The 57,671-nt window shown below is 45.5% G+C and carries 46 protein-coding genes and 1 tRNA gene (1 of these 47 running past the window's edge); 32 read left to right on the top strand and 15 right to left on the bottom strand.

Annotated features, from left to right (window positions below):
- Positions 1-215, bottom strand: the 5' portion of a protein-coding gene (gene rseP / locus QUA44_RS09100; protein ID WP_333251128.1) for an RIP metalloprotease RseP. Its footprint begins 880 nt before the window's first position; 215 of the gene's 1,095 nt are visible here — the first part of the coding sequence; its start codon is at positions 213-215; its stop codon lies off the left edge, out of view.
- Positions 216-454: 239 nt separating this feature from the next.
- Between rseP and QUA44_RS09095 the strand changes: the two genes are divergently transcribed.
- The 6 genes from QUA44_RS09095 (at position 455) to QUA44_RS09070 (ending at position 7,465) form a co-directional block, all read left to right on the top strand.
- The gene (locus QUA44_RS09095) at positions 455-1,132 is read left to right on the top strand and encodes an ATP-dependent Zn protease (protein WP_333251132.1); all 678 of its coding nucleotides are present in this window, start codon (positions 455-457) and stop codon (positions 1,130-1,132) included.
- 118 nt (positions 1,133-1,250) lie between these two features.
- Entirely contained in the window at positions 1,251-1,805 is a 555-nt protein-coding gene (locus tag QUA44_RS09090) for a hypothetical protein (RefSeq protein ID WP_333251135.1), read from the top strand.
- A gap of 59 nt (positions 1,806-1,864) precedes the next feature.
- Complete coding sequence (locus QUA44_RS09085; protein ID WP_333251137.1) at positions 1,865-2,062, top strand: Uma2 family endonuclease; 198 nt, start codon at positions 1,865-1,867, stop codon at positions 2,060-2,062.
- Positions 2,059-2,424: a Uma2 family endonuclease gene (locus QUA44_RS09080; RefSeq protein WP_333309644.1), complete on the top strand. Its 366-nt coding sequence runs from the start codon at positions 2,059-2,061 to the stop codon at positions 2,422-2,424. The genes QUA44_RS09085 and QUA44_RS09080 overlap by 4 nt, the downstream gene beginning before the upstream one ends.
- Before the next feature lie 212 nt (positions 2,425-2,636).
- Positions 2,637-4,067, top strand: a complete 1,431-nt coding sequence (locus QUA44_RS09075) for an MFS transporter (RefSeq protein ID WP_333251141.1) — start codon at positions 2,637-2,639, stop codon at positions 4,065-4,067.
- A gap of 1,040 nt (positions 4,068-5,107) precedes the next feature.
- A complete protein-coding gene (locus QUA44_RS09070; RefSeq protein WP_333251147.1) occupies positions 5,108-7,465 on the top strand; it encodes a polysaccharide biosynthesis tyrosine autokinase in 2,358 nt (785 codons plus the stop codon).
- Between the two features lie 216 nt (positions 7,466-7,681).
- Here QUA44_RS09070 and QUA44_RS09065 read toward each other — a convergent pair whose 3' ends face one another.
- Positions 7,682-10,141 (bottom strand): CBS domain-containing protein, encoded by a 2,460-nt coding sequence (locus tag QUA44_RS09065; RefSeq protein WP_333251149.1) that lies wholly within the window; start codon positions 10,139-10,141, stop codon positions 7,682-7,684.
- A gap of 269 nt (positions 10,142-10,410) precedes the next feature.
- On the opposite strand from QUA44_RS09065, the gene QUA44_RS09060 reads away from it, so the two are divergent.
- The 13 genes from QUA44_RS09060 (at position 10,411) to QUA44_RS09000 (ending at position 22,412) form a co-directional block, all read left to right on the top strand.
- Positions 10,411-11,085: a HEAT repeat domain-containing protein gene (locus tag QUA44_RS09060; RefSeq protein ID WP_333223789.1), complete on the top strand. Its 675-nt coding sequence runs from the start codon at positions 10,411-10,413 to the stop codon at positions 11,083-11,085.
- Positions 11,086-11,262: 177 nt separating this feature from the next.
- Positions 11,263-11,517: a hypothetical protein gene (locus QUA44_RS09055; RefSeq protein WP_333251151.1), complete on the top strand. Its 255-nt coding sequence runs from the start codon at positions 11,263-11,265 to the stop codon at positions 11,515-11,517.
- Positions 11,518-11,754: 237 nt separating this feature from the next.
- Entirely contained in the window at positions 11,755-12,870 is a 1,116-nt protein-coding gene (locus QUA44_RS09050; protein WP_333251152.1) for an inorganic phosphate transporter, read from the top strand.
- Positions 12,871-13,009: 139 nt separating this feature from the next.
- Positions 13,010-13,351, top strand: a complete 342-nt coding sequence (locus QUA44_RS09045; RefSeq protein ID WP_333251154.1) for a metalloregulator ArsR/SmtB family transcription factor — start codon at positions 13,010-13,012, stop codon at positions 13,349-13,351.
- Positions 13,352-13,455: 104 nt separating this feature from the next.
- Entirely contained in the window at positions 13,456-14,160 is a 705-nt protein-coding gene (locus tag QUA44_RS09040) for an MIP/aquaporin family protein (RefSeq protein ID WP_333251157.1), read from the top strand.
- 7 nt (positions 14,161-14,167) lie between these two features.
- A complete protein-coding gene (gene arsH, locus QUA44_RS09035; protein WP_333251160.1) occupies positions 14,168-14,824 on the top strand; it encodes an arsenical resistance protein ArsH in 657 nt (218 codons plus the stop codon).
- A gap of 29 nt (positions 14,825-14,853) precedes the next feature.
- Positions 14,854-15,249, top strand: coding sequence for an arsenate reductase, glutathione/glutaredoxin type (arsC, locus tag QUA44_RS09030; RefSeq protein ID WP_333251163.1), 396 nt, complete (start codon positions 14,854-14,856; stop codon positions 15,247-15,249).
- Between the two features lie 298 nt (positions 15,250-15,547).
- Entirely contained in the window at positions 15,548-16,534 is a 987-nt protein-coding gene (arsS, locus tag QUA44_RS09025; RefSeq protein ID WP_333251165.1) for an arsenosugar biosynthesis radical SAM (seleno)protein ArsS, read from the top strand.
- A gap of 98 nt (positions 16,535-16,632) precedes the next feature.
- Positions 16,633-17,358, top strand: coding sequence for a TVP38/TMEM64 family protein (locus tag QUA44_RS09020; RefSeq protein WP_333251168.1), 726 nt, complete (start codon positions 16,633-16,635; stop codon positions 17,356-17,358).
- Between the two features lie 295 nt (positions 17,359-17,653).
- Positions 17,654-20,212: an ATP-binding protein gene (locus QUA44_RS09015; protein ID WP_333251171.1), complete on the top strand. Its 2,559-nt coding sequence runs from the start codon at positions 17,654-17,656 to the stop codon at positions 20,210-20,212.
- A 248-nt stretch (positions 20,213-20,460) separates the two neighbouring features.
- Positions 20,461-21,360: a methyltransferase domain-containing protein gene (locus tag QUA44_RS09010; protein WP_333251173.1), complete on the top strand. Its 900-nt coding sequence runs from the start codon at positions 20,461-20,463 to the stop codon at positions 21,358-21,360.
- 130 nt (positions 21,361-21,490) lie between these two features.
- Entirely contained in the window at positions 21,491-22,219 is a 729-nt protein-coding gene (locus QUA44_RS09005; RefSeq protein ID WP_333251176.1) for an HAD family phosphatase, read from the top strand.
- Between the two features lie 120 nt (positions 22,220-22,339).
- Positions 22,340-22,412, top strand: a tRNA-Ala gene (locus tag QUA44_RS09000).
- Between the two features lie 68 nt (positions 22,413-22,480).
- Here the strand turns inward: QUA44_RS09000 and QUA44_RS08995 are convergent.
- The 3 genes from QUA44_RS08995 to QUA44_RS08985 form a co-directional block, all read right to left on the bottom strand.
- On the bottom strand, positions 22,481-24,388 hold the full coding sequence (locus QUA44_RS08995) for an ATP-binding protein (protein WP_333251178.1): 1,908 nt from the start codon (positions 24,386-24,388) through the stop codon (positions 22,481-22,483).
- A gap of 147 nt (positions 24,389-24,535) precedes the next feature.
- Complete coding sequence (locus QUA44_RS08990) at positions 24,536-25,426, bottom strand: phosphate/phosphite/phosphonate ABC transporter substrate-binding protein (protein ID WP_333251181.1); 891 nt, start codon at positions 25,424-25,426, stop codon at positions 24,536-24,538.
- A gap of 237 nt (positions 25,427-25,663) precedes the next feature.
- Positions 25,664-25,828, bottom strand: a complete 165-nt coding sequence (locus QUA44_RS08985) for a hypothetical protein (protein ID WP_333251182.1) — start codon at positions 25,826-25,828, stop codon at positions 25,664-25,666.
- Positions 25,829-26,325: 497 nt separating this feature from the next.
- Here QUA44_RS08985 and urtA point away from each other — a divergent pair, with 497 nt between their 5' ends.
- The 6 genes from urtA (at position 26,326) to urtE (ending at position 32,933) form a co-directional block, all read left to right on the top strand.
- Entirely contained in the window at positions 26,326-27,645 is a 1,320-nt protein-coding gene (urtA, locus tag QUA44_RS08980) for an urea ABC transporter substrate-binding protein (protein WP_333251183.1), read from the top strand.
- 150 nt (positions 27,646-27,795) lie between these two features.
- The gene (locus QUA44_RS08975; protein ID WP_333251185.1) at positions 27,796-28,950 is read left to right on the top strand and encodes an ABC transporter permease subunit; all 1,155 of its coding nucleotides are present in this window, start codon (positions 27,796-27,798) and stop codon (positions 28,948-28,950) included.
- A gap of 27 nt (positions 28,951-28,977) precedes the next feature.
- Positions 28,978-30,120, top strand: a complete 1,143-nt coding sequence (gene urtC, locus QUA44_RS08970; protein WP_333251188.1) for an urea ABC transporter permease subunit UrtC — start codon at positions 28,978-28,980, stop codon at positions 30,118-30,120.
- 311 nt (positions 30,121-30,431) lie between these two features.
- On the top strand, positions 30,432-31,154 hold the full coding sequence (locus QUA44_RS08965) for a TIGR00266 family protein (protein ID WP_333251190.1): 723 nt from the start codon (positions 30,432-30,434) through the stop codon (positions 31,152-31,154).
- A 135-nt stretch (positions 31,155-31,289) separates the two neighbouring features.
- Positions 31,290-32,036, top strand: a complete 747-nt coding sequence (gene urtD, locus QUA44_RS08960) for an urea ABC transporter ATP-binding protein UrtD (RefSeq protein ID WP_333251193.1) — start codon at positions 31,290-31,292, stop codon at positions 32,034-32,036.
- A 198-nt stretch (positions 32,037-32,234) separates the two neighbouring features.
- Positions 32,235-32,933 carry an urea ABC transporter ATP-binding subunit UrtE gene (gene urtE, locus QUA44_RS08955; protein ID WP_333251196.1) on the top strand — a complete coding sequence of 233 codons (699 nt, stop codon included), beginning with the start codon at positions 32,235-32,237 and terminating at the stop codon, positions 32,931-32,933.
- 93 nt (positions 32,934-33,026) lie between these two features.
- Here the strand turns inward: urtE and QUA44_RS08950 are convergent, their stop codons facing one another.
- The 8 genes from QUA44_RS08950 to QUA44_RS08915 form a co-directional block, all read right to left on the bottom strand.
- Positions 33,027-33,374 (bottom strand): type II toxin-antitoxin system mRNA interferase toxin, RelE/StbE family, encoded by a 348-nt coding sequence (locus QUA44_RS08950; protein ID WP_333048285.1) that lies wholly within the window; start codon positions 33,372-33,374, stop codon positions 33,027-33,029.
- Position 33,375: 1 nt separating this feature from the next.
- Positions 33,376-33,630, bottom strand: coding sequence for a hypothetical protein (locus QUA44_RS08945; protein WP_333251199.1), 255 nt, complete (start codon positions 33,628-33,630; stop codon positions 33,376-33,378).
- Between the two features lie 16 nt (positions 33,631-33,646).
- Positions 33,647-34,387, bottom strand: a complete 741-nt coding sequence (locus tag QUA44_RS08940) for a pentapeptide repeat-containing protein (protein ID WP_333251201.1) — start codon at positions 34,385-34,387, stop codon at positions 33,647-33,649.
- A gap of 66 nt (positions 34,388-34,453) precedes the next feature.
- Positions 34,454-34,873: a chemotaxis protein CheW gene (locus QUA44_RS08935; protein WP_333309642.1), complete on the bottom strand. Its 420-nt coding sequence runs from the start codon at positions 34,871-34,873 to the stop codon at positions 34,454-34,456.
- 265 nt (positions 34,874-35,138) lie between these two features.
- Positions 35,139-37,961, bottom strand: a complete 2,823-nt coding sequence (locus QUA44_RS08930; RefSeq protein ID WP_333251206.1) for a hybrid sensor histidine kinase/response regulator — start codon at positions 37,959-37,961, stop codon at positions 35,139-35,141.
- Positions 37,962-38,267: 306 nt separating this feature from the next.
- On the bottom strand, positions 38,268-44,057 hold the full coding sequence (locus QUA44_RS08925) for a PAS domain S-box protein (protein WP_333251208.1): 5,790 nt from the start codon (positions 44,055-44,057) through the stop codon (positions 38,268-38,270).
- A 144-nt stretch (positions 44,058-44,201) separates the two neighbouring features.
- A complete protein-coding gene (locus QUA44_RS08920) occupies positions 44,202-44,705 on the bottom strand; it encodes a chemotaxis protein CheW (protein ID WP_333251210.1) in 504 nt (167 codons plus the stop codon).
- 256 nt (positions 44,706-44,961) lie between these two features.
- A complete protein-coding gene (locus tag QUA44_RS08915) occupies positions 44,962-45,327 on the bottom strand; it encodes a response regulator (RefSeq protein ID WP_333251212.1) in 366 nt (121 codons plus the stop codon).
- A 1,012-nt stretch (positions 45,328-46,339) separates the two neighbouring features.
- On the opposite strand from QUA44_RS08915, the gene QUA44_RS08910 reads away from it, so the two are divergent.
- Positions 46,340-47,074 carry a phosphoadenylyl-sulfate reductase gene (locus QUA44_RS08910; RefSeq protein ID WP_333251216.1) on the top strand — a complete coding sequence of 245 codons (735 nt, stop codon included), beginning with the start codon at positions 46,340-46,342 and terminating at the stop codon, positions 47,072-47,074.
- Between the two features lie 293 nt (positions 47,075-47,367).
- Positions 47,368-48,345: a class II fructose-bisphosphate aldolase gene (locus QUA44_RS08905; protein WP_333251219.1), complete on the top strand. Its 978-nt coding sequence runs from the start codon at positions 47,368-47,370 to the stop codon at positions 48,343-48,345.
- Positions 48,346-48,399: 54 nt separating this feature from the next.
- On the opposite strand, the gene QUA44_RS08900 is transcribed toward QUA44_RS08905, so the two are convergent.
- Positions 48,400-49,260 carry a Uma2 family endonuclease gene (locus tag QUA44_RS08900; RefSeq protein ID WP_333251221.1) on the bottom strand — a complete coding sequence of 287 codons (861 nt, stop codon included), beginning with the start codon at positions 49,258-49,260 and terminating at the stop codon, positions 48,400-48,402.
- 162 nt (positions 49,261-49,422) lie between these two features.
- On the opposite strand from QUA44_RS08900, the gene QUA44_RS08895 reads away from it, so the two are divergent.
- Positions 49,423-51,633 (top strand): Tex family protein, encoded by a 2,211-nt coding sequence (locus tag QUA44_RS08895; RefSeq protein WP_333251225.1) that lies wholly within the window; start codon positions 49,423-49,425, stop codon positions 51,631-51,633.
- Between the two features lie 306 nt (positions 51,634-51,939).
- Here the strand turns inward: QUA44_RS08895 and QUA44_RS08890 are convergent, their stop codons facing one another.
- A complete protein-coding gene (locus tag QUA44_RS08890; RefSeq protein ID WP_333251228.1) occupies positions 51,940-53,019 on the bottom strand; it encodes a PIN/TRAM domain-containing protein in 1,080 nt (359 codons plus the stop codon).
- Between the two features lie 396 nt (positions 53,020-53,415).
- Here QUA44_RS08890 and hemW point away from each other — a divergent pair, with 396 nt between their 5' ends.
- The 4 genes from hemW (at position 53,416) to QUA44_RS08870 (ending at position 57,435) form a co-directional block, all read left to right on the top strand.
- A complete protein-coding gene (gene hemW / locus QUA44_RS08885; RefSeq protein WP_333251230.1) occupies positions 53,416-54,759 on the top strand; it encodes a radical SAM family heme chaperone HemW in 1,344 nt (447 codons plus the stop codon).
- A gap of 226 nt (positions 54,760-54,985) precedes the next feature.
- Entirely contained in the window at positions 54,986-55,246 is a 261-nt protein-coding gene (locus QUA44_RS08880) for a hypothetical protein (RefSeq protein WP_333251232.1), read from the top strand.
- A gap of 114 nt (positions 55,247-55,360) precedes the next feature.
- Positions 55,361-55,633 carry a DUF1830 domain-containing protein gene (locus QUA44_RS08875; protein ID WP_333251235.1) on the top strand — a complete coding sequence of 91 codons (273 nt, stop codon included), beginning with the start codon at positions 55,361-55,363 and terminating at the stop codon, positions 55,631-55,633.
- Positions 55,634-55,869: 236 nt separating this feature from the next.
- On the top strand, positions 55,870-57,435 hold the full coding sequence (locus QUA44_RS08870) for an FAD-dependent oxidoreductase (protein ID WP_333251238.1): 1,566 nt from the start codon (positions 55,870-55,872) through the stop codon (positions 57,433-57,435).
- Positions 57,436-57,671: the final 236 nt, after the last annotated feature.

The following is a 57,671-nucleotide window of genomic DNA, read 5'->3' as shown; positions in this document are numbered from 1 at the left end:
TCTGGATCGTCGTCCGGGAAACCCACGAAACCTCCCAGGGGAAAGGCGCGGAGGGCGTATTCAGTTTCCGGGCCTTGGTACTTCCAGAGGATGGGCCCGAAACCGATGGAGAAACGGTTGACGTGGATGTGTTGAAGTCTCGCCGCCAAGAAGTGGCCGAGTTCGTGAACGACAATCAAGATACCTAAAACTGCGATCGCTGCCAAAACTGACATGAAGGATTCCACTAACACTTTTACTGGACTTTGATTTATTTTAATGTCTTTTTAATATCGGTGGCTTCGGAGCGGCAATTTTCAGTCAAACTGGAAGATGGTGTTTTTGTCGGAAGTCCGGGCGCTGCGATCGACCCGACGCTGCCAAACCGATCGCGCGATCGTACCTGAGTTTACCTCTAAAACCCATTCCCATTACCAATTCCCTATTACAAATTCCCGATTACCAATTCCCAATTATGAAAGACACTTCTTTGAATATTATCGCTATTTCTATCTTTGCCATCACCGTTTCAATATTGTTGGGGCCCCTATTCAACTTGCCAGAAGCCGTACCTGCGATCGCCACTTTTTGCCTGTTGGGGTTAGCCACCCTTGACAGTTTCCAGTGGCAAGGTCAAGGCGGTACTATTTTATTAGATTGGCTGGGAGGAACTTCCAAACAAAAGCGCGATCGTATCCTTCACCACGAAGCCGGACACTTCCTAGTTGCCCACCTATTGGGAATTCCCGTAACCAGCTACGCCCTCAACGCTTGGGAAGCATTTAAACAAGGTCAAACAGCCCAAGGCGGCGTCCGATTTGAAGACGAACAATTAGCATCTCAACTCCAAAGCGGCACACTTTCCGCCCAACTTTTAGACCAATACTGCACCGTGTGGATGGCCGGAATAGTCGCCGAAAAATTTGTTTACGGCAGTGCAGAAGGAGGAGCAGAAGACCGCACCAAAATTAGCGCAATTTTAACACAACTGCGCCGTCCCTGTTCCGAGATTCAACTCAAACAAAACTGGGGTTTGCTGCGAGCAAAAAACCTGATCGAAAGCCACAAATCAGCTTACGAAGCCCTAGTAGCAGCAATGGAAAAAAGAGCAACAGTTGCCGAATGCTGCGACATAATCCAGCAGAATTTATAGGATAAAAAAGATTACGCACTCTTGCCTTATAAACCAGGTTTCTCTGTAGATTTCTCCATCCAACCAAAAAAATGCGTAGAAACCGAGTTTAAGAGCGTATTATAGGGATTAAAAATTCATGTCAGAACCAAAAAATTTCCCAACAACACTGCAAACAGCGAACCCCAATACAGAAAAATTGTTGTGGCTGTTCGGTTTCCGGATCGACCCCGGCACCGAAATACCAAATCTATATACTCTAATTGTCTATGGAGAACAAGAGCCGCCCTTAGTAGCCGGCGGTCAACTTGTATTTTTTACCCGTCCAGAACTAGCGATTAACGCTCTCCAATTGTGCAATATCGATGTCAGCGAACTGGGAAACCCACCCACACAAATAGACGCTATTTGCGACATTGCAGAAACGCTGTACTTGCTCGATGCCGAAGATTTTGACGAGTCAGCTACTATCCTCAATTGTTTGAACGCGCTTTTCGATTTAGTGAAAGCTACTTTAATACCGATGCCAACGGAATACAAGCGCATACTTTATGATTTTGCAGACCATTTGAATATTGAGGAAGAGTTTGCAAGTTTTTTATACACAGAAGATATTCAGCGATCGGAAATTGTCAATGCCATTTTGTGGTGTGTGGGAGCAATTACAACAAAATCTAGATTGTTGACCGAGTAATTTAAGAAAAACTAGAATGTGAATCGATAATAGATAATATCGCCAAAGGAAATTGTGCCATGACTGTAACAGATTTACGCTTGTGGACTGTAGACGAATACCGCCGCCTGACCGAAACTGGCATTCTCAATCCCGATGAACGAGTCGAATTAATTGACGGGCAAATTATTTCAATGAGTGCAAAAAATCCTCCCCACGCAGCAACTAACCTCTGTGCAGCCTACTATCTCAGAAGTCTGCTGGCAGGACTTGCTTGAATTCGCATTCAATACCCGATCGCTCTTTCGTTATAATTCAGAACCAGAACCGGATATTGCTGAGCGTGCAAATCGACCCTCGGCTTTACCAAGATTTTCATCCCGCGCCCGACAATATTTTGTTATTAGTAGAAATAGCTGACACGACCTTAGAAACAGACCGCAAGCGGAAAGCATCGGCTTATGCTAAAGCGGGAATTACTGATTATTGGATACTTGATGTTAACACGCGGCAAGTTTATGTTTTTCGCGAACCGGGCGAGGCAAACTACCGATCAGAAACAGTATTTAATGAAGATATTTTTTTGTCAATGCTGGCATTTCCAGAAATAGAAGTTCAGATTTCGCAACTGTTTCCTTAAGTAGGGGCAGGTTTTACCAAAAATAATTGCCTAAAACCAATAATCTCGTAAACCTGCCCCCACCAACCTATAAATTACCAATTATCAATTACCAATTATCAATTCTTCAGAATAATCCCGATCGCTACAAAAAATTGCGTATTCGGGTCTAGCGCGAGTTATACTCCTACTACAAAGCCCCCACCTGCAAAATAACCCCGAAATCAAAGTTTATGAGCAACACTTCCGGGCCTCAACCAGCCGCCAACAACCCCGCAACACAAAAACTTAGCCTCTCGACAAAATTAGCTTACGGTGCCGGCGACCTCGGCCCGGCAATTACCGCTAATGTTTTGGCATTTTACCTCCTAGTTTTCTTTACCAATGTCGCTGGTTTACCTGCCGGCTTAGCCAGCAATATTTTGGTAGTTGGCAAGGTTTGGGATGCCATAAATGACCCGATTGTGGGGGTATTGAGCGATCGCACTTCTCACCCTTGGGGCCGCCGATATCCTTGGATAATATATGGTGGCATTCCCTTCGGCATATTCTTCTTATTGCAGTGGATTGTACCTAGCACGAATCACACAGTGTTATTTTGGTACTATGTTGCGATCAGCATTTTGTTCAACACCGCCTACACGGCTGTCAATCTTCCCTACACTGCCCTGACTCCAGAACTTACTCAAGACTACAACGAACGCACTAGCCTTAATAGTTTTCGGTTTGCTTTCTCCATTGGCGGCAGCATCTTTTCATTAATCTTAGCCCTAATTATCTTTCGTGTATTTGAAAATGACCCCAATCAACAATATTTAGTATTAGGTGCAATCTGTGCAGTTATCTCTGTCTTGCCTTTGTACTGGTGCGTTTTGGGAACTCGCAAGCACGTCGCAGCCCAACTATTAGAAAACGGCGAACTAGATAATTCTACATCCTTGCCACTAAAAGAACAGTTGCAGATTGCATTTAGCAATCGCCCTTTTTTGTACGTCATTGGAATTTATCTTTTTTCTTGGCTGGGAGTGCAGTTGACGGCTACTATTATTCCCTACTTTGTTGTTAACTGGATGCAACAGCCCCAGTACGTTTTTAGCTTGGTGGCGATCGCAGTTCAAGGCACTGCATTAATCATGCTATTTGTTTGGAGTAAACTCAGCGAGAGATACGGCAAAAAAGCCGTATATTTTATGGGCATGAGTTTGTGGATTATTGCCCAAGCTGGACTGTTTTTCCTCCAACCAGGACAAGTATTGCAGATGTACTTATTAGCAGTCATGGCAGGTGTCGGAGTTTCCACTGCTTATCTAATACCTTGGTCGATGATACCGGATGTGATCGAACTAGACGAACTGCAAACAGGAGAAAGACGCGAAGGCGTTTTCTATTCGTTTATGGTACTGCTGCAAAAAATCGGATTGGCAGGGGGTTTGTGGTTGGTAGGTCAAGCATTAGAAAGAGCTGGATTTCTATCTACAGTTCCGGGCCAGCCGGCACCCGTACAGCCAGATTCTGCACTGTTTGCGATTAGAGTTGCGATCGGGCCACTGCCCACAATTGCTTTAATTGCTGGCATGATTCTTACATATTTTTATCCTATAACCCGCGAAGTTCATGCAGAAATATTGTTGAAACTTCGAGAAAGAAAAGCACAAAATCAGTAATCGCTAATAAGGAGTAGTTGGTAATTAGTAAAATCAAAAACTAACAACTACCGATAGCTAATCAGAGCGTGATCAATAGCAATCCTCCCATCCTGTGCAAACTCTTTTTTTTCTTTGACCATGTGTCATCTTCTTATTGCATCGGTTAATTCAAAAAAAAGCCCGTTGCGCGTTTCCCGAAAGGATTGCTATAACTTGCTCGGAGGGCGAATCAAAGCGATAGTTTTAGTAATAGCCCCGGAACGCAGAAACCTAGTTTTTTACGAAAAAGCATAAATCGCCCAGCGCCATCCGCCCCGGTAGAAAAACCCACAAGGCTTGAGTTGTTCGAGATGTCGATCGAGCCTGAAAACACAAATTATTAAATTTTATGTCTTTCGCGCACTATAGAGATGAGTTAGTGATATAATCGCAGCTGTCAATTAAGTATATAAACTTAATCAGTCATCCAGCTCCTCAAAAAGCTTATAATTAAAAGAAGAAACAGATTTTTCTAGGAAATTGATTCGATTAGTTGCCGTTCCCAAAAATCTGCTGAATGTGGCTAATTATATCTACATGGGAAATGCAAAACTTTTTAGCCGGTCAGTTAGCGCGTAAGTTAACAAGTGCTTCTGCCGTGGACTGCGAACCGAAAAATGGTATAGAGGACAAACCAATACCAGCGCAAGCGGCGGCTGAGGTGTTACGGTCAATTGTAAAAGTTTGGTAAAGTTATTGAACCCCCTGTCGCGAAGCTGAGCGACACCTGAAAAAGTTTGCTTCGTCGCCCGGAAACCCTAAATACAAGCACAACGCAGCAGAGCCAAATGCAGCCTGATATAACTCTCCAGCAGTTGTAAAAGAACTTTTGCCGCCGGCATAGCATAGGGATTTAGTTATTTTTGTATACTATGTGAAAGTAGTGAGAACTATTAGAAGGAAGTGGGCTCGACCAACCAATAATTTCGTGTGATATCCTTAAGCCAATGCTCAAAGTATCAACCCGAAGGCTTGCAGAAGAAAGCTGATTTTACCCACAAAATATCCAAGAGGTCAACATGGAAAGAGAACAGGACGCTCATATCGTACCCATTAGCAACCAGAGCCGACAGGTGCAGCAATTTTCCGTTGACGAGGGAGAAGAGTTAAGCGCGCAGCCTCAGAAAGGATTGAATCTAAAGCCGTTGTTGAGGACTTTTCAGCGACAAGCCCTCATCATTATTGGGATTATAGGTATAGTAGGTGGTGGAGTTGCTTATCAGATCAAGGGAGGCCAGAAAACATATCAAGGCGATTTTCGGATGCTAGTGGAACCAGTGACAACGGAGGCAAGAATTGCTGACCCCGCTGCCCTAGCCAATCGCGGCGAGGGGGGAGGAGTACCTAGTAGAGATTTTTTTAGTTTGGACTACGCAACTCAACTTCAAATTCTCCAGAGTCCTCAGATGCTGTCGGCTATTGTTAAACAAGTCCAAAAACGATATCCAACAGTTACCGAGAAAATTCTTCAAAAAGAATTAGTGGTTATGCGACTGGGAGAAGATGAGAGGACGCTGACTAAAATTTTGGAAGTTCGCTTCATGGGGAATGATCCTAAATTAGTTGAGTTCGTTTTACAAGAAACTAAAAAGAAATATTTAAAGTACAGTCTTGATGAACGCAAGACTAGGATTGGTGAAGGTGTTAAATTTATTGAAGACCAGCTTCCGGGACTCAACAAGCGCGTAAATGACCTGAAGTCGGAGTTACAGGTGATACAGCAGCAGCAACAGATTACCGATCCTCAAGAACAAGGCGCGCAATTGATCGCGCAAGTTCGCACCGTAGAAACTTTAGAGTTAGAAACTCAAAGGCTACTGCAAGAACAGAAAACGCTGTACGCTAACTTGCAAAAACAATTAGATTTTACACCCAATGAAGCTATTGCTGCTTCCGCTTTAAGCGAAGAACCTCAATATAAAGAGTTGCTGACCAAGGTTAAGGAAGTAGAAGGTCAGATTGCTGTAGAAACAGCTCGTTTTAAATCTGCTAACCCTATAGTGGAAGCTTTAGAGCGCAAGCGGGCAAATTTAGTAGCTTTGCTCAACCAGCAAACTGCTCGAATTTTGGGGCAAAATTTAGTAGGCACCCAAGCTAATTCTAAAGTTCAGAATTTTCAAAATTCTATTCGCATAGGCTTGATTAAACAATTGGTTGATACTGCTAACCAAGTTGAAGTCTTAGAAGCTCGCCGTCAGGCAATCAGCCAAACTAAAAATAATTTAAACCGACAAGCAACAGAATTCCCCACCATAGCCCGCCGCTACAACGAACTGCAACAGCAATTAGAAGTAGCCGCCCGCACCCGCGATCAACTTTTAAGCCAGCGGGAAAATCTGCGCGTCCAAGCAGCTCAAAGCCAAGTACCTTGGGAAATAATTTCGGAACCACGGATACCGCGAGATGAGAAGGGCGAGCTGCTTCCAGTTGCCACGAAAAATAAAAACAAATTTTTAATGGCAGTTATTGGGGCGCTCGTGTTGGGTCTGGGATCGGCTATCCTCATTGAAAAGTTTCGCAATATTTTCTACTGTGCTGATGACGTTAAAGATGCGGTTGAAGTGCCTTTATTGGGAGCAATTCCTCTTGACAAAAATGCTAGAAAATTGCCGCCTTCTATTGCGAATGCCTATGCTTATCTTGAAGGAAAAAAGGGTAATAAGAAAAATGCTGCGGAATTTATAGAAGCTTTTGACTCTCTTTATACTAATATCCGCTTTCTTTCTTCAAATCGAACGATTAGCTCTTTGGCAATTGGTTCGGCTACAGTTGGCGAAGGCAAATCTACCGTTGCTTTAAACTTAGCTCACGTGGCAGCGCTGGCGGGTCAGCGAGTGCTGTTAGTAGACGCGAATTTGCATTCGCCCAGCCTGCACTTGCTGTTGGAACTGCCTAATGTCAAGGGATTGAGCCACTTGCTCGACCATAAAAACGAACCCAATGAAATTATCCAACGATCGCATCTAGCAGATAATCTTTTTGTATTAACTGCCGGTCTCCCGGAGCCTGGTACTGCCAGACGGCTGGCATCATCTCAGATGCAGTATTTAATGGAAGAACTTCAGGCAAAATTTGACTTAGTTATCTACGATACGCCGCCGCTGGCGGATAGTAAAGATGCGAATTTTTTAGCGGCGCGCACCGATGGCATACTGATGGTTGTAGCAATTCACCAAGTCCCATTTTCTGTAGTCCAAAAAGTTTTCAGTCAATTAGAAAATTTTGGCATACCATGCTTGGGCACAGTTGCGAATCATGCCTCTAAACGCAAGAAGTATCCAGCATCTAGAGCCTCAGTTGTTGAAGATAAAGATGAATATTTGAATTTGGCACCAGCACCGTCTCCTATCCGCAAACTAGCTCCTAAAAAAGAGTGACACCCAAAAAAGCTGACCCCCAAAAAAAGGATACAAGCCCCCGACAGCAGTCATGGAACTCCCAAAATTTTAGACTCTTGTTCAAGCTCCCAGATTTGTCTGTGGAGTAAATCTAAAATCTAAAATCGTTCGACTGAGCGCGACTTGACGCTCGCGCTCGCCGAACCTCTTAGGCCGAAGTCTAAAATCTAAAATCTAAAATTGACTGATGGCCGACTAATTTCCATCCGGGTTGGTAGGAAATGTGACGATAAAATTAGTCCAGCCATTCCTGCTTTCAACCTCAATTTTTCCCTGCAACTGTTCGACAAGTTTTTGAACCAAAGCTAAACCCAAACCTGTACCTCCTTGTTTCCAAGGATCGGCGTTGGGAACTCGATAAAATTTCTCAAAAATTCGAGGCAATTCCTCTATGGAAATGGACGATTGATTGCTGAGTGTAAATTGGATTTCTGAAGCCACAGCACTTGCTTGTCGCGAATTTGTCCTTTGTCCTCCTTGTTCGTCGTCTCCGTTTTTGCACTTGACTTTCAGAGAAATTTCGCCGTCATTAGCCGTATATTTGCAGGCATTGTTGAGGAGTTCGGCTAAAATTCGTCCCAAACTAGCGCGGTTGGAACTGATCGTGGGGAGGTGCCGATCGCACTCTACTCGCAAATCCTGGTGGCGGTCGTGGGCCCGGGTGTAAAACGGGTCGATAATAGTAGGCAGCCAGACTTCTAAGTTTACTGGTTCGAGGTCGATCGGACAAGTTGCGGCTTCGAGCCGCTGCAAATCTAGCAAAGCATTAATCAAATCTGTTTCTCTAGTACATTCTGTTTCTAAAATTTCTAGGTAAATCTGGCGTCGATCGAGTGTGGGAGAAATTCTCAGCATATGAATAGCCATTTTTATATTAGCTAAAGGCGTCCGCAGTTCGTGAGAAACGGTGCTGAGAAATTCATCTTTGAGGACGTTTAAATGCTGGAGTTCGTGAACTTTTTGCTGTAATTCGGCGGTGCGTTCTTGGACTTGGCGTTCGAGGTCGGTGTTGAGATTTTGGACTTGCTGATAGAGTTGGGCTTGCTGAATGGCGATCGCGATTTGAGTTGCCAGTTGCAGCAGCAGATCCACTTCCGAAGGTTGCCACTGACGGGATTGGGAACACTGATGGACACACATCATTCCCCACAAATTGCCGTCTTGCAAAATTGGTACAATCAAATAAGCTTTGATTTGCGATTGCTGGAACCGGGCATATTTTTCGGCGCTCAAACTGGCTTGGTCAATGTCAGGGACGGCATAAATTTCCTGTTCGATCACCGAAGCAGATTCTTGCCAAATATTATCGGGCATGATTTCTCCCAAGATTGAAGGCCAATTTTCGGCAACGGATTCTGCCACTACAATGCCGTAATTGCTGGACTCTAAATGCAGGATTGCTACTCGGTCAGCTTGCAAAACTTGGCGGACTTCATCGACGCTGGCGTGGAGAATTTCTTCGAGGTTTAAGGATTGGTGAATCCGCAAGGAAATGTGAGTTAACAGACGATCGCGCTGCAATTGTTCATGGAGTTTTGCCGTCCGTTCCCGCACCTGCTGTTCTAGTTTGGCGTTGCGGCTTTGCAGCAGTTCTACTTTTTCGGCTTGCAATTGATAAACCGACTGCTGCAACTGTTTGACAACTCGGTACATTTCGGTGGGGTCGAGGACTCTGAGCAAGCTGGTTTGAGTAATAATTCCCAACAGTTCTCCGCGTCCCCCGCACACGACCAACCGCTGCACTTGTTGCTGCTCCATTTCTTTGTGCGCCGTCCATAGGGAATCGGAAGGTTGAAGAAATTGCAAGGGAGTTCTCATGACTTTTTGAGCTGGGGTTTGCTCGAAATTTAGTTCGAGAAACTGTGCCTGCACAAGGTCATATTCGGTAATAATTCCCAGGGGTTGGTGAAAGGAATAGTGAAAAATGGAGGTATAGTCATCTTTGGGCTTCTCCATTGTTAATTCTTTGTTTTTTGTAATCACTACGCAACTGACTTGATGCTCTGACATCAGTTCGGTTATCCTCAGCAGCGAGGCGGTGTGAGGCGCTGTAATTGGCGTAGTCATTAATTCTGCTACCCGCCGCAATTTAAGAATGTTTGAAGGCTGCAATACTTGGCGAATTCTTTCCCGCGTCAGCACTCCTACCAAGTGGCGAAATTGATTGACGATCGGCAAATAGCGAATCTTGTGCTGGCGAAATAAGGATAAAGCGGTAAACACGTCTTGGTCATCGGATTCTGTGAGGGAGACCGACACCGGGGACATCACTTCGGAAATTGGTATTTTGTGCAGGGCTACTTTGTGCTGGCTGTCTATTGTGCCAGAAGCTATCAGTCTCACTAGGTCGGCGGGTGTTAATAGGCCGATTAACAGTCCGCGGCTGGGGTTGTCGGATAAGTTGCCTGTGGTAATAGTCTGCTGGTTCTGCACGACGAACACACAGCGGGCCCGCACCTTTTCCGGCGCGGATGTTTCGGTTATCGCCCCCCGGTCTGAGGGTACAGGTGTTTTGACTAGGGGACAACTGTTTTGCAACTGACTCATCAGGGCGATCGCCACTGCTAAGGAAGTTTCTGGCCCGGCAGTGAGGGGGTAGCGATCGATCGCTTGTTCTAAGGCTGAGGAGTAAAAGGGCGGGTGGTAAAACGGCATAGTTGATTGCAGGTTGTCAGAGGGCGGCTAACTATCGGGCAAAGCCTTAGGGAACGGCAGAAACACCTCGCCTGTGCTTGGGATTTAAATAATAAACTTTCTCATTGATTATTTCCACGCAATCTGAGCTTGAGATTAATCGTCTCACTTATCCGCAATCTTACTCATCTCAAATACGCAGGGCGGTTTTTACTGCCTGCTTTTCCCCTGAGACTCTCCTATAATCAAAATAACCCGAATGTAAAGTTTTACTACAAGATTTACCGATAATGACAACTTTAAGCTTAGAGCAAATTGCAGCCAAGTTAGAAAGCCAAAATTCCGCCGATCGAATGGTGGCTTTGGCCAACTTGCGGAATGTGCCTGCTGCAGAGGCGGTGCCTTTGATTAAAAAGGTGTTGAACGACGAAAGTTTGCAGGTGCGATCGATGGCTGTGTTTGCTCTCGGGGTGAAACCGACAGCAGAGTGCTATCCTATTCTAGTCAAATTGTTAGAAACTGACCCGGATTACGGCATTCGCGCTGACGCTGCGGGTGCTTTGGGCTATCTGGAAGATATCAGAGCTTTTGAGGCTTTGGTGCGGGCTTTTTACGAAGATACTCAATGGCTGGTGCGCTTCAGTGCTGCTGTTTCTCTGGGGAATCTCAAAGATCCTCGGGCTCGCGATGTGCTGCTGAAAGCTCTCGACAGCGAGCAAGTGGTGATCCAGCAGGCGGCAATTTCGGCTTTGGGGGAAATTAAAGATATTGGGGCGATCGATCGCATCCTCAATTTTGCTCAGTCGGAAGATTGGCTGATCCGCCAGAGGCTGGCGGAAGCTTTGGGCAATTTGCCGAGTGTTAAGAGCGTTTCCGCTTTGAAATACTTAGAAAAAGATAGTAATTCTCAAGTATCTCAGGCGGCAACAATTTCTCTTGATCGCCTGTCAAAAGCAGAAGCGTGACATAAAACTTTTAGTATGTTGAAAAACCCGGTTTATTGAATAAACCGGGTTAATCCGTATTTTAGCAATCTTAATAAAATTTATAGAGTATTCAGTAAAACCAGAATGTATTATTTAAGCTGCGAGGCTAAATCGTAAGTTAAAATAGTTGTCGATCTCCTTTAACCCAAACTAACCATGAATCAAGCGCCCAATCCCTTTAACTCAAATCCCTCCAATCCGCTAGACCCCTTGGAGCAAGAAGTTGACGAGCAAGGTGAAGCATTGCCGAGACAGTACCACCCGGCAACTAAAAAAACTCTGCAAAAAGTCTTTATCATCCTGGTAGTTGTTGGGGCAATTGTTGGGGGAATTCTATCTATAGGGGTGATTTCGCTGATGCAGAAGACGGGACTCACTGATGTGCCGGCAAGGGTAGAGAATCCTAAGTGAATGGGTGGGTTGAGCGTACCGTCCGCGATCGCCGAGCCTTAATTATAGTATCGTTCAATATCGCGCCCATGTTGCTTGCGCGAAATTAAGACGCGATCGCTCGCCTACTACCCAAAGAAATCTTAATATTTTCATTATTTTATTTGAGGCAACTGTGTCTATACAATCAAATTCGGTGCTGTAGTGGCCTCGGTCAAAAACAGTTTCAAATAAACCACACTTATTCTGATTAAGATAATGTTACTTATTGGGCTATTTATCGCTACGTTTTTTTTAGCATACTGCAATGGTGCTAATGATAATTTTAAAGGCGTGGCGACACTATTTGGCAGTCAGACGACGAACTATAAAACAGCAATTGGTTGGGCAACTATCACAACTTTTGCAGGTTCAGTATTTTCTATTTTTATAGCAGAAACTCTGGTAAAAAGCTTTTCGGGAAAAGGGCTAGTTCCAGACGCGATCGCCAATGGCACAGATTTTCATTTGGCAGTCGCGATCGCTGCGGGTTTAACCGTTATTCTTGCTACCTTAACTGGATTCCCTATTTCCACAACTCACGGTCTTACAGGTGCGCTTGTCGGTGCAGGTTTAGTAGCAATTGGTACTCAAGTTAATTTTACAGCATTGCAGAAAAGTTTTCTAATGCCTTTGTTGCTGAGTCCCATGATTGCGATTGCATTAGGAGCTTTAATTTATGCGCTGTCTCGCTACCTGCGAGTTTATTTAGGAATCCACAAAGAATGGTGTATTTGCGCTGGTCCAATTCAACAGATTATTCCCATTCCCCAGCCCGATGCAACTAACATACTGAAGTGCATCACGACCGCTGATGTCGCCGTCGATTCTCTAGATAAATGCACGCAAAGATACCTGGGAAATTTCTTACAAATTTCCAGCCAAAAGTTAGTAGATGTTTGCCATTTTATGAGTGCGGGAATAGTCAGTTTTGCCAGAGGATTGAACGATACTCCGAAAATTGTTTCACTCATGTTAGTCGGCCAATCAATATCAGTTCAGTGGGGAAGTTTAGCAGTAGGTGTGGGAATGGCGATCGGCGGTTTGTTGAATGCTCGAAAAGTGGCTGAAACAATGAGCAAAAAGCTTACAGCAATGAATACTGGTCAAGGACTTGTGGCAAACTTAGTGACGGGATTTTTAGTTATTGCTGCCAGTCGCTATGGACTTCCAGTTTCTACTACTCATGTTTCGGTAGGTTCAATCTTTGGTGTCGGATTGATTTCAAAAAAAGCTAATGTGCGCGTTTTCTATCAGATTCTACTATCATGGATGTTGACATTGCCAATTGCTGCTGCAATCAGCGGCTGCGCTTACTGGGTGTTGCATCGGTAAAAGAATTAATCGTTAGTCCTAGAAGAGAAAGAGTTCGCCGTTGATTGGGGATTGTCATCAAAGGATAACCAGATAAAATCTAACGGTAAAAACAAGAAATCGCACCGGGAGTTTTTGAATAAAAATTTAAGGGTAATTTATGGTTAAAAATTCGACGATCGCGCTACCTGTTGCAGATAAATTGATTGCTGCTGGCTTTCACGCTCTTTCTGACCCCCTGCGGATTCAGATTCTGGAGTTGCTGCGGGAACAGGAGTTGTGCGTGTGCGATTTGTGCGATCGACTTTCTGTCCCTCAGCCTAAACTCTCTTTCCACCTCAAAACCCTAAAAGAAGCCGGTTTAGTTCGCAGCCGCCAAGAAGGGCGCTGGATTTACTACAGCCTCAATTTGACCCAGTTTGTCGCCCTCGAACAGTATCTCGCCGAATACCGCCGCTTCAGCCAGATCCTGCCGGCGCGCCCTTGTTCCGACGCGGGTTAACCCATCAACATTTATTAATAACTCAAATACTGATATGGGTTGTTTGAGGATTGACATATCAAATTTTATTGATATGATGGGATGGAACAAATTAGTTGAGAGCGATGGATGCAACAGGTCATAGGTTAGGTTGTGCTCGGCCAGATTGCAGGCGAGAGGCGATCGCCGAATTTTTAGGTACATTTATTTTGGTTTTTGCCGGCACTGGTGCGGTGATGGTTAACAAAACTAGCACTGGTTCCGTAACTCATTTAGGCGTCAGTTTTGTATTTGGTGCAGTAGTAACTGCGATGATTTACGCCCTAGGACACATCAGCGGCGCACACTTTAATCCAGCGGTAACTTTAGGATTTTGGGCGAGCGGTTTTTTCCCAAAATACAAAGTTTTGCCTTACGTTTTAGGGCAGTGTGCGGGTGCAATCGCAGCTTCTCAAGTGCTGCTCATTACTTTAGGTGAAGTAGCAAATCTCGGTGCAACTATCCCTCTTAACGGTAACTGGTTGCAGTCTCTAATTTTAGAAACTGTTTTGACCTTTATCTTAATGTTTGTTATCCTCGGTTCGGGATTAGATAGACGCGCTCACATCGGCTTTGCCGGGATAGCAATTGGGTTAACTGTAGGCTTAGAAGCTGCATTTATGGGGCCGATTACCGGAGCGAGCATGAACCCGGCGCGCTCTCTCGGCCCAGCTTTAATTAGTGGCGTTTGGGAACACCATTGGGTTTACTGGATGGCTCCGATTTGGGGAGCGCAATTAGCAGTAGCAGTTTATCGGGAACTGTCGAACGGATTTCGGGATTTTAATTGAAAGCATCATGGCAAATTTTACGCACAAACCGAGAATTTTGTTTTTATACGGCTCGTTAAGAGAGCGTTCTTACAGTCGCTTGTTGGCGGAAGAATCGGCGAGAATTATTGAGGGTTTCGGTGCAGAAATTCGGTTTTTTAATCCTCTGGAATTGCCGATTTACGGTAGCGTTCCCGATACGCATCCGAAGGTTCAAGAATTGCGGGAATTGAGCCTGTGGTCGGAGGGTCAAGTGTGGTCTAGTCCAGAAATGCACGGCAATATTACGGGCATTCTGAAAAACCAAATTGACTGGATTCCTTTAAGTATTGGGGCTGTCAGACCGACTCAAGGCCGAACTTTGGCGGTGATGCAAGTTAGCGGTGGTTCGCAGTCTTTTAATGCTGTTAATACTTTGAGGATTTTGGGCCGCTGGATGCGGATGTTTACGATTCCAAATCAGTCTTCGGTTGCGAAAGCTTATCAGGAATTTAATGATGATGGGACGATGAAGGATTCGCCGTATCGCGATCGCGCGATCGACGTAATGGAGGAACTGTACAAGTTTACCTTGCTGTTGCGGGAGCAAACCGACTATTTGACCGATCGCTACAGCGAACGCAAGGAACAAGCCACTAAAGAGGCGATCGACGTAGCAAATCGCGCCCTTGAAACATCTAACTAACAACTAACAACCAACAACCAACCAAAACCATGAAAAAAGTAATGTTTGTTTGCAAAAGAAACTCCTGCCGATCGCAAATGGCAGAAGGATTCGCTAAAACCATCGGAGCCGGCAAGATTGGAGTCACCAGTTCCGGGTTAGAATCAAGCAGAGTTCATCCGACAGCAATTCAAGTTATGTCAGAAATCGGCATTGATATCACCGATCAAACATCAAACCCATTAAGCGAATTCAATGCAGAAGACTACGATGCAGTAATTTCTTTGTGCGGCTGCGGCGTGAATTTACCCGAAGCGTGGGTATTGCGAGAAGTGTTTGAAGATTGGCAACTCAACGACCCCGACGGACAACCCATCGAAACTTTTCACCGCGTTCGAGATGAAATTAAAGCACGAGTTGAAACATTAGTGGACTCTCTAAAGTAAGATTAGTGCCAAAATTATAATTCTTGCCTTGTCGGTTTTAACTCAGCTCTTGCAGTATTGTCAATAAGCCTTTTGTGAACAGGCTTTCCGGCCTGTTCCACAACAAAATTCCTCTCCTGTGGAACAGGCCGGAAAGCCTGTTTTTAATAATGGTGCAAGATGTGAGTTTCAATTAACTTTGTAGCGACCAGTTAAAATTTGTCGCTGTCGAATCCAAAAAATTAGTGCTAAATTATGAGAGGCGTTTTGTCGGAACGCCTCTACATTCGTTGCGAGAACAGACCAAAAAGGTTAGCACATGATTCAGACCGCAGTTACGCCTTTCAAAAGCAAAATCAACTCAGCTTTAACTAAAAAGCAGATTACAGTTTTACAAATTAATCTCGGCAAACGCTGCAACCTCGCTTGCACTCACTGCCACGTAGAAGCTAGCCCGACACGAACAGAAGAACTTTCCCCGGAAATTTGCGACCAATTAATTGAAATCATTCGCCGCTTTCCTCAAATTCAAACTGTTGACCTCACCGGCGGTGCTCCCGAAATGCTTTACGGTTTTAAACCGCTAGCGGAAGCTGCCAGGGCGGCAGGTAAAGAGGTTATTGTTCGTTCTAATTTGACGATTTACTTTGAAAAAGGTTTTGAAGATATTCCCGAATATTGCGCGCAGCACCAACTCAGAATTGTGGCGTCGCTTCCCTGCTACCAAGCTGACAATGTGGACAAAATGCGCGGCAACGGTGTTTTTGACAGTTCGATTCGGGCGCTGCAAAAGCTAAATCAGTTGGGATACCGAAAAAACCCAAATTTAACTCTGGATTTGGTGTACAATCCACAAGTGCCGGCTACAGACAAGTTTTCGCTAACACCGGAACAAGGCAAGTTAGAGCAAGATTACAAGATTTATTTAGCCGAACAGTTTGGGATTTGTTTTAATCAATTGTTCGCGATTACTAATTTGCCGGTGGGACGGACTAAGTTTCATTTGGAACATAAGAAACTGCACAAGCCTTATCTCGGGTTTTTGGAGGAGAATTTTAACCCCGGTACTCTGGAACATTTAATGTGCCGTAACGAATTGTCGATCGACTATTTGGGCAATGTCTACGACTGCGATTTTAACCAAATGGAAAATCTACCGGCAAAAACTGGCAGCGGGGAAAAGATAACTACTGCTAAATTGCTCGAATCTGGCAGTTTAGATTTGATTCAAGAGGTGCAAACGGCTGCTTATTGTTACGGCTGTACGGCGGGTAGCGGTTCTAGCTGCGGCGGTACTTTGATTTAATTTAAGGGAAAAGTTGCGCTTTATTACAGAGTATGGCAGCGCTAAAGCGCAACTGCCAAGCTTAGGGTGTATGCAATTTAGACTGGGGAGTTTAGGTAATGAATGATTCGCGATCGCCTGGTGAAAATCCGCCGCCATCCAACAGGTGGAAGCTGATTTTAGGGATTGGTTTAGCTGTGGCTTTGATTGCGGCGGCCAAGTTTTTCAACTTCCAAGGAATTCTGAAAAATGCCCTGGAGTCGATCGCGAGTCTCGGCCCGTGGGGCCCGGCAGCTTTTATCCTAATTTACATTGTCGCAACGGTTCTATTTATCCCCGGTTCTTTGCTGACTCTCGGTTCTGGGGTTTTGTTTGGAGTTGTTGGCGGTTCGGTTTGTGTTTCCATCGGCTCGGTTTTAGGCGCAACTTGCGCTTTTTTGGTAGGGCGGTATTTAACTCGCGACTGGGTTTCCAAACAGATAGAGGGCAATCAAAAATTTAAGGCGATCGATGCAGCCGTTGCCTCTGAAGGATGGAAAATTGTGCTGCTGACGCGGCTTTCTCCCATTTTTCCGTTTAATTTGCTTAACTATGCTTTTGGAGTCACGCAGGTATCTCTAAAAGACTATTTTTTGGCATCTTGGATCGGCATGATTCCCGGAACAGTCATGTATGTTTATATCGGTTCCCTGGCCGGGAGTTTGGCTGCACTCGGATCTAGCGGGCGATCGCGCACTGCTGCTGAGTGGGCTCTCTACGGCATTGGTTTGCTAGCAACGATCGCCCTCACCGTTTATGCAACCCGCTTGGCTAAAAAAGCTTTAGACGAAAAAATTTCCCCTTGAAACTACTGCACAAATTAGTAAAATTGTCAAGAGGGTTTTGCCCATACATTATAATACATTGCTAATTTAAAAAACTCCGTATTTTCTCTGTGTTATTTACAATTATTTTGTTATACAAACGAGATAGATATTAAAGATATCGTAAAGCACAAACCTCAAATAGGTAAACCGAAGGTCGAAATATAAAATTGATGCCAAAATAGAAGGCGAGCGCCCAACCATAAGAAAAATTGTTTGCAATCCGGAATGTAAGTCATATTATTTTAAATTTTAGATTTTAGATTTTAGATTGCGAATGACTGATGACTACCAAGGTTTGAATCTTGGCTACAGTTGCATTCTTTTCTTAAACTGTCTCACTACTTGCCTGATATTAAGTCTGCCGAATGACGAAGACCGTTTGATGAAGTTGACTCTGAGGGAACATTTGATGATGCAAAACCCAGCAAATCAAGCCGGATCTGTGTCTGCGCCGCCGCCACAAACAAAAAAGCTGCGCCGCTTTTGGCAAAACATCAGCAATTCGGCTCAATCGCGGTGGCAGCAAGCGCACAGTCTTTGGCAGCACAGACGGCAGCGCCGCCATTTGCTGACCCTGATAATTCTGGCCACCACCGCTTTAACCATTAGCACAACTGCTTGCATCAGCTATTTTTTTGTGCGCGGACTAATCCTTGACAATTTAAAGCAAATAGCACTATTAAAACTAGAAAAAGGCACTGACGAAATCGACCGCTGGCTCAGCACTCGCAAAGCAGAAATAGAAACCCTTGCTTACGATCCTACGGTTGGCACTCTCAATTGGAAATTAGTCGAACCCCGGTTGCAAGGAGAAATATACAGATTAAAAGAGTATTTCATCCTGTCATTAACTCAATCGGACGGCTCATTTATCAACACTTTAGGCAACCGCGCGAACAGCAAAGACCGCCAACACTTTCAAAAAGCAATGGCCGGGCAGCTCAACGTTTCCGACCCGCTGATAGGCCGCAGTACCAAAGTTTCTACGATTATTATTTCAGCTCCTATTTGGGCTTTGCCCCCCGCTCCCAATCAAGTAATGGGAGTCCTTTCGGGCAGCATTAAATTAGACCGAGTAACATCTGTCGCTAACACCTTGCTGTACGGTTCCGACAGTTATGCTTTTGCGCTCAATTCACAAGGAGTGCCAATTGTTCATCCCAACAATAACTTAATCGGAAATATCGACCGGGAGGCCCCAAGCTTTTTACAGTCAAAAGACCCCGCACTCTCCACAATTGCGCGGCAGATGATCGATCGCCAGACGAACATCGAACTGGTAAAAATAGATAACAAATGGGTGTATGTAGCCTATGCACCCCTCAAGGAAGTTAACTGGTCGATGGCTTTAGTAATTCCCCGCGAAAATATTGAATCCAAACTACAAGCATTAAATTTGCTGACATCCGTAGTCGCCGGACTGCTCATCCCGGCAATGCTAGCAGCAATTTGGCTAATTTATTCCTCGGAAAACAATCGCGCTCAAGCGGAGCGGGAAGCCATGCTCAACCGGATTGCTGGACGCATTCGCGCTTCCCTGGAATTAGACCAAATCGTGCAAAGTACAGTCGAAGAAATAGTAAGTTTGCTGCACCTAGAACGGGCGGCTTTTGGTTGGTACAAACCGCAAGAAAAAACGTTACAAATTCTGTGGGAATTTTGCCCATCTGATTCTCCGACACAAGCCATAAAGTTTGAGTCTTACTTTCTCGAAAATGTGTTAGTACGGAGTGGTGAAGGCGAACCAATTATTCTTTCGAGCGACACTTGGGCGAAGGGTGTAACTCAACCGCCGGAACTTAAAGCTAATAGCTATTTAGCCGTGCCAGTCCATACTCAAAACCAGCCGCAGGGTTATTTAATTTGCAGCCACGTTACTCATTGGCTTTGGAGCCGGGAGGAAATCCAACTCTTAAAAGCGGTAGCAGACCAATTGGCGATCGCAATTACTCAAGCTCACCTTTACAGTCAAACCCAAGACCAAGTAAAACGACTCAATAGTGCCTTAAATGAACTGAAAAAAACTCAAACTCATTTAGTCCAGAGCGAAAAAATGTCATCATTAGGTCAAATGGTGGCCGGCATAGCGCACGAAATCAACAACCCCGTTAACTTCATTTCGGCTAATTTGCCTCACACCAGCAAATATACTAAAGATTTATTAGAATTGGTGAGTTTATACAAAGAATCCTTCCCAGAGGTTCCCCAGGAAATCGCTGATTTCACCGAAGAAATCGAGTTAGAATTTATCGAGGAAGATTTGCCGCATATATTGGATTCTATGAAAATAGGAACCGAACGCATTCGCAGCATAGTTCTTTCTTTGCGAAACTTTTCTCGCCTCGATGAATCTGACAAAAAGCTAGCGGACATTCACGAAGGTATAGAAAATACCTTGCTGTTGCTCTCCAACCGCATTAAAAATAGAATTTATATAGTCAAAAAATACGGAAAAGTGCCTTCAGTCGAGTGCTATCCCTCTCAGCTCAATCAGGTGTTTATGAACTTGCTGAGTAATGCGATCGATGCCTTGAACGAGATCGATCGCGTGGATAAAATTATTACTATTTCCACGGGAGTAGTTCGTGAACATGGCGGTAAATTTCTGAAAGTGGCGATCGCCGACAACGGGCCCGGCATTCCAGACAGTGTTAAAGACCAAATTTATAACCCATTTTTTACTACTAAAGAGGTAGGCAAAGGCACGGGTTTGGGGTTAGCAATTAGCTACAAAATTGTAGTAGATGGACACGGCGGTAGCATCACAATTTCTAAGCCTCCGGGCGGTGGCACGGAGTTTTTGGTGAAAATTCCTATTAGTAACGGGAAGTAAGACTATTTTAGATTTTAGATTTTAAATTGGGGAAGGACTGATAATACAAGGTTTTGGATATTATCTCTAGTTGCATTATTTTTGGAAACAGGTATCAGGAGGAAGTGGGAATGGAAGCCCACGGATTTTGTAACGGAGGTAAGGGATAGAGGTTCGAGGGAAGATGTTGGAGGGGACAAAAAGTTTTAATTAATGCTAAGTTGACGGGCTTTGGCTAAAATTAGAAGAGTTTTTGTTAAAGGTGTTTTATGGCTGTTGGCAAGGATACAATTTTCGAGCGCTTTTTAGCCCCCCTGATGCGACTGGCGATCGACGAAGAAGCACTGAAACGACTCTACGAAGGTATCGACTGGGAAACAGCGGGCGATCGCTACCGACAACCCAACTTAGTTTATCCCGAATATTACAGCAGCCAAAACTTTCACGGCATTAAAGGCGGCTACCTTAACCCCAGTGCCGCCGTTTCCTACGATCCAATCACGCAATATGTTTTACCTCCCCACGAAACAGTCGTCCGACAAGGCTTAATTGACGCTGTGCGAGTGAAACCGCGCCGAATCATCGATTTGGGATGCGGCACCGGTTCGACAACCCTCATGCTCAAGCAAGCCTTTCCCGAAGCGGAAGTTGTCGGCTTGGACTTGTCGCCTTATATGCTGGTAGTTGCCGACATGAAAGCGCAAAAAGCAGGCTTAAATATTCAGTGGTTGCACGGAAACGCCGAAAGCGTGGCTTTTCCCGATGCCAGCTTCGATTTAGTCGCAGCTTCCTTGCTGTTTCACGAGACGCCACCTGCTGTATCGCGGGCAATTTTGCGAGAAAGCTTCCGACTGCTGAAGGTTGGGGGACAAGTGGCAATTTTGGACGGAAATCAAAAAACTTTGCGGCAGACTGAGTGGCTGGCTGATATCTTTGAGGAGCCTTATATTAAGTCTTACGCGGCTGGCAGCCTCGATGCTTGGGCAGGGGCGGCTGGATTTGCGGCGGTGCAAACTCACGAACACTGGTGGACGAATCAGGTGACGCAGGGCGTGAAACCTTTGCCGGGGGAAGATTTGGAACGGGTGCCGGTGGCGAGGGGGTGGAATTTGGGCGATCGAACTCCTGATTTTGATGGCGATTTACCAGGCATTCCAGCCCCTGCTTGATTTACAGAATCACTGCCGACTGAAAGTCGGGGCTACACAAACAAAGTCCGCCTTCGCGGACTGAATAATAACTAATAACTAATAACTAATAACTAATAACTAATAACTAATAACTAATAACTAATAACTAATGACTCTAAAAGCAGTTTTATTTGATTTTAATGGCGTGATTGTTAATGATGAGCCAATTCACGAGAAAATAATCGATCAATTGATGCTCGATGAAAATCTCCAGCTCAAACGTGGGGAGTTTCGAGAAGTTTGTTTGGGAAGGAGCGATCGCGCTTGCATTACCGAACTGCTCAAGCGCCGGGGGCGATATCTAACAGAAACATATCTCGATCAACTGCTGCAGCGCAAGGCCCAAGCTTACAAAGCTCAAATAGATACTTTGGAGAAACTGCCGATTTATCCCGGTTTGGCAGAATTTATTGACAAAATTCGGGCCGCCGGATTGAAAATGGCCGTAGTTAGTGGGGCAATGCGATCGGATATAGAATTGGTGTTAGATAGGGCCGGTTTGGCAGCAAACTTTGAGTTAATTGTCGCAGGCGACGACTTGAGGGCGAGCAAACCAGAACCCGATGGCTATTTATTGGCTGTGGAACTTCTCAACCAGAAATATCCTGACTTTAACCTGCAACCGATCGAGTGTTTGGCGCTGGAAGATACTTTTGCGGGGATTGAAGCGGCGAAAAAAGTGGGGATTCAGGTAGCGGGGGTGACTCACACTTACCCGTTTCACATGATCCAGCGCCAAGCTAATTGGACGGTGGACTATTTTGCTGATTTAGAGTTGGACAGAGTGGCCCAACTTTGCTCGATCGTCCCCACTGAGCAGGCTGCGGAAAACACTTGACGTTTTTAGCCTTTACGTGCTAGTGTAGGTGACGGTCTGCGAACGTGACAGCAAGCAAGACCTGTAAGCCTTTTAGGTTCGGCAATCCCGCATCTCAAATGCTAAATTAAAACTCAATCAGGGGAATTAGCTCAGTTGGTAGAGCGCTGCGATCGCACCGCAGAGGCCAGCGGTTCGAGTCCGCTATTCTCCATATATCGAATAACAAATTATTGGTCGCCGTTAACACATTAATGTCGTCATAATAGACCATATCTAGCTTCAAGTTTGAGAGGAGGCGGGAAGCGCGATCGCAAACTCTGCTCCCGCTCCCAAAGATGAAATTACCTCTATTTTCCCGCCATGTTTTTCCACAATCTGGTAGCAAATTGCGAGGCCAATACCAGTGCCTTTTCCTGGTTCTTTAGTTGTAAAAAATGGGTCAAATAGCTTGTTTTGGATTGCGAGTGAAATGCCAGGGCCATTATCGCAAATGCGGACCAGAATTTGGCTACTGTCCAACTTTTGCGTCTGAATTAAAATCTGAGGAATTTTACTTTTTTTAGAGTTATCCCCTGACTCTTCTAGTGCATCTATCGCATTTACTATAATATTCATAAATACTTGATTTAGCTGCGCTGGATAACACTCTATTTCTGGCAATTCTCCATAGTTTTTGATAACTTCAATTCCCTGCTTGAGACGACTGTTCAAAATCAATAGTGTATTATCAATGCCTTCATGGATATCAACTAATTTCATTTGAGATTCATCTAATCGAGAGAAGTTTCGCAAAGACAAAACTATTTGCCGGATTCTTTCTGAACCTATTTTCATAGATTCAAGCAGTTTTAGTAAATCCTCTGTGAGAAAGTCGAGTTCTATCTCTGCGATTTCTTCTGCGATCGCCTCTGTGGGTTGCGGGTATTCCTGCTGATAGAGACGAATTAACTTGAGCAAATCTATAATATACTGGTTGGCGTATTCTAGGTTGCCGTGAATAAAGTTAACAGGGTTGTTTATTTCATGGGCTACCCCTGCCACCATCTGCCCTAAACTGGACATTTTTTCGGTTTGAATTAACTGGGTTTGGGTGTGCTTAAGTTGGTGAAGCGCTGCTGTAAGTTCTTCTGTTCTTTTTTCTACTCGCTCTTCCAAATTATGGCGAGCCAGCTCTAATTCATGTGTGTACTCTGCTACCCACTGAACTAATTGATTGATGGATTTTGCTAAAGTTCCTACTTCATCTTCTGTGGTAACAGGTGCTTGCAAATCAAAATTTCCTTGTTGAGTAATAGTTTGAGCAACGCTGGTAACGGCTTGGAGAGGAATGGCGATCGCGCGGCTGGTACAGATGGCTAGAAAAGTAGCGATCGCGATTGATACTAACATACTCACTACGATGATTTCCACTCGCAATTCCTCAGCTCTATTAAAATTAATGTAGGCTTGTCTTTGCTGTGCCTTAGCTACTTCTGTCATCACGCTCAAACTCTCTGACAGTCGCTCAAACTGAACATCGATCTTAACTGCTTTATCCCCTCTGATTAAATCCAATACTTGCTGCTGTGCCTCTTTAACTGCCTCTGGTTTTAGTGAGGAGGGAGCTATTTGTTGCCAAAAAGATTGGATAACTTGAGAGTAGGAATCTGTCGCAGTTGTGTAACCGTTTAACAATTCTTTTAACTCAGCAGAATTCACGGCTAATTTTCTCGAATTTTCTTCACTAAAAAAAGCTACTTCAGCAATTAATTTTTTTACTAAATTAACATTTTTCAAGAAATTAGCAGTTTCATATTCAAACCAGATTGAATCTCCCAAGACAGATATTAGCTGTTTGGGATGTGACTGCACTGCCTGCACGGAATATTCTAAATCCCTGAGCAAATCTTGTTGCTCATTGGCTAAGGTTAGAGCTTGGAAAGCTTGCTTTTGGTAATAGTCTCCACAGATCATTCCCCCTGTGGTTCCTAGTACGGCTATTCCAATTGCTAGGGAGTAGCCATAATTAATTTTTTTGGCTATGCTTAAGCGAGAAATGAAGCGGCTAATTGCAGTCAAGGGAGTTTTTTTGGTAGAATTTTTGATGTCGCGAGATCCTTCAGTGACAGCGGTATTATTTTTTCGTCTATTTAGGGTAAGATTGTTGAACTTTACAGCCCCATTCTCCCCCTGTTCAAATTTCTGCATACTGGCAACCTAAGCTAAAGTTTAACAAGTTTATTAGTAAATGCACATAAATAAAGTCTCTTATTTGTAGTAGGGGCAATATCCCTAGAGTTTATGGATTAAGGGCTAAAGCCCTACTACAAACTCGGCATTAGATAAAATTTAACCCTACAAGACATTCCCCTGACCAATGGCTTTATAAACTTCACGAATCATGTTATAATCACTGTCGTTTGCTGGCACCAGTTTAGCTCCTTGATACTTATCATTAGCTTTCCCAACTAAAATTGCTTCAATTAGCTTATCTTGATTTTCAACCAGGCGATCGCGGATTTTTTCAACAAGAGTATTTGGCAGATTGCTACTAGCAACAAACAAGTCACTAGGTAAGGGTTGCCCGGTCGAAATAATCCGAAAATCTTTGGTCGATAAATCGTCTATTTTGAGTGAATCTTTGTATCTATTCAAACCAATTGCTAAGGCATCAACTTGCTCGTTTTTAAGAGCCTGCAAACCCTTTTTCCCCAACATTGAGATTTTGAAGTCGGATTGGGGATTTAAGCCAGCATCCAGGAGAATTTTAATCGGCCCTAGATGACCCCCTGTTGCCCCAACTTCCCACATAGCTATTGTTTTACCTTTCAATTGTGCCGCTGACTTAATCTCGCTATTGGCACGAACAAGAATAAGTGAGTAATAGTCGGGGCGGGTGATGGCAATGATGGGAACAGCATTTGTCCGAGCCCGCATAATCACATATTCAGAGGGCCCTGTTAGAGCTAATTTTAGCTGACCGGACTGGAGAGCTACGGCTGCTGCTATATAGTTATCTACTGGGAACAATTCAATTTTTTTCTCTAAGACTTCCCCAAGAACAGTCCGAAATACTTGATAATTTTGCTGCAAATCTTCTGCTCCCTTAACATCAGTTACGGCAAACTCAAGGGTTTCTGGTTCACTTACGACTAAATTGGAAGAACTGCGATTAGATTGATTTGCTGTTGTAGAACAGCTTGCTACAAACAATAGGGATAAGCCAACAAAATGCCGCCGCTTCATAATTTTAGGAGTTTTAGTGGCAGGTGAAATTCGATAACTATTATAAGCTATTTAGAATAAGCTTTGATTAAAGTGGTGTTAAGAGAGAGAGAGTGCATCGCCTTGTTTCCCTGGTTTTGGCCCTAGCCGAAATACTTCTTGCAGGGCTTGAATATAATCGGGGCGAAAGTCTCGATCGCCCGAATAATCTAAAACGTTGACGCCAATGTAAACTTAATCGCCATTGAGAGTTTCGACTCAGGCGAAGCCAAAACTTAGAAAAATTGTATTGCGAGCGGCAACGTAGGTGATGGGGATGCTTTCGGAGAGTCGATCGAGGGTGCGATCGCACTTCACAGTCTGGATCTCATGCAACGGTTCCCAAGGGAGCGATCGCCTCAACCGAGATCGGCTCGAGTACAATTCCGTATCACGAGCACGCCTCAAGAGGACTGTGATTGCCTAATCAACATTCTAAGCTGTTTTTTCAAAAAACGACGCTTAATTTGTTAGACCCGGCCGTAATTTTTGCAAGCCCCGTTGTTTAAGAAGCGACACAGAATTTGTGAAAAGTTTAAATAGCGACAACGAGCGTGTTAAAGTCACTGCGGTACTTTTTGGGAATAAAAAGCTGCTACAATTCTTGCCTAGCAAGGAGTTCACCTTATCGTAATCATACGGAATTAATTTATTCAAACGACAAATAATTTGTTATTCGACGATCGGGGTGATTTACACAAGTGCGATCGTACTGCGCTGTGAGAGACCGTACTGTAAATTGTCCTTAAACTTTAATTTCCTTAATAATATTTTTTGTATCCAAACATACAAATATTTTTTAAAGCGAGTCTTAATATCAAATCGCTATGTGTTATTATTCTCAATCATCTGACTCATCTATTCAAGAGTAACAAGAAAAAATGACAAAGCGATTCGATCGGCGGAAATTTCTTTTATACGGTTCTGCTACCCTAACATCCAGTTTATTTCTCAAAGCTTGTAGAACTCCCACTCCCACAGCAACTCCAGCCGCTTCTCCCACATCAACAGGAAGTACACCAGCAGCAGCCGGGGGCGGAAACACGATCAAAGTAGGAATTTTGCATTCCTTGAGCGGCACAATGTCAATCAGCGAAAAAAGCGTTGTCGATGCCGAACAATTAGCGATCGAAGAAATAAATAAAGCTGGGGGTGTCCTCGGAAAACAAATCGAAGCAGTAATAGAAGATGGCAACTCAGACTGGCCGACTTTTGCCGAAAAAGCCAAAAAATTGATCGACCAAGATAAAGTTGTCACCGTCTTCGGCTGCTGGACTTCCGCCAGTCGCAAAGCAGTATTGCCGGTATTTGAAGAAAAAAATCATATGCTCTGGTATCCCGTACAATACGAGGGTCAAGAGTGTTCCAAGAATATCTTTTATACAGGCGCAGCACCAAACCAACAAATCGAACCAGCAGTTGACTGGCTGCTAGAAAATAAAGGCAAAAAGTTCTTCTTAGTCGGGTCTGACTACGTTTTCCCCCGCACGGCAAATACCATTATCAAAGCACAGCTAGCAGCCAAAGGTGGTGAATTAGTTGGGGAAGATTACATTCCTTTGGGCGGGACAGAAGTCACGCCAATTATCACTAAAATTAAGGCAGCTTTGCCAGACGGCGGTGTGATTTTCAATTCCCTCAACGGCGACAGCAACGTAGCATTTTTCAAACAGTTGCAGGGTGCAGGTTTGGGCCCGGACAAATATCCGTCAATGTCTGTCAGTATTGCTGAAGAAGAAGTAAAGGCGATCGGCGTAGAATATCTTAAAGGCCATTACGCCGCCTGGAATTACTTCATGACTGTGGAATCTCCGGCCAATACAAAATTTGTGCAAGCTTTCAAAGCAAAATACGGCAACGATAGAGTGACTAACGACCCGATGGAAGCAGCTTACATCATGGTTTACCTGTGGAAGCAAGCCGTCGAAAAAGCCGGGACAGCCGACGATTTGGAAAAAGTGCGGGCAGCAGCTTTGGGTCAAACCTTTGACGCGCCGGGGGGCACAGTAACGATGGAAGTTAACCATCACCTTTCTAAATTTGTGCGGTTGGGCGAAGTGAGAGACGACGGTTTGTTTAACATCGCTTATGCTACGCCAGGAGCAGTGAAGCCGGTGCCTTGGAATCAGTTTGTCGCTGAAACAAAAGGCTTTTCTTGCGATTGGTCAGACCCCGCAAAAGGCGGCAAATTCAAAGCTTGATCCAAGGTTCGCAGTTGCGCTTGGGCGCTCTCTTAGTTCGCAGTTGCGCTTGGGCGCTGCGGGGCTGGTTTATAAGTTATTTTAATTATAACTAAATCCCAATAAAACCAGCCCCAACCCCAAATATTTGAGCAAAATAGGAGGAAAAAAGTGGCGATAGTGGACGGTTTATTTAACGGCATTAGCATCGGCGCTGTTTTGTTAATTGCAGCTTTGGGATTGGCGATTATTTTCGGGCTGATGGGCGTGATTAATATGGCTCACGGCGAGTTGATGATGCTGGGAGCTTATACAACCTTTGTAGTGCAGAACGTGTTTAAAGGTATCGGAGGATTCGCCTTTGAAACCTATATTCTTTTTGCCTTGCCTTTAGCCTTCTTAGTGGCGGCACTGGTAGGATTAATTCTCGAACGAGGGGTGATCCGCTATCTTTACGGCCGCCCGCTAGAAACTCTGCTGGCAACTTGGGGTGTTAGTTTAATTTTGCAGCAGTTTGTCCGCAGCGTGAGTTGGGTGCTGGTGACAGGAATTGCGGTGTTTTGTTTGCTGTTTTTTGGCGCATTGCAGGTGCTAAAGCGGCGCCCCGATTTCGATCGCATTCGCAGCAAAATTATCGCCATCATTTTGCCTCTGTCTTTGGGTATTTCCTGGGCGGTGAGCGCACTTTTAGGGCAAACTTACCAACTGGTAGTAACTAAACCTTGGTTTGGCGCTCAAAATGTGGACGTAACTGCGCCTGCATGGCTGCGCGGCGGCATCCCGCTGGGCAATTTTCAGTTGCCCTACGCCCGAATTTTTATTATTGTGCTGACAGGAATTTGTTTGGCGGGAATTTACCTATTTTTGCAAAAGTCTGTGTGGGGACTTCGCATTCGCGCTGTGACGCAAAATCGCAGCATGAGCGCGTGTTTGGGCATTCCTACCGAACAAGTAGACGCGCTGACTTTTGCTTTGGGTTCGGGGCTCGCAGGTGTCGCTGGGTGCGCGATTAGTTTAATCGGTTCGGTAGGGTCAAATACCGGACAAAATTATATAGTCGATACCTTTATGGTGGTGGTTGTGGGCGGTGTCGGCAAGATTGTGGGGAGTGTAGTTGCTGCAATGGCGATCGGCACTGCAAATTACCTGATCGGTTCGGGAACCTTAGCAATAATGTTCGCCCCTGTCAAGCCTTTAGCCGACTTTTTCACATTTTTCGCGACAACCAGCATGGCAAAAGTAATGGTATTCGCCTTAATTATGGCTTTTCTGCAAGTGAAGCCGGGAGGGATTTTCCCGCAAAAAGGGCGGACGGTAGAAAATTAATAATTACAACTGCGAGTGTACCGAAAAATGCAGAAAACACATCAAAAACCCTGGCTAAAAGAAGCGGCAATTGTAGGGGCGATCGCCCTCACATTCATTTTCCTGATCCCAGGAATACTCCCCGACGTTCGGCTCAATCAATTAGGGCGATTTTTAGCACTAGCAATTGCCGCCCTCGGCATAGACTTGATTTGGGGATACACAGGTTTACTTAGTTTAGGGCATGGGGTGTTTTTTGCGATCGGCGGCTACGCCTTCGCCATGCACCTAAAACTGCAAATTCCCCCAACCGCCAGCAGTCAATTACCAGAATTTATGAACCTCTACGGAGTCACCGAACTCCCCTGGTTTTGGCAACCATTTAATTCATTTCCCTTCTCAGCAGCAGCAGTAGTTCTCATCCCCGCCATCTTGGGCGCAATCTTGGGTTATTTAGTATTCCGCAATCGAATTCGAGGCGTTTACTTTTCAATTCTCACCCAAGCAGCAACCATAGTATTTTTCAACTTCTTTAACGGCCAGCAAAAACTAATTAACGGAACCAATGGACTCACCGACTTTAAAACCCTGTTCGGAGCCACAGTAAATAGCCGAGATACTCAATATATTTTCTACATTCTCACCATACTATTTCTAGCAGCAACTTATGCCCTCTGCCGCTGGCTGACAAGCGGGCGTTTCGGCCGCTTGCTAGTAGCAATTCGCGACGACGAAGTGCGTCTGCGTTTCTCAGGTTACAATCCCACAGGATACAAAGTTTTAGTCTTTGCAATTTCCGCCGGTCTAGCCGGAATAGCAGGTGCATTATTTACCGTACAAACCGGAATCATTTCGCCAAAAGCAATGGATATTGCCTTTTCCATTGAAATGGTAATCTGGGTCGCAGTGGGAGGTCGCGCCACATTATCGGGAGCAATATTGGGAGCGCTGCTAGTCAACTTTGGCAAGAGTTTCTTGAGCGAAAAATTCCCAGACGTGTGGCTGTTTTTCCAAGGCGCGCTATTCCTAATAGTAGTCACAGTCCTGCCCGACGGCTTAGTCGGATGGCTGCAACATCAAGGTTTCGGCCAAATCCGCAGCTTGTTCAGAAGACCGAAGTACGCATCTACTTACCCCAGCCTGGAACAAGACCCCCAAGTGCAGCTTGAAAAAGAAGAACTTGAACATTGAGTGCAAAAATATCGTGTATATATAAGTAGGCGGACATAAATAAATGTCACCAGGCAGCGAGGAACGAAGTAATCGCCATAGATTTGGGAAAAGCTGCGTTTTTCTCGGAGAATATGCAATATATATGTCCACCTACTTAGGAATGAGAATTAAATAACGTGCAATTTTAATTGTTCTTGTGGAATGGGCGTCTCGCCCGTCTATAAGAGACGGGCGAGACGCCCATCCCACAGGCTTATGCAAATTATTTAATTCACGATCCTTAGATATCCGTAGCAAGTACCTTCGTTCTTTAACTTTAGAGGCCAAATATGGCAGATATTATTGACTACAAAATCTACGGCGACGATTTGCAACTCATCGAAATTGAACTCGACCCTAAAGAAGGGGTGAGGGCTGAAGCTGGAACCATGACATACATGGAAGGCGACATCCAAATGCAAACATCCACAGGCGGCGGCTTATTTCAAGGTTTTAAACGGATGCTGACAGGAGCGGGTTTTTTCATTACCACCTTTGTCAACGCCGGAAATCGCAAGGCCCGCGTCGCTTTTGCCGCCCCTTATCCGGGTAAAGTAATTCCCCTCGATTTAGGAAAACTTGGCGGTAAATTTTTGTGTCAAAAAGACTCATTTCTCTGTGCGGCCAACGGCATTGAAATTGAGGTAGCTTTTACCAAGCGGCTCGGTGCCGGTTTCTTTGGCGGAGAGGGTTTTATTCTGCAAAAATTGCAGGGTGACGGGCTAGCTTTTGTTCATGCGGGAGGAACCATAGTTGAGAAAAATTTGGGGGTTGGCGAAGTGTTGCGAGCGGACACCGGTTGTTTGGTAGCTTTTGCTCCGACTGTAGATTACGATATTCAGTTTGTGGGCGGGTTTAAAAATGCTCTATTTGGTGGCGAAGGCTTGTTTTTAGTCAAGCTAACCGGGCCTGGAAAAGTGTATTTGCAAAGTCTGCCACTCTCGAAGTTAGCTGAGCGAATTATGGCTGCCAGCCCTAGTGCCATCCCGAACAGTCCTAGTAGTTTTACTTGAGAGTAAACTGCCAGCCAAAAGTAGAAACTAGGGTGCCACGGAAGGAGATAAACTCTGCTTAATAAGGAAGGATATTTGCGCTACGCACGTACAAAGTGTATCGGTTGTTGTCCATTAGTGAGTTAATTACTAATTATGAATGGAAAAGTATTAGAAATAGAAAACTTGACTGTTAGTTTTGATGGTTTTAAAGCCATCAACGGTTTAAATTTTAGCATGGATGCCGGCGAACTACGAGTTATCATTGGGCCCAACGGTGCGGGGAAAACAACTTTTCTCGATTCAATTACCGGGAAGGTGCAGCCGACAGAGGGCAGGGTGTTATTTAAGGGACAAAATTTACGCAAGTTGTCGGAAGATAGGATTTCGCGCTTGGGAATTGGCCGCAAGTTTCAGACGCCGCGAGTTTACTTGAATTTAACGCCACGCGAAAATTTGGAATTGTCTTGCAGCCGCCATAAAAATGTTTTTTCGACTTTGTTCAAGCCTGCTTCGGCTGCTGAAAAACGCACGGTTGCGGGTTTGTTAGAAACAATTGGTTTAGTTGCTAAGGCTGATATTTCGGCGGGTTTGCTTTCTCACGGGGAAAAGCAATGGTTGGAAATTGGAATGTTGGTGGCTCAATCTCCTGATTTGTTATTGGTAGATGAACCTGTGGCGGGTTTGACGGATGAGGAAACGATGTTAACTGGAGAGTTGCTGATTTCGCTGGCGGAAAGTCATTCGGTGTTGGTAATTGAACACGATATGGAGTTTGTACGGCAAATTGCGCGGCAGGTGACGGTGTTGCATCAGGGTGCGGTTTTGTGCGAGGGGACTATGGATGAGGTGCAAAATGACGATCGGGTAATTGAGGTATATTTGGGAAAACCTGACAGTTGACAGTTGACAGTTGACAGTTGACAGTTGACATATCATCTTTGGTAAATTAACCACAAGATTTGTAGGGGCGGATTAACCAACAATCTTTCATTCTCACCGACAATCTACAGAAACCCGCCCCGGCGACCAAATTTGAGCGCGGGTAATTCAACGGACACGAGGCAAATTACCAATTACCAATTACCAATTATTAAATATATGTTGCAAGTTTCTAATTTGAATGTTTATTACGGCGAAAGTCACATTTTGCGCGATGTCGATTTAAGCGTAAATGCGGGGCAAATGGTTTGCTTGATCGGCCGCAATGGTGTGGGCAAAACTACTATGCTAAAAACGATTATGGGGTTACTGCAACCGCGCAGTGGTACTATTGCTTTTGGCGGAGAATCTATTGCTTCTAAGTTGACTCACCAGCGGGCTAGATTAGGAATTGGTTATGTGCCTCAAGGGCGTGAAATTATTCCACGTTTGACGGTTAAAGAAAATTTATTGTTAGGTTTGGAAGCGAAACCAACCAAAATCAAAAATCCTGAAGTTCCTGATGAAATTTTTGAGTTATTTCCTGTTTTGAAAACTATGCTCGATCGCCTGGGAGGTGATTTGAGCGGGGGACAGCAGCAGCAGTTAGCTATTGCTAGGGCTTTGATGGGTGAGCCGCAGTTGCTGGTTTTGGATGAGCCTACGGAGGGGATTCAACCATCGATTATTTTAGATATTGAAGCTGCGGTGCGCCGTGTGGTTGCGACTAGGGGAATTTCTGTTTTGTTGGTGGAGCAACATTTGCATTTTGTGCGGCAGGCTGACTGGTATTATGCTATGCAAAAAGGGGGGATTGTAGCTTCTGGAAGCACTAGCGAGTTAAGTGATGAGGTGATTCAGAGGTTTTTGGCTGTTTGAATAGAATTGAAGGAAGGCACGACACGGATTTTGACGATGACAGCGATCGCCTCAAAGAGCAAGAAGGGCAAGCGTTTAGATTTGAAAAATGGCTTATTCGTCTGGGTTCGCTTGGTATTCTGCGATCGCAGTTTGGATTTCCTCGGCGGAGACATTTGCTTGTTCTGATTTCGAGTAAATCAGGTGTAAAACAACTTGAGTCGGTGATTCAACTTGATAAATCAAGCGATAACCGCCGCTCTTACCAACTTGCGAATCACTGTTTTTAGCCCGGACTTTGTAAACGGTGTATTGAGTCCCTGTAATCTGGTTTCCTATGAAGTTTCCTTGGATAAGCTCATCAAGGACTGGCTGAATATCGGTTTGAATTTGGCGATACTTTTTAGCGAGTCCTTTGAGGCGACGTTTGAAGAGTACCGTGAATGTGACTTGGACTGACATATCAGACATTGATACCGTCCCAGAGGTCCGATATGGGAAAGGTTTGTCCCGCTTTGGCTTGGTGGAGGGAGGCTTTCAGATCGGCGAGGATTTGCTCGTTGGAGTCGGTATCTGAGTCAAAATCTGAGTCGAAGTCTGGGGCGAGCGCGGATTGTGTCCGACTGGTCAAAAATTCCAGAAATGCCAGCGTTTGCTCTAAAAGTGGCTCAGGAGTCCGTTCGATCGCTTCGAGAAGGCGTTGTTTAATCGGCGACATAAGACTACCTCTATTATTATTGATTTTTTCGGCCGTCTGGCATTGTGGTACCGGCCATACTTGCTCGATCGATACTAGCGCCATCTATATTAGCATTGCGGAGGTTGGCATCGGAAAGATTGGCATCTCTCAAGTCGGAAAATCGCAAGTCTGCACCGTCTAGATTTGTCTTTGTCAAGTTAGCTTTTCTCAGGTTAGCGTTGCTGATTCTCGCTCCTACTAATTCGGCTCCGCTTAAGTTTGTGCGAGCTAGATTGGTGTTGACAAAATCTGAGATCTCGAAGCGACTACCGCTGAGGTTGGCATCTGATAAATCTGCTCCTGTAAGGATGGGATTTTTTAAGTTAATGTTAACTAATTTTACGGCTCGGAGGTCGCAGCGGGAGCAGCTTTGAGTTAGCAGCAGCATTTCGACGTTGGCGTTGATTTGGTCGATTTGTTGCTGGGAGAAATTTTCGGCAAATTCTGGGGAGACGTAGCCGAGGTTTTTGGGGTCGGCTGGTTTTGGTTGGGGTGTTTGTATTGGGGGTGTTTGGATTTGTTGGGGTGTTTGGATTGGTTGGGGTGTTTGTGGTTGGGGTGTTGGGATTGGTTGGGGTGTTGGGATTGGTTGGGGTGTTGGGATTGGTTGGGGTGTTGGGATTGGTTGGGGTGTTTCTATTTGCCCGATCGCACTTAGTTGCAGGCCCACCTTCGGCAGTTCGAGAGTTGCTGCAAAAATTAGTAGGGCGATCGACATTATTGTGAGTTTTTTCATAAATCAATAAGTTTTTGTTTGCAAAAATACCATTTATATGGTATAATAACTCGAAAAGTGAACACCCTACATTTCGCTAAATAAATCAAAATTTAGATAAAAAACTTCGGAACCATCAGGTGCGCGAATTAACTTTTCTATTACCGGAGGCAGTTGCTGTTGACGGTACAATTCGGGAATCTCGCAGAAGCTTTCTTCGGTAATTTCCAAAATTTTTGGCATATCAGGAAGGGGAATCCCCAACCGATCGCTTTTATTTAAGGTACAAATAATCAGGTATTTGCACTCAGCAATGCTCGGACTGCTGGGAAATATTTTGGATAAATTAATTATAGTAATCAGTTCTTCTTGATGCCGCAGTAAACTATTACCGTTAGGTAAAGTGCCGTAGGTATTAAAGTTTTTAACAATGCGCTCCACTCGTTCAATAGGAACAGCATAGTAAATATTTCCTAGTTCAAAGGAAACAAACTTTTTAGGGGCCATTATAACAGTGGCTTGTTTCTTGCTCCGAAATCGGCGATTGTAATTAGCGTGAGTCATTGGATTTTAGATTTTAGATTTTAGATTGAATAATTATTTGATTGAAGATTGAAGAATGAAAATTATTTGATTGAAAATTGAAAATTATTGGATTTTAGTAGGTGCGTCTGTTGCCTATCTTCCCACTATAATTCGCGTGTTCAATTACTTTTTGCCTAAGTTTTGTTTGAGATTAGGGATTATTTGATGGGAGATTTGAGATTTTGGATTAAATTATTGATTGGTGGATTAATTTGGGGATAGCTTGTAAAAGTTGGGCTTCGCTGTAAGGTTTGGTGAAGTATTGATTTGCGCCTAATTCCATTGCCATTTGCCGATGTTTTTCCCCGCTACGGGATGTCAGCATGGCTACGGGAATCTTAGCAAACCGCTCGGTCGATCTGATCGATCGCAACAATTCAAATCCATCCATCCGGGGCATTTCAATATCCACGATCGCCAAACTGCAATCAAGACCATTTTGCAACTTTTCCAGGGCATCCACACCGTCTTTAGCCTGTACCACCCGGTAGCGAGCACGAGTCAGCGTCAGAGACAGCAACTGCCGAATTGTATAGGAATCATCCACTATCAAAATCTGCGGTGACTGACTCGAACTCGCCGGTATCTCCTGCACTTTACCGGAGACAGCGCCGATCGAACTATTTACCACAGGTTGGCCCACCAAATCGTCCACATCCAGAATATTCACCACGCGCCCGTCTCCCAAAATCGTAGTCCCCAAAACCCCGCGAGGCTTAGATAGAGGCGGCGGCAAAGGTTTAACCACAATTTCCTGCTGGCCGATCAGCCGTTCCACAGCCACAGCCAGCATTCCTTCGGTAGAAGCCAAAACCAGGACAGGAATTTCGTCTAGACTCAAAGGGTCAGGAGAGGGGGCATCCGGCGCGACGACGCTGTATTCGAGCAAATCTTGCATCCTCACCAAACGAATAAATTCCTCCCGCCACCACAGCATCGGCTGATTGCCGGCAATGTGAACTTCCGACGCTTTAATGTGCAGAATTTCCTCGACTGCATCCAGTGGCACTGCTATTTTATTGTGATCGGTCTTCACCATCAAAGCATCAGTAATCGACAGCAGCAGTGGCAGTTTAATGATAAAACTCGTACCTTTTCCCAGGCGAGAGTCTACCTTCACAGTCCCCCGCACAGTCCGCAAATTTGTTCGCACCACGTCGAGCCCGACTCCCCGCCCCGAAAGGTCGCTGACCCCTTCTGTAGTGCTGAAACCCGGCCAAAACAGAAAATCGTAGAGTTCGGCAATGGAAAATTCTTGAGCTTGTTCCTCCGTAGCCAAACCCTTTGTGACAATTTTACGGCGAATGATTTCCGGGTCAATGCCTTTGCCGTCATCGGCGACAGTAATAATAGTTTGGCCACCTTGGTGGCGGGCTTCTATTTCAATTTGACCGCTCGCAGGCTTGCCGCTTGCTTTCCGAACTTCGGGCATTTCGATGCCGTGGTCGAAAGCGTTTCTCACTAAGTGTATTAAGGGGTCGCGCAAAGCGTCGAGCAAACTTTCGTCAATTTTGGTATCTCTTCCCACTAGCAGCAGGTTGACATCTTTCTCATAAGTGAGGCACATTTCCCGCAGGGCTCTGGGTAAGTGATCGACGGCGCGACTGAAACTCACGACTCGCAACTGCATGACGCGGCTGCGGAGTTGTTCGGTAATGCGGCGCAGTTGGTCGGTACTGCGCTCGAATTTCATGGCTAAGGTGTCTAATTTGGTGGCTGAGTGAGAAATTGCTTGGGCAGTTTCGATGACTTCTGCGGCTGTCGAGTGGAACTCTGTATAACGATCCATCTCTAAGATATCGAAGTGAGCATGGATCGGAGAGGATTTGCCGTTAGCAATCATGGGGAATTCTGTTTCTGCTGCTGCGAGTTTTCCCAATCCAGAGTTCCCGTTTCCCCCTTTCCAGTCTGCAAAACTCAGTCTGTCGTATTCTTCCCGCAACTGGCCGCCGAATTGGTTTAAATCTACGATACTGCGGCGGATGCGCTTGACTTCGCCACGCAGTTCGGATTCTTGAAGTTCTAAATTTGTACGGTTGATGACTAATTCCCCGACTAGATTCACCAATTCAGTTAAGCGTTCTAAGTCTACCCGGATTGTCGGCCTTTGCGGGTTGGGGACTGGGAGAGTCGGGGAGGGGGGGATTTCGGGGGGAGTGGGGGAGGGGGAGAGGGGGGGAGTGGGAGGGGGAGAGGGGGAGAGGGGGAGAGTGGGAGTGGGGGAGATTTGGGGGATGTCGATCGCCCTTCCTTCCAATATTTGTTGGCGTGCGGTTTGCAAGTTTTGGGCGATCGCCCAACCCTCGGATTGCAACCGTTGTAGAGTCAAGTCGGGAGAGTCTATCAAAGCGCTGAGGGCTGCGGCGATTTTCCCAAAATCCGGCAATTGCAGCATTCCAGCCAAACCGGAGAGTTGGTAGTAAACCTGGTTGAGGGCGGTGACGCTTGTTGCCAAATCTGCCTCGGAAGCTTGGGAAAGCTCGGTTTCTAGGCGATTGAAGAGAGCCGGCACTTGGTGCTCAAAAATCTGTTTCAGGGTTTCCGGGGCGGTCGATTGGCTGACTGGGGGGACTGGCGGCGGTTCTGCCTTGCCGTACTTGGCCTCGAACTGAGCGTGAATTTGCTCGATCGCCTCCAAGTTTTCCGTTTGATCCGGAGTTGTGACATCGGAGTGTTGAACTGATTCGATCGTAATCTTTTTGAGAGCATCCACCCCTTGCAGCAAAACACTCACAGTAGTCGGTTCCAGGGCTGACAAGTCTGTGCGATCGCGCAAAATGACAAAACAGTCCTCCAGGGTGTGAGCCGCCGCCGATACGTTTTGAAAGCCCAACATCGAACCCGCACCTTTAATCGAGTGAGCCGCCCGAAACATTTCTTTAACTGCCGCTTGTCGCTCTTTCAAACCCGCAGCTTCCATCGCCAGCAGATTCGTCTCCATTAACTGGAGAAACTCTTCGCATTCTGCGGTAAAAGCATCTATTAATTCGTTTAAATCGTCATCATTCATATTAGTCGGTTGTCTGTTGACTGTTGACTGTTGGCAGTTTTTTTATATATGATGTCAGGTTAATTGACTGTAATTATTTTAGGGGCGGATTTACGATTATCAATACTAAATCCGGCATTCTTAGTCCGCTAGCAGTGGACTTCGTTTGTTTAGTAGCGATTTCAATCGCCGAATTATCTAATCTGTCAACAGTCAACAGTCAACTATCAACAGTCAACAGTCAACAGTCAACTATCAACAGTCAACCGTCAACCGTCAACCGTCAACCGTCAACTGTCAACTGTCAACTGTCAACTGTCAACTGAACTAACTGCGGAAATTCGCCACCGACTTTTGCAATTGGCCCAGAGAACCAGACAGCTCGTCCAAAGATGCTTTGACATCCGCACCTTTTTGTGCAGTCGTATTAGCAATCTCGTTGACTTGCTGCATACTGTTAGCAATTCCCTCAGCCGAAACAGTTTGCTTGGCAGATGCGATCGTAATATTCTGCACCAAAGCATTCATTTCTCGACTAACTTCGATAATGGCATTGAGGTGAGTTTTAGCTTCGCTTGCCAGCTTAGTGCCTTCCACTACCTCCAGCGTCCCCGATTCCATTGCCTTCATCACACGGCTGATTTCTTCTTGAATTGTACCGACAATTTCCGAGATTTCCTCCGTAGCGCCAGCGGATCTTTCTGCCAACTTCCGCACTTCTTCGGCGACAACCGCAAAACCCAAACCTTGTTCGCCGGCTCGCGCCGCCTCAATCGTAGCATTCAGTGCTAACAAATTCGTTTGGGAAGCAAGTTGAGAAATCGAAGTCACAATTTTGCCAATTTGCTGCGAAGATTCGCCCAAACGCTTCATCATTTTCGAGGTAGAGGCGATCGTCAACCGGAGCCCGTTAATGCCTTCGACAGCGCGATCGACCGCCATACCGCCGACTTCAGCAGTGTGAGAAGACTGCTGGGCGACTGTTTCGGCCCGCACCGAAACATCTCGCACGTCGCGGATCGAATTCACGATCCGCTCGATTTCCCGCATGATGGCAGATATTTTTGTTGCTTGAACTTCCGCCTGTTGGGTGAGTTGACTGGTATTGTTAATTGACTCGCCGGTGGCAGATGTTACCTGTTCGGCTAAAGTTTGAATTCCCGTTACCACTTTCCGCAGAGAACCGATTAAGAAGTTAAAAGAGTCGGCGACAGCACCTAAAACGTCGTTAGTCACTTCCGCCCTGACTGTCAAGTCGCCTTGAGCCGCGCCTTTAATTTCTCCCAACAATTTAACGACTTGCTGAGTCAGAGAATCAGCTTCAGCTTTACGTTCTGCTGCCAATTTTCCTAGTCGTTCTTCTGCCTCTTTGCGCTCGGTAATGTCAAAGCGAATGGCGATATATTTGACTATTGTGCCGCTGGTATCAAAAATGGGAGATATCGTCGAATCTACCCAATAAAACGAGCCATCTTTGCGTCGGTTTTTGACTTCCCCTTTCCACACCAAACCGCGAGAAAGTGTCACCCACATTTCTTCAAAAAATGATTTGGGATGGTAGCCGGAATTGATGAGGCGGTGGTTGCGGTGCAGGAGTTCTCCCATGCTGTAACCGGAGATTTCAATGAATCGGTCGTTGACGTAGGTAATCATGCCTTGGACATCAGTTTCGCTGACTATCGCAGCTTCGTCAAGGGCATTTTGCCGCGTTTTGAGTTCTTGCAGCAAGCGTTCCTGTGCCTCGGCCAACTGCTGCATTCGCTGCTGGGATGCTCTTTGTTCAGTGACGTTGCGGCAAACGACTACGCCGCCTTTAAGCGCTCCCGTTTCGTCTTTGAGCGGCCTGCCGCTAATTTTTACCCAAAGGCCCTCCGGCTGGGCTGCGTGGCGAGTGAAAACATCTACGTCGTCTGGTGATTCTCCTCGAATTGCGCGCGCTAAAGGTATGTCGGTAGAGGGATAGGGAGTGACTCCATCTGGTAAAAATAAGCCGTATTTTCCCGACCACTCGTCGGGAAGAGTATCCGTGGAACCCAAGCCAAAGATGTTTTCGGCGGCGGGGTTGAACAACACAAAATTGCCATTTTCGTCGGCTGCAATCACGCCGTCGCTAATGCTGTCTATTAGCAGTTGCAAGAGATTGCTTTGTTCTCTAAATTCGTCTTCGGAACTGGCTAATTGGGCTGTTGTTTTTTCCAGTTGCACCATCGCCTGTTTGCTTTCGCTAACGTCGCGAGCGATTGCATACATTACCTTTTGTTCGGTTTCAGGTCGCACTTTCCACGACAGCCATTTGTAGGAACCGTCTTTGCAGCGGTAGCGATTTTCAAAGAACTGTACTTCGGCACCATCGTATACTTTTGCCGCTTCGGCTGTGGTTTCTTGGCGATCGTCTGGATGGACGAAATTGATAAAAGGTTGGTTTTCGACTTCTTCTAAGGTGTAGCCGAGGGTTGTTTCCCAAGCGGGATTGAGGCGCTTGAATTTGCCTTCAAAATCTATAATACAAACTAAGTCTAGGGACAGGGTAAAAAATCGCTCGCGCTCTGCTTCTGCTTTTTTGCGATCGGTAATTTCGATCGCCACACCGCCGACACCCATCGGTTTGCCGTCCTCTCCGGCCAAAGGAAAGTAAGACGCCAGCCAATCTCGGATAACGCCCGGTTGGTTGAGAGTTGTTCCCGACACCTCAATGTTTAACAATGGTTGGTTGGTGGCGAGAACCTGCTGCAAAATCGGCTCTATGGTATCAACCATTTCGGGTATAACTTCCCTTACAGTCTTCCCGAGGTGTTCGGCAACTGATGGGCCGGTAGTTTGCGCTAATTTCTCGTTGACTTGCACGTAGCGCAACTGGTCGTCAAAGATAAACATGCAGGCCGGGGCGGCTGCAAAAAATGCGTCAAAGCGGGATTCACGCAAAACTAATTCTCGTTCTAGGGCTTTGCGATCGCTAATGTCGCGAGCTTCTGGAATTAGCAGCACGACTTTGCCGTTGTCATCTACGATCGGCTTGAGGGAGAAGTCCACAGTCATCACAGCACCTCCAGCAACCAGCACGTCGGCTTCGTAGCGAACAAATTCGCCGGCGGCGGCTTTGACGACTGCAGCTTCGACTTTTTGCTTGGCTTCTGGGGAAATCTGCCACCACAGATTTTCGGCAAACTGCGTGCCGATGAAGTCTTCGCGCCCTAGTCCGGCGACTGTCAGGGCTGTTTCGTTGGCTTCTAAGACGGTGCCGTCGGGTTCCAGCAGCCCCACTAATTGGAACGATTGGTCGAAAATGGCTCGGAACAGTCTTTCGCGATCGCGCAGCACTTCTTCTGCGCGTTTGCGATCGCTGATGTCGCGGGTAACTGTTGCCAACCCCATAGGCTCGCCAGTTTCTGGGTTTTTGACGGTAAATAGGGTGAAGTCAACCGGAAAGTCTTCGCCGGTTTGAAAGTTCCTCAAGCGGAATTCACCCTGCCAAAAACCGTCTCGCATAGTAGCCGGCAGGATTTCTTCTTTTAAGCTTTTAGCATCTTCTGCTGAGAAGAATTCATATATAGTTTTGCTTTTTACTTCTTCAATATTTTGCAATCCTGCTAGTTTAAGGCCAGCCGCATTGAGGTATGTTGCCTCTCCCTCCAGGGTTGCCGTACCGATAAAATCCGAGCTACTTTCTACGATCGCAATCAATCTTTGCTTTTCGATTTCTGCTTGCTTGCGCTCCGTGATGTCGTTGTTAGTTTCTAAAATTGCTTTGGGTTTCCCCTGTTCGTCTCGCTGCAAATTCCAGCGACTAAATACGGTGACTTGGGTATCATAATTGGTGACGTGAATCAATTCTCCTTCCCAATAATTTTGCTCTTCTAACTGTGCGGAAATAGCTGCTAAAGGCTGGGGGAAAATGGTGTGCAATAGAGTAATTGTGACTTTCCCCAAGGCTTCTTTTTTTGTCCAGCCGTACATCCGTTCGGCTCCCTGACTCCAATAATTAATCCTGCCGTCCATATCCCGAACGATCAAGGCATCGCTTGCCAGGTCGAGCATTTGCAAGTTCTGCTGCAAGGTTTCTTCTGTGCGCTTGCTTTCTGTAATGTTGCGGGCAATTGTTGACAGAAATTCAATTTCTCCCTTCTCGGATTTGTGAGCAATAATTACTTGAGAAACTGGTATTTCTTTGCCGTCTAAAGTTTGCCAAATTGTCTCGCCGCTCCACGCCCCGTCCCGGCAAGCTGCGGGGATGCCGACGTTGATAATAGTGTCGATACTTTTGGGCGATGTCAGGTCGGAAATGCTGACTCCGGCTAAACCTGAGTCCTCGCCAACTCTCAACATTTCTCTGGCTGCGCGGTTGAGATAAATGGTGCGCTGTTCGGTGTCGGCTATGCCTACCCAGTCTGTTGTGGTTTCTAAAATTGCTTTGAACCGCAATAGTTCTTCTTCAGATTTGCGGCGTTGTGTGATGTCGCGTGCCAAGCCGAGCATTCCTAAAATGTTGCCTTCTGCGTCTTTGAGGGGCAATTTCTGGGTGTCGAAGCTGTGTACTTTTCCGTCGGCTAAAGTGGCGAAGTCGTTGGAGTTCGGGGCGAGATGGTTGTCTGCCCGGAATTTTTGGATTTGGTTCGGGGAGTCTGTGTGGGCGTGGAAGTTGCCAAAGATTTGATCGACCGATATGCCTATTTCTGCGTCGTCTTTGCCGATAATTTCTGCTTGAGTTTTGCCGAAGGCGGTGGCGAAACCTGTATTGACTAGGGTATAGCGCGAGTTTCGATCTTTGACAAAGATGCAGTCTGGCGTAGCGTCAATGACTGTCCGCAGCAAGTTTTGGGAGCTTTCTGCTTCTGCGAGTGTGTGCCGCAGTTGTTCTTCCATTTCCACGCGGTTGGTGATTTCTCGAATCGCGCAAACGAGGACTTTGCTGCCACAGGCATCGACAAAGGTAGATTTTTTGACGGAGAGAAACCTGGTGTTTCCGGCTGGGTTTGTGATGGTTTCTTGGGTTTCGATGCTGGTGTTTGCCAAGAAAACTAATTGGTTTTTTTCTTCATATATGTCTGCTTGTTCTTTCGGCAAGAAGTCGCGGTAAGCTTTGCCAATTAGTTCTTCTCGGCTGTGACCGATGTATTGACAAAAGGCATCGTTTAATGTTAACCAGCGGTGCTGTTCATCCTTGACGTAAATCGGGTCTGGGATGGTGTTGAGGACGTTATTTAAAAATTGTTCCGAAGCTTTTAATTGCTCTTGAACAGCGATGCGATCGCGAACTTCCTGTTGCAATTGGGCGTTAGTTTGCGAAATTTGCTCAGTTCTTTCCTTGACTCGCTGCTCTAGTTCTGCAGTTAGTTGTTGAAATGCCGCTTCTGTTTTTTTGCGTTTGGTAATTTCGCGGCCTTCTGCGAGTATTTGATAGACTTGTCCAGTTTCATTTAACAGCGGCTTAAAGGATAGGTCAATTACTATCAACTGGTTATTGAAGCCTGTGATTTCGTATTCTTCCCGCACAAATTGGCCGGTAGAGACTTGTTGAATGTTGGTTTTTATTCGCTGCTGGTTGGTTGGGGATGCTGCCCACCAAGGTGTGTGCCAAAATTTCTGTCCCAGCACTTGTGATTCTGGGAAGTTGCCTAATTCTAGCGCTGTCCGATTTGCTTCGATCAAAGTACCGTCTGGTTCTAATAATCCGATGATTTGAAAAGCTTGATCGAAGATGGCTTGAAATCGCTGAGTAGTTTGGCTGAGGGCTTGTTCTGTTGCTTTTTTGGACTTGATAATTTGGGTGGAACCTACTAAGAATTGGTAGCGGTTGGATAAACTCAAAAATCCGATCGCCGGAATTACAGTTATCCAATCGGAGACAGTTTGCATTACCGGGGAGTGTGGCAGTCCCAGGTATTCGGCGGCGTGGCCGCTGTGTCCCAAACCACAGCTCCAAAATATGCCTGCTGTGACTGTGGCGAAGATGTCGAACCCGAATTGACGGTTTCGCCACAAACCTAAGCTGATCAGCGAGGCGATGCCAAAGTAACAGACACAAATGATGCAATTAGCAACCCCAGCTAGCAGCGATGGAGAGAAGTCTGGCAATGTCAGGGTGAAAGTTGTTGCGATCCAGGTATAGAGAAGTTTCATGATAAAATTTATAGTTGGTAACTCAAATGCGGGCGATGGATAGATTGCAAAATTTTAGATTTTAGATTTACTCCCTATTCTTTCTTTGTCAATTGTCAACTGTCTAAAAACCTCGCTGTCAACTGTCAACTGTCAACTGTTTAATTACCAGCGTTCGGAATGGGCGATTGCTTCTACATCGACAATCATTAGCAAGCGTCCTTCGGAATTGTACAGACCTTTTAAGAATGGAGCTAGGTCGGGACTCACATCTAGTGCTGAGACAATGCGATCGGGACTGAGAGGTAAAACTCCTTCGACGCGGGAGACTGCTAATCCCAGGCGGATTCTCGACAACAATCTCACGTCTCGTGGATCGGGCGCTTCTACAACTAAGATGCGGCTGTTTGGGTGGTAGATGTCAACCGACTCAATACCGACGAACAGTCCGAAGTCTGCTGCTGCTAAGATTTCGCCCCGCAAGTTGGTTAATCCCAGCAAAAATGGCAGGGTGTTGGGAACCAGGGAAATCGGTTGTTCCTTGAAGGAAAGGACTTCCCGTACTGCCTCTAAGTCTATGGCGAACAGACTGCCTCCTTGACCGAACAGGAGAAATTGCTTTGTTCCACTTGTCTGATTCCCCCCAGCGGGGGAAGCCGTTATTTTCATGGCTTATTTTTAGTTTATAGTGTAGCTTACAAATTAGAATTTTGCTTTGACCCTAAAGTCGATCGCCGATCTAGTTTTTCTGCATCAGTTTTGGTGCGTCAAATGTTTCCGTTAAATAAATCGCGGCTGGGCAAATAAGCAGGTTTATATGATTAAACATAAAGTTTTATGGAATTCAAAAACCCAGTTTCTTAAAAAAAACGGGGTTTTTCGGTATAATATTTTTGGGAAATCTGCCGATAACTTTATATTCGGATTACGTCGAAAGCAGGCGTTGCACTATGTGGACCAGTTGCTGAGGTTCAAAGGGTTTGCTAACGTAAGCGTCGGCGCCTAAATCGGTTCCCCAAGCTTTATCGATCTCGGTGTTTTTATGAGTACAAAATACTACGGGCAATTTGGCAGTTGCGCGATCGCCCCGCAATTCTCTGATCACTTCAAACCCGTTCATTCGTGGCATCACTACATCTAAAACGACCAAAGCCGGAGGGGTTTTGCGGATCATGGCGATCGCTTCTTCGCCGTCGCCTGCCCGGATCACATCCAATCCGGCATCTTGAAGAATGCGGCAGATGATTTCTAGTTCGCTCTTAACGTCGTCCACTACTAAAATTTTTGACATGATTCCACACTTCCTTGCTGTTATTGACAGCGGACTACGTTTATTCAGAAGCTGGCGCGATCGGCGGCGATGGGACTAGACCGCTTTGCGGACAAATTAATGTACTTCCAAATACAATATAGCCGATCGTATGGCTGAAGGTTAGCTGTCAGGGATAAAAAGCGATAAAAATTTACTTTACTAACGGAATCGCTCTGAATAAATTAATCGGCAATTAGTAATTGATTCTTGTAATTCGGTGTTTCAAAACCAACAGTTCTTAGTATAGCAATCCTTGCCGGAGTCGTCAAATTTACCCCCCCACCCTCCCCGAACCCGCTCTGAGGGAGTAATAAATTTACCAATATTTTAGGATTTTAATACAAGAATATGTAGGGGAAAAAAGCCAAATTTTCTACGTTTATTTTAGCTTTATTCCCCAAAATCTAGTTTTAATTAGTACCTAATATAATGCTAAATAAATTATTTATTAACGCTATTAATTGTAACGTAAAATAGTTATAACGGTGCTAGTTTGGGTGAAGAATAAAGTTTATTTCAGTTAATATACAGCCCGATATCGCTGAGCAAGCGCTATTATTTTATTAATGATACAATTCAAATTTGAGGATTTTAACAATGACATTTAAAGAATTCTATTGTGTGTGATTTATAATTGGGGGGCAAATTCAATAGGCCGCGCGGCAGTCCCATTTTACCGAGTAGAGGAGTGTTGGTTTCACCAAAACTGCTACCAGCAGGCGCCATCCTTGAGTTTGATTGTGAACCCAGCCGCAAAGACTGCTGGAAGATGCGGTCAATCGATTTTAGATTTTAGATTTTAGATTTTAGAAGCGCTCCCACTGATAAATCCGGGGGCGGGTGATGAGCAGTCGGAGCTTTTTTCTCGCTTCACGGATGAATCCGGGGGTTCCGGACGACATTGCTTGATTGTCAAATTAGTCGGTGAGGGAGAGACGGCGATCGGCTATAATAAAGGGCTAGAGGAAAAGAACACCGAAAACCCGAAAATATGGTTGCCATCCAAAGAAATCTCAACATTGCCGCGCTAGAAGCAGAATACAGTCAAAAAACACCACGAGACATTCTCAAATTTGCCCTAGAAAATTTTGACAATATCTCCATTTCTTTCAGCGGGGCTGAAGATGTAGTTCTGATCGATATTGCCTCAAAAATCAACAAAAATTTCCGCGTTTTCACCCTAGACACCGGACGATTGCACTCAGAAACTTATCAGTTTTTGGATCAAGTCAGAAAACATTACGGCATTAAATTAGAAGTAATGTTTCCCGATGCAGCAGAAGTACAAGCCCTAGTAGATGAAAAGGGATTGTTTAGTTTTTATGAAGACGGTCACAAAGAATGCTGCGGCGTGCGAAAAGTCAAGCCGCTGCGCCGGAAATTGAATACCCTCGATGCTTGGATTACCGGTCAACGCAAAGACCAAAGTCCCAGTACCCGCAATGGTATTCCGGTGATTGAAGTTGACGGTGCTTTTTCAACTCCAGACCATGAATTAATTAAATTCAACCCCTTAGCCAATTGGTCTTCGGCAGAAGTTTGGGAATACATTCGCGCTTTGGATGTGCCTTACAACAAGTTGCACGAACGCGGTTTTGTAAGTATTGGTTGCGAACCTTGTACGAAGCCGATATTGCCGAACCAACACGAACGCGAAGGTCGCTGGTGGTGGGAAGAAGCGACCGTAAAAGAGTGCGGTTTGCACGCTGGTAACGCACAAACATAGTAAATCCCTTAGTCGTAAGGTGCGCTAGGCTCACCAAACAAATAGTAGGGTGCGCTAGGCGCACCTTGCCCAAGAATAAATGCACTTCACATAAATCGTAGCCGAAGAATTCGTAATTAAAATAAACACAAATTAAGCTGAGCTTGCCCTTGCACTTTGATAGAATGACCGACATTGAGAATAAATGCTAGCCGAAGAATTCGCAATTAAAATAAACACAGATTAAGCTGAGCTTGCCCTTAAACTTTGATAGAATGATCAACATTCAGAAAAGTTTTTAAAGTAGGTACTATATGCTCGCCTCAACTAGCGAATTGCTGAACACGGCTTTGAGAAATGGTTATGCGATCGGCGCTTTTAACGTCTACAACCTCGAAGGAGTAAAAGCCGTCATCAATGCGGCCGAAGCGCTGCACAGTCCTGCTATACTGCAACTTCACCCCAGCACCCTCCTATACGGAAAATCGCCTTTAGTCGCGCTGTGCATCAAAGCAGCCCGCAAATCTTTAGTGCCGATCGCAGTACACTTAGATCACAGCACCTCAGAAAAAGACATTCACCTCGGTCTAGCCGCTGGCATTAAATCCATTATGGCAGACGGTTCTTTTTTGCCATACGAACAAAACTTAATATTTAGCCGGGAAATGACTAAATTAGCCCACGCTAACGGTGCGGCAGTTGAAGCAGAAATCGGCAGAATTAGTGCCAGGGAAGACGGTTTGACAATCGATGAGAAAGCTGCCAAAATGACAGATCCCGTAGCAGCAGTAGAGTTTATCAAAGAAACTAAGGTGGATTTTTTAGCCGTAACAATTGGTAACGTTCACGGCAAATATTTCAGCCAACCCAAACTTGATTTTCCGCGTCTGGCAAAAATCCGGGCTGCTGTTTCAGTGCCATTAGTGCTTCACGGTGCTAGCGGTTTGCCGGACTCAATGATTCATCAATGTATTAAATTCGGAGTATCTAAATTTAATGTGAATACGGAAGTTCGCGAAGCTTATATGGACGTGTTAAAAAGTAGCATTTCTGAGGCACATCCGGATTTGTTGGAAATAATGGAAAAAGCTATCGATGCCATGCGATGGGTCATTTCTGACAAACTGCAACTTTTTGGTTCTGTCGGTAAAGCTTATTTGCATCACTCTGTCGAGACGGATGAATTGACCGCAAAGATTACCCGCAACAAACAAACAAGCCGCAACCAATCAAGTTTCGATCAAATGTTAAAGCCTGTGTATAGTGAGGCCTTCTGTCTTCTTGTGAAGTAAAAAAAACTAAAGTCCTGACTGCGAACCAGTTTGTAGTCAGGACTTCAGTCCTCTCTAACCGTTTAAAAATTGATCGGGATCGATGCCAGATTCCCGCAGCCGCCGCATTAAAGACTGCAATTGAGCTTCCGCTTGTTGAGCCCTAGATTCCGCTGACTCGGCCCGCTGCCGTTGCTGTTCCGCTTCAGTCAGAATCCAATTGCCATCAACATCATACCAGCGCAACCACAGTCGATCGATTCCATGAAACTCTCCTTGCCACAAACCCAACCCCAAACTTAGGTCAGGAATCCACACTCGCGACTCGGGCAATTCTAATTCTTGATAGTGTCCGCCCTTCAATTCAAACACTCGCAATTTGTTAGTATAGCGACTGAAAACGGCATAAATAGGAACCCGCAAAATTTGCTCGTAAACCTCCCATTTTCTAGGCGGTTCCTCCTTCGTCTCCCGATCCAGAACTTGCCCGTTACCCGCAGCGTTTCCCGACTGATGTGGCAACTTTTCTTCATCGGTATTGTCGCCTAAATCTTCTTTTTCCGTTCCCGGCGAAAGCAGTTCTACAATTACAAAAGGATTCACACCTTCCTGCCAAGTAACATAACTCATCCGCAGTTCGGAGCGATCGTAAAGTCGGGGAACTCCCACAACTCCAAACCAATCCGGCCGCTTGTGCCACAGAGTGTGATGCACGTCATAATAAAGGTTCATGTCGGTGCCGCTAAATATCTCAGAAGCCGGATAATTCCGAGGTCGAAAGGTCAGGCTCAACAACTGCGGCTGTAAATCGTGAAATTCGTCCCGCAAACCAGGTTCCTCCGGGTCTTCGCTGGGTAAATCGTACATCGTCGGCAGCGTTTCTCTGGGCGATCGCGGCGGATCGGTTTGCGGCACAGGATATTTAAAAGGAAACATATAATATTGAGAAATGACTGCATTTATGCTAACATCATTTTTATACTTGCAGGACGAGCGCCAACACCCTGTAAAACGTTTATTTCCAACTTTTCTTCCTCTCTTCCGTGAAGTCCATCTAAAATCTCAAATCTAAAATCGACTGATCCGAAATTCTGCACTATGATCGACATTCCTCAACTGATTGCTCAAGAACTTTCCATTAATCTGTCTCAAGTCAATAATGCTCTGGAACTTTTCGCAGAGGGAGCAACTATTCCATTTATTGCCCGCTACCGCAAAGAACGCACGGATTTGCTGAATGAAATTCAGTTGCGGGATATCTCCGATCGCTTCACCTATCTGACGGAAATAGAAGACCGCAAAAAGTCGATTTTAGAAACGATTAGCTCTCAGGGTAAACTCACTGAAGAACTGCAAGCTAAAATCGAATCTTGTTTGCAAAAAAACGAACTAGAAGACCTTTATCTGCCTTACAAACCGAAGCGGCGGACGCGAGCGACAATTGCTAGGGAAAAAGGTTTGGAACCGCTGGCAAATTTTATCAAGTCTCTGAACTTACCGACGGCTAAACCAGCAGATTTTGAGGCGGAAGCCGCTAAATACATTTCGGAAGAAAAGGGCGTTAAAACTGCAGAAGAAGCTGTCAAAGGTGCTGCGGATCTTTTGGCGGAGGCGGTTTCCGAACAAGCTGAATACCGAGCTTATTTGCGAGATTTTTTGATGAAAACTGGGGTTTTTGTATCGAAAATTAAAGATGATTTTCCGGAAGAAAGCACTAAATTTGAAATGTACCGCAATTACCAAGTTGCAGCGAGAAGCGTTCAGTCGCACAATATGTTAGCGCTGTTTCGCGGGGAAACGGAAGGGGTTTTAGATTTAGACTTAGCCTTTGATGAATCCGCAGTGATGGCTTATTTGGAATCTCAGGAAATTAGAACTAAGATAGCAGCAGTTAAGGAGTTTTATCGATCGACCTTGAAGGACGCTTTCAACCGCCTGATGAAGACTTCGTTGATTACGGAAGTACGATCGCACAACAAAGCCATCGCTGACATCGAGTCGATCGCCACTTTTGAAACCAACCTCCGCGAGTTGCTGCTGTCGGCGCCAGCGGGAATGAAACCCACATTGGCGATCGATCCGGGATTTCGCACGGGGTGCAAAGTTTCCGCCCTCGATGAAACCGGGCAGTTTTTGGAATATCAAGCAATTTTTCCCCACCAGGCGGTCGGTCAAAGACAGCAAGCTGGTAAAATTGTCAAGCATTTGATTGAAAAATATAAAATTGAATTAATTGCGATCGGCAACGGTACAGCTTCCCGCGAAACAGACGACTTTGTGTCGGAAGTTTTGGCAGATATGGACAAAAAACCGATTAAAGTCATGGTGAATGAATCCGGTGCATCGATCTATTCAGCGAGTGATGTGGCGATCGCCGAATTTCCCGACCTCGACATCACAATTCGCGGCGCAGTCAGCATCGGACGGCGCTTGCAAGACCCCCTCGCCGAACTCGTGAAAATCGACCCGAAATCAATAGGAGTCGGCCAATACCAGCACGATGTTGACCAAAAACTGCTCAAAAAGAAACTAGACGAAACAGTCGAAAGCTGCGTTAATTATGTCGGAGTTGATTTAAACACAGCATCGAAAGAACTGCTGACATTTGTATCGGGAATGACGGCAACAGTTGCCAAAAATATCGTCAATTACCGCAACGAAAACGGCGCGTTTAAAAATCGCCGCCAACTGCTAAAAGTTCCCAAACTCGGCCCGAAAGCTTTTGAACAAGCAGCGGGATTTCTCCGCATTCGCGGCGGCGAAAACCCGCTGGACAATACAGCAGTCCATCCAGAAAGTTATCCTGTAGTGCAGGCGATCGCCAAGGATTTAGACTTGCCGCTGACAGGAATAACACAAATATCGGAAAAAATCAAGACTGTAAATATCAAGAAATATGTCACGGAAAAAGTCGGAGAACCGACACTCCGAGACATTATTTCTGAACTAGAAAAACCGGGAAGAGACCCGCGCGCCGAGTTTAAATATGCTACTTTCCAAGCAGGAATCAAAGAAATCTCCGATTTGCAAGTTGGGATGGAATTAGAAGGCATAATCACGAATGTAGCTAACTTTGGAGCCTTTGTTGATGTGGGAGTGCACCAAGATGGTTTGGTTCACGTTTCTCAATTAGCCGATCGATTCGTAGATGACCCCAAACAGATTGTTAAAGTCGGACAAGTTGTGAAAGTGCGGGTTTTGGAGGTGAATGAGAAGTTAAAGCGGGTTAGTTTGACAATGAAGCTGCAAGAAAAACCGCAACCGCAAAATGGCAATAGTGCGAGGCTTCCGGCCCCGCGCCGACGTTAAAACTTTGGGGGAAAGCTGCAAAAGGGCGATCGAACCGCGAAGACGCGTTCGGCGAAGCCGTTCCCGTAGGGTAGGACACGAAGGAAGAGAAAAGAAGGAGAAGTTGGTAATTGCTATTTTTTCTTGCTAGCTTTCCAAGTGCCACCGTAGAAGTAAAAAGGATTGTTTTTACTTACCGATTCCCAACATTTAAGACAAAAAAAAACCACTGCCCCGACTCGTCATACCGGGCGCGGTAGAGAGTCGAGGCAGATTGGAACGATCGCAATATTTGATTCTGATTGCCCTGGCCATTGTTACTCAGTTTCAAACAATAACCGATTCTTGAGGACGGGCGAAAATCATGCGGCCGGCGCTAGTTTGCAGGGCGCTGGTGACTACGACTCTGGCTTCGCCGCCGACATAGCTGCTACCTGCTTCTACGACAACCATTGTGCCGTCATCCAAGTAACCGATGCCCTGAGAAGGTTCTTTGCCTTCTTTGCGGATTTTTAGTTCGATCGTATCTCCCGGCAAATAAGTGGGGCGCACCGCATGAGTCAAATCGTTGATATTCAAAACCGGCAGTTTTTGGACGGTAGCTACTTTCGATAAGTTGTAATCGTTGGTGAGCAAAATGCCGTCGATATCCAAAGCGAAGCGGACTAATTTTGCATCGACTGTGGCAATATCTTCGTAGTCTGCCGAGTGAATTTGAATCCGTTCTGGATATGTTTCTTTGATGCGGTTGAGTACATCTAAGCCGCGGCGCCCGCGCACTCGCTTTTGATCGTTGGCGGAATCCGCTACAAGTTGCAGTTCTTGGAGAACGAATTGCGGCACGATAATTTGACCTTCGAGGAAACCTGTTTCTAGCAAGTTTTCAATTCGGCCGTCAATAATGCAGCTAGTATCGACAACTTTGGCACTTGCTGGTTTGAAAGTACCTTCGGCTACCAACACCGTGTCAAAGCTTTTGGGGTTGATCAGTCGCAAGAAAGCGCGGCCGTGGGTGTCGGTCAAACTGACGCCTGTGAAGCCGAACATGACGCTACCCAAGACGGCGACTAGAGGTTTGATGAAGCCGAACTCGCGGGGAATTGGCAGCAGGAATAGCGGAGCCAGCATTAAGTTTGCTACTAGCAGTCCGATGATTAAGCCGATCGCCCGCGTCAGCAGCATCTCCACTGGCATATCGCGGACTTGTTTTTCCAAGCGTCGATAGGTTGTTTGAGCCACTAATCCCATCACGAAGCCGATTAATGCTCCAAACGAACCTAGTACAGAACTTAAACCTTGTATATTTGTAACTTGCTCCAGCAGATTGCTCGGCAGGAGTTCGACTCCGTAATAGCCGATGCCTCCGCCTGCGATTATGAATGAGATTATTATGATTGCGTCTAGCATTAGTTCTAGGTTAATGAATTTATTCACATTATATCTTTGCAGTGCTGATACTTGTTTTCATGCTTTGGTCGGATATCGCCCTATTTACTCAGGGATTTTCATAAACTTATATTTCGCGGTTGTACCCTTTGGGGGATGTGCCAGGGAGTCGATCGGCATTTACCATGCCCCGCCGAAAGCAGGCACGAGGTGCGAATAGACCGCCCTGCTTGCTGTTCGGCAATTGTGGCAGCTCGAAACCGGTACGAGGTTAAATTAAAAGAGCCGTAGCTTGCGGGGCGGGACGCCATCGTTCGCAGCGCTTTTTTGGTAAGAAAATGTCATAATATACATAATTATTCATGATTGTTTAATGAAAACTTTAGATTTGAAGTTGCGCTTTCGGCTTGAAATGTAATGAACCCTACCACAGATTATTTAACATTTGAATTAAAAAAAAGTGTGCAAGCGACAAATTCCGGAATTCCGAGTTCCGCTTACCTGCACATACCTTTTTGTCGCCGTCGCTGTTACTACTGCGATTTTCCGGTTTTTGTGGTGGGCGATCGCAAAAATGGCGAGAATTCCGGCACAATCGTGCAATACGTTGCCGTACTGTGTCAAGAAATTCAAGAAACTCCAAATTTAGGCGCATCTCTGAAAACAGTTTTTTTTGGTGGTGGCACGCCTTCGCTGCTTTCTGTCAGTCAGTTGAGCAATATTTTAGAGACTCTCGACGGCAAATTTGGGATTGCTGCTGAGGCGGAAATTTCGATAGAAATAGACCCTGGTACGTTTACTTTAGAACAGTTGGGGGGATATGTAGCGGCGGGAGTAAATCGAATTAGTTTGGGAGTGCAAGCTTTTCAGGATGAATTGCTGCAAGCTTGCGGACGATCGCACTCTGTCGCTGATATTTTTGAAGCAGTAGAAATAGTGCGATCGGCTGGAATTGTTAATTTCAGTTTAGACCTAATTTCGGGATTGCCGCACCAAACTTTAGAACATTGGGAAACTTCCCTTAAATCGGCGGTAGAAATTGGCCCGACTCACCTGTCGAGTTACGACTTAATTGTTGAGCCTGGAACGGCCTTCGGGCGCTACTTTGAAGCAGGCGCGCAGCCACTACCTGCAGATGAAACCGCTGCTGAAATGTACCGTTTGGCGCGCTCAATTTTGACTGAGGCTGGCTACGAACATTACGAAATTTCTAATTACGCTAAGCCCGGTTATCAGTGCCGACACAACCGCGTTTATTGGGAAAATCGCCCTTATTACGGCTTGGGAATGGGGGCGGCGAGTTACGTGGAAGGCAGGAGGTTGACAAGACCTCGCAAAACTCAAGAATATTATCAGTGGGTGCGATCGATCTCTGGCCTCAATTCCCCAGCAACTCCTCAAATTGGGGGGGAAACCCAGCAAGATATTTACCCAGCAATTGAGCAAAATGTTCAAGTCTCAGAAAATGACGTTTTGTTAGAAACGCTGATGCTAGGTTTGCGTTTAGCAGAAGGAGTTAGCCTGTCGGCGCTGACTGAAAAGTTTACTCAACAAACGGTTGATCAAATTTGGCATTGTTTGCAGCCCTACTGGCGACAAGGATGGGTGGAAATTATGACTGAGGATAGGGGGAGCGCAACTTTAGGCGAGGGCGGGAAACTGCCGCTTTCGGGCAATTTGAGGTTGAGCGATCCCGAAGGTTTTTTATTTTCTAATACAATTTTAGCCGATTTGTTCAGCAAGTTAGGTGAGGATAATTAGCTCTGTCTGAGGAAGTATATCCCCAGCAAGCGCGATCGGCCCTAAAGCCGCGGCCGCCAATGCGACCGAAACAAAATTAAATTGCTCCCTAGCTTTATGTTGTCAAAAATAACCTATTTTCTATCGATCCCTCAACAAAACTTAAAGGCGAACTAAGCCTTGAGATAGACGCCAGCACTGCACTTCAGCCGTCATACTTAAGACTGAACATTTAAAAAGTAATTTAATGAACACTTTAACTATCGACCGCAACCAAACCCAAAACCAGCCCTGCCTTGTAATTAGCGAGCGCGGGTGCAATCCGACTTCCAAGTGTAATTTTTGCGGTCACTACCAACAGGCAAGAGGTTCAGTCGGTCACTGTCAATTGTTGAACGCACCTGTTAGGGGAGGATGGAAATCTTGCACTTTAGCAATGCCTGCTTTTGCACCTTCTTGGGAATACGTGGAAGGCGCTGATATTTCCACGGCGAAATTGATTAATTAACCCAAACAATTTAAAAAAAAAATGTATAAAAAATTGTGTTTTAACTGGAATATGCTATATTTATTGTAGGTCCGTTGCCGATCGCTCGCACAATTGCACAAACAAGTTAAAAAAATGAATTTGACACTAAATCAGGTAATTTCCGAAGGTCATACGAGCATTTTGTGTTGGTATCTTAATAATACTAGCAAAGTGCAAATCGCTCGCATTACAAATATTCCTAATTGGTATTTTGAGCGGACAGTGTTTCCGGGGGAACGTTTTTTGTTTGAAGCGCTGCCGGAAGCTCAGCTAGAAGTTTGCAGGAGTGCGGATACGGGTGGTATAGTGTGCGAGCGAATTTTGTGCGATCGGCTGCGAGTTGAAGAATTAAGCACGGCTGATTGAAGATAATTCCCCAGACTTACCAACGAGGAATAGAAACCCAGTTTTTTCAGAAACCGGGTTTCTCGTTGTAATTATAAATTGTATATTTCGGGCGGCGTCGAAGCCCACCCCACAAGAATTTCAAGAAAATAGGTGGGTGGGCATTCTGCCCGCCCGAAAAGTTAAATTTAAATGCAGACCAGCTTATAAGTTAAATTAATTTTAGAAAATCCACCACTGTTTAATACTAAAACCCGATGTCCCTCACCGAAAAAATCCTCTCCCAAGTGCCGGGAGATGCCCTTGGAGGCCTGCGAAACGTCGATCGACTCTGGGAAAACCTCAAACAAAACACCACACCAGCACCCCAAGCAGTCAAACACAGCCAACAACCCCTCGAAACCCTCGACTTCGACATAGTTATCGGCGGCGGAACCCTAGGAATATTAATCGGTACAGCCTTAGCCGTGCGGGGTTGGCGAGTAGCCCTGCTTGAACGCGGCACCCTGCGAGGCCGCCAGCAAGAATGGAACATTTCTCGCAAAGAATTAGACGCATTCTTAGAACTAAATCTGCTATCAGTTGAAGAGATAGAACAAGCAATAGCCACCGAATACAACCCAGCCCGCATCAGCTTTGCCAACACCTCCGACATCTGGGTGCGCGACGTACTAAACATCGGAATCGACCCAGTTTACCTCCTAGAAACCTTGAAACAGCGATTTCTCCAAGCGGGAGGAAAGCTATTTGAAAATACACCATTTAAAACAGCAACCATTCACCCGGATGGAGTCTTGGTAGAATCTGTAAATACCGATTTACCACTTGCTACAAATTTATTTACAACCCGATTATTATTAGACGCAATGGGACATTTTTCGCCCATTGTCCGCCAAGCAAGACAAGGCAAAAAACCCGACGCCGTATGTTTAGTAGTCGGCAGTTGCGCTCAAGGATACCCCAAAAACGACACTGGCGATATATTTGCATCCTTCACCCCAATGCAAAATCAGTGCCAATATTTTTGGGAAGCATTTCCAGCCAGAGACGGCCGCACCACGTACTTATTTACATACATAGACGCCGACACAGAAAGATTCAGTTTAGAAACATTATTTGAAGACTATTTGCGCTTGCTTCCCCAATATCAAAACGTCGAACTCGAACAGTTAAAATTCCAAAGAGCACTCTACGGATTCTTCCCCTGCTATCGCCAAAGTCCTCTAAAAACGCCTTGGGATCGAATACTCCCAGTCGGAGATAGCAGCGGCAGCCAATCTCCCCTCAGCTTCGGCGGTTTCGGGGCAATGGTGCGCCACCTCAAACGCTTGACTCTAGGAATTGAGGAAGCTTTGACAAGCGACAGTCTCAGCAAAAATTCCCTGGCACTTTTGCAACCCTACCAACCGAATCTATCTGTCACTTGGTTGTTTCAGCGTTCGATGAGTGCTGCGATGAATCAAAAAATAGACCCCAATCAAATCAATCAACTTTTGGCTACCGTCTTTCAGGTAATGGAAGAGTTGGGAGAACCTGTACTCAAACCGTTTCTTCAAGATATCGTGTTGTTTCCGGCTTTGTCACAAACTCTGTTTAAAACAGCAATTAGCCATCCCGGATTAGTTATGAAAATTATCCCGCAGGTTGGAATAGCTAATTTGCTCGATTGGATGGTTCATTATGTGAATTTAGGAATTTATACGGGATTGCTGCCTTTGGCAAAAGCCGTAGAACCGCAGGTAAAAAATTTAGCGCCGACACAGCAATACTATTTTCACCGATTAGTTGAAGCGTGGCAATACGGCGCTGGAGGCGATTATTAAGTGATTAATTGTGGCACGGGCATCTTGCCCGTCGCTAATATATGAACAGGCAAGATGCCTGTTCCACAACACAATATAATTTATTGATTAATTAACTGTGGCACGGGCATCTTGCCCGTGGCTAATATATGAACAGGCAAGATGCCTGTTCCACAACATAATATAATTTATTGATTAATTAACTGTGGCACGGGCATCTTGCCCGTGGCTAATATATGAACAGGCAAGATGCCTGT

Source organism: Microcoleus sp. N9_A2 (assembly GCF_036701775.1).
Classification (GTDB): domain Bacteria; phylum Cyanobacteriota; class Cyanobacteriia; order Cyanobacteriales; family Microcoleaceae; genus Microcoleus.
The sequence above is the reverse complement of the archived record's forward strand: the minus strand, read 5'-3'. Positions and strand labels throughout refer to the sequence as shown.

What these genes read in the sequence shown, in the direction of transcription:
- QUA44_RS09095 (WP_333251132.1), top strand. Translation starts at nt 455, where the DNA reads ATGAAAGACACTTCTTTGAATATTATCGCTATTTCTATCTTTGCCATC.
- QUA44_RS09090 (WP_333251135.1), top strand. Translation starts at nt 1,251, where the DNA reads ATGTCAGAACCAAAAAATTTCCCAACAACACTGCAAACAGCGAACCCC.
- QUA44_RS09085 (WP_333251137.1), top strand. Translation starts at nt 1,865, where the DNA reads ATGACTGTAACAGATTTACGCTTGTGGACTGTAGACGAATACCGCCGC.
- QUA44_RS09075 (WP_333251141.1), top strand. Translation starts at nt 2,637, where the DNA reads ATGAGCAACACTTCCGGGCCTCAACCAGCCGCCAACAACCCCGCAACA.
- QUA44_RS09070 (WP_333251147.1), top strand. Translation starts at nt 5,108, where the DNA reads ATGGAAAGAGAACAGGACGCTCATATCGTACCCATTAGCAACCAGAGC.
- QUA44_RS09065 (WP_333251149.1), bottom strand. Translation starts at nt 10,141, where the DNA reads ATGCCGTTTTACCACCCGCCCTTTTACTCCTCAGCCTTAGAACAAGCG.
- QUA44_RS09060 (WP_333223789.1), top strand. Translation starts at nt 10,411, where the DNA reads ATGACAACTTTAAGCTTAGAGCAAATTGCAGCCAAGTTAGAAAGCCAA.
- QUA44_RS09055 (WP_333251151.1), top strand. Translation starts at nt 11,263, where the DNA reads ATGAATCAAGCGCCCAATCCCTTTAACTCAAATCCCTCCAATCCGCTA.
- QUA44_RS09050 (WP_333251152.1), top strand. Translation starts at nt 11,755, where the DNA reads ATGTTACTTATTGGGCTATTTATCGCTACGTTTTTTTTAGCATACTGC.
- QUA44_RS09045 (WP_333251154.1), top strand. Translation starts at nt 13,010, where the DNA reads ATGGTTAAAAATTCGACGATCGCGCTACCTGTTGCAGATAAATTGATT.
- QUA44_RS09040 (WP_333251157.1), top strand. Translation starts at nt 13,456, where the DNA reads ATGGATGCAACAGGTCATAGGTTAGGTTGTGCTCGGCCAGATTGCAGG.
- arsH (WP_333251160.1), top strand. Translation starts at nt 14,168, where the DNA reads ATGGCAAATTTTACGCACAAACCGAGAATTTTGTTTTTATACGGCTCG.
- arsC (WP_333251163.1), top strand. Translation starts at nt 14,854, where the DNA reads ATGAAAAAAGTAATGTTTGTTTGCAAAAGAAACTCCTGCCGATCGCAA.
- arsS (WP_333251165.1), top strand. Translation starts at nt 15,548, where the DNA reads ATGATTCAGACCGCAGTTACGCCTTTCAAAAGCAAAATCAACTCAGCT.
- QUA44_RS09020 (WP_333251168.1), top strand. Translation starts at nt 16,633, where the DNA reads ATGAATGATTCGCGATCGCCTGGTGAAAATCCGCCGCCATCCAACAGG.
- QUA44_RS09015 (WP_333251171.1), top strand. Translation starts at nt 17,654, where the DNA reads ATGACTGATGACTACCAAGGTTTGAATCTTGGCTACAGTTGCATTCTT.
- QUA44_RS09010 (WP_333251173.1), top strand. Translation starts at nt 20,461, where the DNA reads ATGGCTGTTGGCAAGGATACAATTTTCGAGCGCTTTTTAGCCCCCCTG.
- QUA44_RS09005 (WP_333251176.1), top strand. Translation starts at nt 21,491, where the DNA reads ATGACTCTAAAAGCAGTTTTATTTGATTTTAATGGCGTGATTGTTAAT.
- QUA44_RS08995 (WP_333251178.1), bottom strand. Translation starts at nt 24,388, where the DNA reads ATGCAGAAATTTGAACAGGGGGAGAATGGGGCTGTAAAGTTCAACAAT.
- QUA44_RS08990 (WP_333251181.1), bottom strand. Translation starts at nt 25,426, where the DNA reads ATGAAGCGGCGGCATTTTGTTGGCTTATCCCTATTGTTTGTAGCAAGC.
- urtA (WP_333251183.1), top strand. Translation starts at nt 26,326, where the DNA reads ATGACAAAGCGATTCGATCGGCGGAAATTTCTTTTATACGGTTCTGCT.
- urtC (WP_333251188.1), top strand. Translation starts at nt 28,978, where the DNA reads ATGCAGAAAACACATCAAAAACCCTGGCTAAAAGAAGCGGCAATTGTA.
- QUA44_RS08965 (WP_333251190.1), top strand. Translation starts at nt 30,432, where the DNA reads ATGGCAGATATTATTGACTACAAAATCTACGGCGACGATTTGCAACTC.
- urtD (WP_333251193.1), top strand. Translation starts at nt 31,290, where the DNA reads ATGAATGGAAAAGTATTAGAAATAGAAAACTTGACTGTTAGTTTTGAT.
- urtE (WP_333251196.1), top strand. Translation starts at nt 32,235, where the DNA reads ATGTTGCAAGTTTCTAATTTGAATGTTTATTACGGCGAAAGTCACATT.
- QUA44_RS08950 (WP_333048285.1), bottom strand. Translation starts at nt 33,374, where the DNA reads ATGTCAGTCCAAGTCACATTCACGGTACTCTTCAAACGTCGCCTCAAA.
- QUA44_RS08945 (WP_333251199.1), bottom strand. Translation starts at nt 33,630, where the DNA reads ATGTCGCCGATTAAACAACGCCTTCTCGAAGCGATCGAACGGACTCCT.
- QUA44_RS08940 (WP_333251201.1), bottom strand. Translation starts at nt 34,387, where the DNA reads ATGAAAAAACTCACAATAATGTCGATCGCCCTACTAATTTTTGCAGCA.
- QUA44_RS08935 (WP_333309642.1), bottom strand. Translation starts at nt 34,873, where the DNA reads ATGGCCCCTAAAAAGTTTGTTTCCTTTGAACTAGGAAATATTTACTAT.
- QUA44_RS08930 (WP_333251206.1), bottom strand. Translation starts at nt 37,961, where the DNA reads ATGAATGATGACGATTTAAACGAATTAATAGATGCTTTTACCGCAGAA.
- QUA44_RS08925 (WP_333251208.1), bottom strand. Translation starts at nt 44,057, where the DNA reads ATGAAACTTCTCTATACCTGGATCGCAACAACTTTCACCCTGACATTG.
- QUA44_RS08920 (WP_333251210.1), bottom strand. Translation starts at nt 44,705, where the DNA reads ATGAAAATAACGGCTTCCCCCGCTGGGGGGAATCAGACAAGTGGAACA.
- QUA44_RS08915 (WP_333251212.1), bottom strand. Translation starts at nt 45,327, where the DNA reads ATGTCAAAAATTTTAGTAGTGGACGACGTTAAGAGCGAACTAGAAATC.
- QUA44_RS08910 (WP_333251216.1), top strand. Translation starts at nt 46,340, where the DNA reads ATGGTTGCCATCCAAAGAAATCTCAACATTGCCGCGCTAGAAGCAGAA.
- QUA44_RS08905 (WP_333251219.1), top strand. Translation starts at nt 47,368, where the DNA reads ATGCTCGCCTCAACTAGCGAATTGCTGAACACGGCTTTGAGAAATGGT.
- QUA44_RS08900 (WP_333251221.1), bottom strand. Translation starts at nt 49,260, where the DNA reads ATGTTTCCTTTTAAATATCCTGTGCCGCAAACCGATCCGCCGCGATCG.
- QUA44_RS08895 (WP_333251225.1), top strand. Translation starts at nt 49,423, where the DNA reads ATGATCGACATTCCTCAACTGATTGCTCAAGAACTTTCCATTAATCTG.
- QUA44_RS08890 (WP_333251228.1), bottom strand. Translation starts at nt 53,019, where the DNA reads ATGCTAGACGCAATCATAATAATCTCATTCATAATCGCAGGCGGAGGC.
- hemW (WP_333251230.1), top strand. Translation starts at nt 53,416, where the DNA reads ATGAACCCTACCACAGATTATTTAACATTTGAATTAAAAAAAAGTGTG.
- QUA44_RS08880 (WP_333251232.1), top strand. Translation starts at nt 54,986, where the DNA reads ATGAACACTTTAACTATCGACCGCAACCAAACCCAAAACCAGCCCTGC.
- QUA44_RS08875 (WP_333251235.1), top strand. Translation starts at nt 55,361, where the DNA reads ATGAATTTGACACTAAATCAGGTAATTTCCGAAGGTCATACGAGCATT.
- QUA44_RS08870 (WP_333251238.1), top strand. Translation starts at nt 55,870, where the DNA reads ATGTCCCTCACCGAAAAAATCCTCTCCCAAGTGCCGGGAGATGCCCTT.